This window comes from Stappia stellulata, assembly GCF_020176715.1.
In the GTDB taxonomy this organism is placed as follows: domain Bacteria; phylum Pseudomonadota; class Alphaproteobacteria; order Rhizobiales; family Stappiaceae; genus Stappia.
Map to the genome: position 1 here is coordinate 168,893 of NZ_JAIVMF010000005.1, position 54,710 is coordinate 223,602.

At 66.2% G+C, this 54,710-nt stretch carries 56 protein-coding genes and 1 tRNA gene (1 of these 57 cut by a window edge); 23 read left to right on the forward strand and 34 right to left on the reverse strand.

From position 1 onward, the window contains the following. Positions 1-1,091, reverse strand: partial view of an MFS transporter gene (locus tag LC092_RS08805; protein ID WP_224806145.1) — the 5' portion only. It extends 142 nt beyond the left edge of the window; only the first 1,091 of its 1,233 coding nucleotides appear in the window; its start codon is at positions 1,089-1,091; its stop codon lies off the left edge, out of view. A gap of 161 nt (positions 1,092-1,252) precedes the next feature. On the opposite strand from LC092_RS08805, the gene LC092_RS08810 reads away from it, so the two are divergent. After that, entirely contained in the window at positions 1,253-1,684 is a 432-nt protein-coding gene (locus LC092_RS08810) for a DUF2267 domain-containing protein (protein ID WP_318245912.1), read from the forward strand. Positions 1,685-1,874: 190 nt separating this feature from the next. Here the strand turns inward: LC092_RS08810 and LC092_RS08815 are convergent, their stop codons facing one another. The 4 genes from LC092_RS08815 to LC092_RS08830 all read right to left on the reverse strand — a co-directional run bounded on the left by LC092_RS08815 (position 1,875) and on the right by LC092_RS08830 (position 3,611). After that, positions 1,875-2,294 carry a hypothetical protein gene (locus tag LC092_RS08815; protein ID WP_224806146.1) on the reverse strand — a complete coding sequence of 140 codons (420 nt, stop codon included), beginning with the start codon at positions 2,292-2,294 and terminating at the stop codon, positions 1,875-1,877. Then, positions 2,291-2,629, reverse strand: a complete 339-nt coding sequence (locus LC092_RS08820) for a hypothetical protein (protein ID WP_224806147.1) — start codon at positions 2,627-2,629, stop codon at positions 2,291-2,293. The genes LC092_RS08815 and LC092_RS08820 overlap by 4 nt, the downstream gene beginning before the upstream one ends. A gap of 72 nt (positions 2,630-2,701) precedes the next feature. Further along, positions 2,702-3,124 carry a hypothetical protein gene (locus LC092_RS08825; RefSeq protein WP_224806148.1) on the reverse strand — a complete coding sequence of 141 codons (423 nt, stop codon included), beginning with the start codon at positions 3,122-3,124 and terminating at the stop codon, positions 2,702-2,704. Between the two features lie 52 nt (positions 3,125-3,176). Next, positions 3,177-3,611 carry a hypothetical protein gene (locus LC092_RS08830; RefSeq protein ID WP_224806149.1) on the reverse strand — a complete coding sequence of 145 codons (435 nt, stop codon included), beginning with the start codon at positions 3,609-3,611 and terminating at the stop codon, positions 3,177-3,179. 781 nt (positions 3,612-4,392) lie between these two features. On the opposite strand from LC092_RS08830, the gene LC092_RS08835 reads away from it, so the two are divergent. Next, positions 4,393-6,159 carry a radical SAM protein gene (locus tag LC092_RS08835; RefSeq protein ID WP_318245913.1) on the forward strand — a complete coding sequence of 589 codons (1,767 nt, stop codon included), beginning with the start codon at positions 4,393-4,395 and terminating at the stop codon, positions 6,157-6,159. 121 nt (positions 6,160-6,280) lie between these two features. Here LC092_RS08835 and LC092_RS08840 read toward each other — a convergent pair whose 3' ends face one another. Further along, positions 6,281-6,769, reverse strand: coding sequence for a fasciclin domain-containing protein (locus LC092_RS08840; RefSeq protein WP_224806150.1), 489 nt, complete (start codon positions 6,767-6,769; stop codon positions 6,281-6,283). A 316-nt stretch (positions 6,770-7,085) separates the two neighbouring features. Between LC092_RS08840 and LC092_RS08845 the strand changes: the two genes are divergently transcribed. After that, entirely contained in the window at positions 7,086-7,913 is an 828-nt protein-coding gene (locus LC092_RS08845; RefSeq protein WP_224806151.1) for a universal stress protein, read from the forward strand. Positions 7,914-8,118: 205 nt separating this feature from the next. Then, positions 8,119-10,836 (forward strand): bifunctional acetate--CoA ligase family protein/GNAT family N-acetyltransferase, encoded by a 2,718-nt coding sequence (locus LC092_RS08850; protein ID WP_224806152.1) that lies wholly within the window; start codon positions 8,119-8,121, stop codon positions 10,834-10,836. A gap of 296 nt (positions 10,837-11,132) precedes the next feature. Here the strand turns inward: LC092_RS08850 and LC092_RS08855 are convergent, their stop codons facing one another. Beyond that, positions 11,133-11,612 carry an Lrp/AsnC family transcriptional regulator gene (locus LC092_RS08855; protein WP_224806153.1) on the reverse strand — a complete coding sequence of 160 codons (480 nt, stop codon included), beginning with the start codon at positions 11,610-11,612 and terminating at the stop codon, positions 11,133-11,135. Between the two features lie 157 nt (positions 11,613-11,769). Here LC092_RS08855 and LC092_RS08860 point away from each other — a divergent pair, with 157 nt between their 5' ends. Then, positions 11,770-15,264, forward strand: coding sequence for an indolepyruvate ferredoxin oxidoreductase family protein (locus LC092_RS08860; RefSeq protein ID WP_224806154.1), 3,495 nt, complete (start codon positions 11,770-11,772; stop codon positions 15,262-15,264). A gap of 12 nt (positions 15,265-15,276) precedes the next feature. Here LC092_RS08860 and LC092_RS08865 read toward each other — a convergent pair whose 3' ends face one another. Together LC092_RS08865 and LC092_RS08870 are read right to left on the reverse strand one after the other, a co-directional pair. Continuing rightward, complete coding sequence (locus LC092_RS08865) at positions 15,277-16,278, reverse strand: P1 family peptidase (protein ID WP_224806155.1); 1,002 nt, start codon at positions 16,276-16,278, stop codon at positions 15,277-15,279. A gap of 10 nt (positions 16,279-16,288) precedes the next feature. Next, positions 16,289-16,828 carry a flavin reductase family protein gene (locus LC092_RS08870; RefSeq protein ID WP_224806156.1) on the reverse strand — a complete coding sequence of 180 codons (540 nt, stop codon included), beginning with the start codon at positions 16,826-16,828 and terminating at the stop codon, positions 16,289-16,291. A 218-nt stretch (positions 16,829-17,046) separates the two neighbouring features. Here LC092_RS08870 and LC092_RS08875 point away from each other — a divergent pair, with 218 nt between their 5' ends. The 5 genes from LC092_RS08875 (at position 17,047) to LC092_RS08895 (ending at position 20,075) form a co-directional block, all read left to right on the forward strand. Continuing rightward, the gene (locus tag LC092_RS08875; RefSeq protein ID WP_412103545.1) at positions 17,047-17,565 is read left to right on the forward strand and encodes a L,D-transpeptidase; all 519 of its coding nucleotides are present in this window, start codon (positions 17,047-17,049) and stop codon (positions 17,563-17,565) included. 102 nt (positions 17,566-17,667) lie between these two features. Next, complete coding sequence (locus tag LC092_RS08880) at positions 17,668-18,183, forward strand: YeeE/YedE thiosulfate transporter family protein (RefSeq protein WP_224806157.1); 516 nt, start codon at positions 17,668-17,670, stop codon at positions 18,181-18,183. 11 nt (positions 18,184-18,194) lie between these two features. Further along, complete coding sequence (locus tag LC092_RS08885; RefSeq protein WP_224806158.1) at positions 18,195-18,812, forward strand: YeeE/YedE thiosulfate transporter family protein; 618 nt, start codon at positions 18,195-18,197, stop codon at positions 18,810-18,812. A 163-nt stretch (positions 18,813-18,975) separates the two neighbouring features. Beyond that, a complete protein-coding gene (locus LC092_RS08890; RefSeq protein WP_224806159.1) occupies positions 18,976-19,359 on the forward strand; it encodes a CidA/LrgA family protein in 384 nt (127 codons plus the stop codon). Beyond that, complete coding sequence (locus LC092_RS08895) at positions 19,356-20,075, forward strand: LrgB family protein (protein WP_224806160.1); 720 nt, start codon at positions 19,356-19,358, stop codon at positions 20,073-20,075. The genes LC092_RS08890 and LC092_RS08895 overlap by 4 nt, the downstream gene beginning before the upstream one ends. A 12-nt stretch (positions 20,076-20,087) precedes the next feature. On the opposite strand, the gene LC092_RS08900 is transcribed toward LC092_RS08895, so the two are convergent. From LC092_RS08900 to LC092_RS08915, 4 genes are all read right to left on the reverse strand, one after another. Next, on the reverse strand, positions 20,088-21,344 hold the full coding sequence (locus LC092_RS08900; RefSeq protein WP_224806161.1) for a vWA domain-containing protein: 1,257 nt from the start codon (positions 21,342-21,344) through the stop codon (positions 20,088-20,090). 5 nt (positions 21,345-21,349) lie between these two features. Next, entirely contained in the window at positions 21,350-22,285 is a 936-nt protein-coding gene (locus LC092_RS08905; protein ID WP_224806162.1) for an AAA family ATPase, read from the reverse strand. A 174-nt stretch (positions 22,286-22,459) separates the two neighbouring features. Continuing rightward, the gene (locus LC092_RS08910; RefSeq protein WP_224806163.1) at positions 22,460-23,281 is read right to left on the reverse strand and encodes a tRNA1(Val) (adenine(37)-N6)-methyltransferase; all 822 of its coding nucleotides are present in this window, start codon (positions 23,279-23,281) and stop codon (positions 22,460-22,462) included. Further along, positions 23,281-23,523, reverse strand: a complete 243-nt coding sequence (locus LC092_RS08915; RefSeq protein WP_224806164.1) for a DUF2007 domain-containing protein — start codon at positions 23,521-23,523, stop codon at positions 23,281-23,283. Before LC092_RS08915 ends, LC092_RS08910 begins: the two co-directional genes overlap by 1 nt. 189 nt (positions 23,524-23,712) lie before the next feature. Between LC092_RS08915 and LC092_RS08920 the strand changes: the two genes are divergently transcribed. After that, positions 23,713-24,729 (forward strand): polyprenyl synthetase family protein, encoded by a 1,017-nt coding sequence (locus LC092_RS08920; RefSeq protein WP_412103546.1) that lies wholly within the window; start codon positions 23,713-23,715, stop codon positions 24,727-24,729. Positions 24,730-24,850: 121 nt separating this feature from the next. Here LC092_RS08920 and purU read toward each other — a convergent pair whose 3' ends face one another. From purU to LC092_RS08935, 3 genes are all read right to left on the reverse strand, one after another. Further along, a complete protein-coding gene (gene purU, locus LC092_RS08925) occupies positions 24,851-25,735 on the reverse strand; it encodes a formyltetrahydrofolate deformylase (protein WP_224806165.1) in 885 nt (294 codons plus the stop codon). 135 nt (positions 25,736-25,870) lie between these two features. Then, positions 25,871-26,800 (reverse strand): 4-(cytidine 5'-diphospho)-2-C-methyl-D-erythritol kinase, encoded by a 930-nt coding sequence (locus LC092_RS08930; RefSeq protein WP_224806166.1) that lies wholly within the window; start codon positions 26,798-26,800, stop codon positions 25,871-25,873. Between the two features lie 10 nt (positions 26,801-26,810). Further along, positions 26,811-28,586 (reverse strand): tetratricopeptide repeat protein, encoded by a 1,776-nt coding sequence (locus LC092_RS08935; protein ID WP_224806167.1) that lies wholly within the window; start codon positions 28,584-28,586, stop codon positions 26,811-26,813. A 306-nt stretch (positions 28,587-28,892) separates the two neighbouring features. On the opposite strand from LC092_RS08935, the gene ppdK reads away from it, so the two are divergent. Next, positions 28,893-31,583, forward strand: coding sequence for a pyruvate, phosphate dikinase (gene ppdK, locus LC092_RS08940; RefSeq protein WP_224806168.1), 2,691 nt, complete (start codon positions 28,893-28,895; stop codon positions 31,581-31,583). Continuing rightward, on the forward strand, positions 31,580-32,536 hold the full coding sequence (locus tag LC092_RS08945) for an ArgK/MeaB family GTPase (RefSeq protein WP_224806169.1): 957 nt from the start codon (positions 31,580-31,582) through the stop codon (positions 32,534-32,536). Before ppdK ends, LC092_RS08945 begins: the two co-directional genes overlap by 4 nt. Here LC092_RS08945 and LC092_RS08950 read toward each other — a convergent pair. The 7 genes from LC092_RS08950 to map all read right to left on the reverse strand — a co-directional run bounded on the left by LC092_RS08950 (position 32,520) and on the right by map (position 38,628). Next, positions 32,520-33,302: a glycosyltransferase family 32 protein gene (locus LC092_RS08950; RefSeq protein WP_224806170.1), complete on the reverse strand. Its 783-nt coding sequence runs from the start codon at positions 33,300-33,302 to the stop codon at positions 32,520-32,522. The genes LC092_RS08945 and LC092_RS08950 overlap by 17 nt on opposite strands. Positions 33,303-33,420: 118 nt before the next feature. Beyond that, complete coding sequence (locus LC092_RS08955; RefSeq protein ID WP_224806171.1) at positions 33,421-35,682, reverse strand: EAL domain-containing protein; 2,262 nt, start codon at positions 35,680-35,682, stop codon at positions 33,421-33,423. A 161-nt stretch (positions 35,683-35,843) separates the two neighbouring features. Next, entirely contained in the window at positions 35,844-36,002 is a 159-nt protein-coding gene (locus LC092_RS08960; RefSeq protein WP_224806228.1) for a DUF2256 domain-containing protein, read from the reverse strand. A 2-nt stretch (positions 36,003-36,004) separates the two neighbouring features. Further along, positions 36,005-36,409 carry a thiol-disulfide oxidoreductase DCC family protein gene (locus LC092_RS08965; protein ID WP_224806172.1) on the reverse strand — a complete coding sequence of 135 codons (405 nt, stop codon included), beginning with the start codon at positions 36,407-36,409 and terminating at the stop codon, positions 36,005-36,007. Beyond that, positions 36,406-36,969, reverse strand: a complete 564-nt coding sequence (locus LC092_RS08970; RefSeq protein WP_224806173.1) for a glutathione peroxidase — start codon at positions 36,967-36,969, stop codon at positions 36,406-36,408. Before LC092_RS08970 ends, LC092_RS08965 begins: the two co-directional genes overlap by 4 nt. Positions 36,970-37,059: 90 nt before the next feature. After that, on the reverse strand, positions 37,060-37,773 hold the full coding sequence (gene radC, locus LC092_RS08975; protein ID WP_224806174.1) for a RadC family protein: 714 nt from the start codon (positions 37,771-37,773) through the stop codon (positions 37,060-37,062). Positions 37,774-37,794: 21 nt separating this feature from the next. Further along, positions 37,795-38,628: a type I methionyl aminopeptidase gene (gene map / locus LC092_RS08980; RefSeq protein WP_224806175.1), complete on the reverse strand. Its 834-nt coding sequence runs from the start codon at positions 38,626-38,628 to the stop codon at positions 37,795-37,797. Between the two features lie 263 nt (positions 38,629-38,891). On the opposite strand from map, the gene LC092_RS08985 reads away from it, so the two are divergent. From LC092_RS08985 to sfsA, 3 genes are all read left to right on the forward strand, one after another. Continuing rightward, positions 38,892-38,976: transfer RNA gene (locus LC092_RS08985), tRNA-Leu, on the forward strand. Positions 38,977-39,083: 107 nt separating this feature from the next. Beyond that, the gene (locus LC092_RS08990; RefSeq protein ID WP_224806176.1) at positions 39,084-40,529 is read left to right on the forward strand and encodes a TrkH family potassium uptake protein; all 1,446 of its coding nucleotides are present in this window, start codon (positions 39,084-39,086) and stop codon (positions 40,527-40,529) included. Positions 40,530-40,556: 27 nt separating this feature from the next. Continuing rightward, on the forward strand, positions 40,557-41,261 hold the full coding sequence (gene sfsA / locus LC092_RS08995; RefSeq protein ID WP_224806177.1) for a DNA/RNA nuclease SfsA: 705 nt from the start codon (positions 40,557-40,559) through the stop codon (positions 41,259-41,261). 41 nt (positions 41,262-41,302) lie between these two features. Here the strand turns inward: sfsA and LC092_RS09000 are convergent, their stop codons facing one another. The 6 genes from LC092_RS09000 to LC092_RS09025 form a co-directional block, all read right to left on the reverse strand. Continuing rightward, entirely contained in the window at positions 41,303-42,007 is a 705-nt protein-coding gene (locus LC092_RS09000) for a L,D-transpeptidase (RefSeq protein ID WP_224806178.1), read from the reverse strand. A gap of 85 nt (positions 42,008-42,092) precedes the next feature. Beyond that, positions 42,093-42,467, reverse strand: coding sequence for a hypothetical protein (locus LC092_RS09005; protein WP_224806179.1), 375 nt, complete (start codon positions 42,465-42,467; stop codon positions 42,093-42,095). A 104-nt stretch (positions 42,468-42,571) separates the two neighbouring features. Next, entirely contained in the window at positions 42,572-43,081 is a 510-nt protein-coding gene (gene gpt, locus LC092_RS09010) for a xanthine phosphoribosyltransferase (RefSeq protein WP_224806180.1), read from the reverse strand. 31 nt (positions 43,082-43,112) lie between these two features. Next, positions 43,113-43,859, reverse strand: coding sequence for a competence/damage-inducible protein A (locus LC092_RS09015; RefSeq protein WP_224806181.1), 747 nt, complete (start codon positions 43,857-43,859; stop codon positions 43,113-43,115). A 43-nt stretch (positions 43,860-43,902) separates the two neighbouring features. Continuing rightward, a complete protein-coding gene (locus LC092_RS09020) occupies positions 43,903-45,087 on the reverse strand; it encodes an FAD-dependent monooxygenase (RefSeq protein ID WP_224806182.1) in 1,185 nt (394 codons plus the stop codon). Positions 45,088-45,177: 90 nt separating this feature from the next. Beyond that, complete coding sequence (locus tag LC092_RS09025; RefSeq protein WP_224806183.1) at positions 45,178-45,429, reverse strand: zinc-finger domain-containing protein; 252 nt, start codon at positions 45,427-45,429, stop codon at positions 45,178-45,180. Positions 45,430-45,664: 235 nt separating this feature from the next. On the opposite strand from LC092_RS09025, the gene LC092_RS09030 reads away from it, so the two are divergent. Further along, on the forward strand, positions 45,665-46,432 hold the full coding sequence (locus LC092_RS09030) for an alpha/beta fold hydrolase (protein WP_224806184.1): 768 nt from the start codon (positions 45,665-45,667) through the stop codon (positions 46,430-46,432). Then, the gene (locus LC092_RS09035) at positions 46,429-47,301 is read left to right on the forward strand and encodes an alpha/beta fold hydrolase (protein WP_224806185.1); all 873 of its coding nucleotides are present in this window, start codon (positions 46,429-46,431) and stop codon (positions 47,299-47,301) included. The genes LC092_RS09030 and LC092_RS09035 overlap by 4 nt, the downstream gene beginning before the upstream one ends. Before the next feature lie 431 nt (positions 47,302-47,732). Here LC092_RS09035 and LC092_RS09040 read toward each other — a convergent pair whose 3' ends face one another. Beyond that, a complete protein-coding gene (locus tag LC092_RS09040; RefSeq protein WP_224806186.1) occupies positions 47,733-48,563 on the reverse strand; it encodes an enoyl-CoA hydratase in 831 nt (276 codons plus the stop codon). Positions 48,564-48,794: 231 nt separating this feature from the next. On the opposite strand from LC092_RS09040, the gene cysE reads away from it, so the two are divergent. Together cysE and LC092_RS09050 are read left to right on the forward strand one after the other, a co-directional pair. Next, positions 48,795-49,637 (forward strand): serine O-acetyltransferase, encoded by an 843-nt coding sequence (gene cysE, locus LC092_RS09045; RefSeq protein ID WP_224806187.1) that lies wholly within the window; start codon positions 48,795-48,797, stop codon positions 49,635-49,637. 265 nt (positions 49,638-49,902) lie between these two features. Beyond that, positions 49,903-50,118, forward strand: coding sequence for a DUF3126 family protein (locus LC092_RS09050; RefSeq protein WP_224806188.1), 216 nt, complete (start codon positions 49,903-49,905; stop codon positions 50,116-50,118). 115 nt (positions 50,119-50,233) lie between these two features. Here the strand turns inward: LC092_RS09050 and LC092_RS09055 are convergent, their stop codons facing one another. Then, the gene (locus LC092_RS09055) at positions 50,234-50,941 is read right to left on the reverse strand and encodes a hypothetical protein (RefSeq protein WP_224806189.1); all 708 of its coding nucleotides are present in this window, start codon (positions 50,939-50,941) and stop codon (positions 50,234-50,236) included. Between the two features lie 227 nt (positions 50,942-51,168). On the opposite strand from LC092_RS09055, the gene LC092_RS09060 reads away from it, so the two are divergent. Next, positions 51,169-51,486, forward strand: a complete 318-nt coding sequence (locus LC092_RS09060; protein WP_224806190.1) for a DUF6949 family protein — start codon at positions 51,169-51,171, stop codon at positions 51,484-51,486. Positions 51,487-51,544: 58 nt separating this feature from the next. Further along, on the forward strand, positions 51,545-52,078 hold the full coding sequence (locus LC092_RS09065) for a gamma carbonic anhydrase family protein (protein ID WP_224806191.1): 534 nt from the start codon (positions 51,545-51,547) through the stop codon (positions 52,076-52,078). A gap of 123 nt (positions 52,079-52,201) precedes the next feature. Here the strand turns inward: LC092_RS09065 and LC092_RS09070 are convergent, their stop codons facing one another. Continuing rightward, the gene (locus LC092_RS09070) at positions 52,202-52,723 is read right to left on the reverse strand and encodes a transglutaminase-like cysteine peptidase (RefSeq protein WP_224806192.1); all 522 of its coding nucleotides are present in this window, start codon (positions 52,721-52,723) and stop codon (positions 52,202-52,204) included. A 126-nt stretch (positions 52,724-52,849) separates the two neighbouring features. Here LC092_RS09070 and LC092_RS09075 point away from each other — a divergent pair, with 126 nt between their 5' ends. Then, positions 52,850-53,110 (forward strand): hypothetical protein, encoded by a 261-nt coding sequence (locus LC092_RS09075; protein WP_224806193.1) that lies wholly within the window; start codon positions 52,850-52,852, stop codon positions 53,108-53,110. Between the two features lie 227 nt (positions 53,111-53,337). On the opposite strand, the gene LC092_RS09080 is transcribed toward LC092_RS09075, so the two are convergent. Together LC092_RS09080 and LC092_RS09085 are read right to left on the reverse strand one after the other, a co-directional pair. Next, complete coding sequence (locus LC092_RS09080) at positions 53,338-53,958, reverse strand: PilZ domain-containing protein (RefSeq protein WP_224806194.1); 621 nt, start codon at positions 53,956-53,958, stop codon at positions 53,338-53,340. A gap of 115 nt (positions 53,959-54,073) precedes the next feature. Further along, entirely contained in the window at positions 54,074-54,703 is a 630-nt protein-coding gene (locus LC092_RS09085; protein WP_318245914.1) for a PAS domain-containing protein, read from the reverse strand. Between the last annotated feature and the right edge of the window lie 7 nt (positions 54,704-54,710).

Genomic DNA, 54,710 nt, shown 5'->3' on the forward strand with positions numbered 1-54,710 from the left:
ACCAGCCACACAAGTCCGAAGACGACCGGAATCACCACCGCCGCGATGTGGTTGATGGTGAAGGCGACCCCTGCGGTCGGCGCGATGTCGGCCGGGTCGGCGATCTTCTGGAAATAGGTCTTCATCGCAATCGCGATGGCGAAGAAGGCGTGGTCGATCACATAGAGCGCGCCGGCCAGCGTCGCGTTGGTGACAAAGGCATAGGTCGCGAAGACGCCGATCAGCCCGATATATTCCACCGTCAGCGCCGTCCGCTCGCCGACGCGCCCGATCCAGGAGCCGATCTTCGGTGCCAGGATCATGCTGAACACGCCATTGATCAGGAACAGGCCGGCGACCTCATGCACGTCGTAGCCGAAGCGCTCGACCATCAGGAAGCCCGCGAACACCGTGAAGATCTGGCGCCGCGCGCCGCCCATGAAGGTCAGCGCGTAATAGAGCCAGTAGCGCTTGCGCAGCACCAGCGACTTGCGTTGCGGCACGCCTTCGCGGAACTGCGGGAAGGCAATGATGAGAAAACCGACAACGCAGAGCGTCAGCAGTCCGGCAAACAGAAACACGGTCGAAAAGCTGAGCTCGAACGTCTTCCACGCGACGAAGATGAGGCCATAGGCGACGAGCTGGGCGAAGGCGCCGACGGCGATGATCTTGCCCATGCCGGCCGCGGCCTTTTCCTTCGGCAGCCACTGCAGCGACAGCGACTGGTTCATGGTCTCGTAGTAATGGAAGCCGACCGACATCACCAAGGTTGTCAGATAAAAGCCCCAGGCTGTCGGGAAATAGCCGGTCGCGGCAACGCCGACGCCGAGCAGGGCGAGCGAGACATAGGCCAGCGTCTGTTCGCGCATCACCAGCAGCACATAGATCGCGGTAAAGGCGAGAAAGCCCGGAATCTCGCGGATCGACTGCTGGATGCCGATCTCCCGTCCGGTAAAGGCCAGCTCATGCACCGCGAAATTGTTCATCAGGTTCCACCAGGCAGCAAAGGAAAGCTGCATGGCGGCGGCCATGATCATCAGGAGCATCAAGGGCGAGCGCCAGCCGGTGGCGGCGCGGGGCGGGAGCGGGTCGGTCGACGTCGAGATGGGCATGGGGCGGTCGTGTCTTGTGGAGATGAGTGCCCTCTATAGCGCGTGCAAGCCATGCCGCGTTACCGATAAATTGTGGGATACCACCTTCGCGGCGCCGGCCGGAGTGATCCTGACCCGGAGCAAAGAGGAGCGACCCGCGTGTATCAGACGAAAAGGGCGCGATGACCATGCCCATGCCACGAGACTATCAACTCGCCTGTTCCGAGTTCGAGCGGCTGCTGGCCGTGGCGCAGGATGCAGCCGGCCTGGCCACCCGCAACCAGACCTGGACGATGGTACAGGCGGTGTTTCAGGTGTTTCGCAAACGCCTGTCGCTGGAAGACGCGATCCGGTTCTCGCAAGTGCTGCCGGCGCTTGCGCGTGCCTTGTTCGTGGCGGATTGGGAGCCGGAGGCGGATATTCAGGCCTTCGCCGACCGCGAGACGATGACCCGGGAGGTTCAGGCGCTGCGCCGGCATCACAATTTCGCGCCCGACAGCTGTATCGCGGATGTCGCGGCCGCCGTGCGGGCCTGCGTGGATGTTGCGGCCTTCGAGCGCATGCTTGCGACCCTGCCGGCCGAGGCGGGTGCTTTCTGGGCCGTTTCGGGCTGACGATGGCGAGATCGTAGTCGCTTTTCCCGCCCGTATCGAAACTGGTGCCCGAGCGATAGCTGAAGCCGGTGACGCTGCTGCCGAACACCACCAACCGTGCATTGGAATGGCCGGCCATCTTCAGGCTGTGACAGGCCGCGTCTGTGAATTCCCGGTGGTGCGGCCCGGAGGAAAATCTGAGCGGGCGCGTTTAGTCCAAGTATTCCGAAGGGATCGGCGGATAACCTTCCCAGACTTCCACGCTCTTCCCCTCAATGTCTGTAAATATGGAGACTGTGTCGACCGGTCGGAATATGTCCGGACGAGACAGAAGGAAGCGGAAGACCGGATTGTTGATGTCTTCCACGCCGATAGTTACCAGCACGGTGTCCAACGAATACCCCTTGAACCGCGGCAAATATATATCGCCTTCATCGTGCAGGACATTGTCCACTACTTTCATGTGAATAGAAGGTGTCAGATACCGATGGTAATCCCAATAGTCGCCGTATTCGATGTCGCTGCTGTCCTCCAAATAAATACCTGTCTCGCGTTCGATCAGGTCGACGATTTTCTGCTGGTCCGTGGTGCCGGTTTGATAGATGGCATAAGCTGAATAGCTCTTGGTCATGGCAATATCCTGAAAGGGCCGCGGTTCGGGTGGAAGGTCCAGTCCCGGTAAAGCATGATGGACACCTTTCGACCGCCAATTTTACCTAAAGTCCCGAGTATCGGTTTCAGGCTGAGTGCTTCAGCAATTTCTGAGTCCTGATCAATCGGTTCCGTACGACCTCCCGCTCGCCGCCCCGCGCCTGCCTTCAAAGCAGCGGCGAATAGTATCGGGCTGACGATGGCGAGATCGTAGTTGCTTCTCCCGCCGGTATCGAAGCTGGTCCCCGACCGATAGCTGAAGCCGGTGACGCTGCTGCCGAACATCACCCGCCGTGCATCGGAATGGCCGGCCATCTTCAGGCTGTGGCAGGCCGCGTCGGTAAATTCCCGGTGGTGCGGCCCGGAGGAAAATCTGAGCGGGCGCGTTTAGTCCAAGTATTCCGGCGGGATCGGCGGATAACCTTCCCAGATGGTCAAGGGTTCGCCCTCAATATCGGTCATGATCGCGATCGGTTTGACTGGTTTGAACTGGTCCCGGCGGGACAGAAGAAAGCGGAAAACGGGATGATTGATGTCTTCAACCCCGAGATCGACCAAGACCGTGTCCATGGAAAGGTCCGGGTAACGCGCTGAATAGCTGTCGTTGTCGTCGTCGTAGAGCACGTTGTCGACGACATCGACGCGAATGCCGTAACGGCTCGGCGGGTGATGCCGCCAGAAGTCCCCATACTCGATGTCGCCTCTGTCCTCGAATGAGATGCCGGTTTCGCGCTCGATCAGCTCGACGATCTCTTCCTGATCCGTGGTGCCGGTCTGATAGGTGGCGTAGGCTCGGAAAGGTCTGTTCATGGCAAAATCCTGTAGGGGCCGCGCGTGGTTAGGAAGGTCCAGTCCCGGTAAATCATGATGGAGACCTCGCGTCCGCTGAGGTTTTTTGGGTTTTGAGTATTTCTTTCAGTTTTAGACTGTCGGCAACATCCGACCCGGGTTCGATCGGTTCCGTACGGTCGCCCGCTCGCCGCTGCGCGCCGGCCTTCAAAGCCGCGGCGAACAGTTTCGGGCTGACGATGGCGAGATCGTAGTCGCTTTTCCCGCCGGTATCGAAGCTGGTCCCCGAACGATAGCTGAAGCCGGTCACGCTGCTGCCGAACATCACCAGCCGTGCATCGGAATGGCCGGCCATCTTCAGGCTGTGATAGGCCGCGTCGGTGAATTCCCGGTAGTGCAGCTCCGAGCCAAATCCCAATGGCCGTGCCGGATGCGAGCGATAGTAATAGGCACCCGGCGGTGGGGCCAGTGTGATGGGGCCATAGCGGGTCGATATGGTGCCCGTCAAAGGAGGGCGTGCCGGCTAAGGCAAGCCCGGTCCGCGACCGCCGGGCGGGTTGTTGTGGCCCCGTCCGGGCGTTCCGGCCCCAAGCGCGCGGATCCTGGCGAGTTCCTGGAGTCTTGCCTGGGCGGCGTTCCGGATCGCTGAATAGTGCGACATCAGTCCGTCGTAGGAATTCGGAACGGTTGCCGATTGCGGCAGTTTCCAGTTGGGGTCCTGCCTGCGAAGGGTTCTGACGATTCCTTCTGTTCGATCTCTTGCTGTTTGAAGCCGAAGCGATTGATTTGGTGTGTACGCCGTCCGGCCGCCGCGCCTTCGCCCCCCTCTCCCGCCGGCCAGAATGACCTTCGCGGGTCCGCCTGTCGGGCCGCTTCCGTCGGTCCATCGTCCGCCGAAGCGGTGACCGGCGGGAATGCGCGGTTGGGCGGGGTTGAAGTTCGCCTTGGCGGCGCGGTCGAAGGCCTGCATGAAGCGTATCCACGCCACATGCGAGCGCAGCTCAAGAATACCTCGTCGTATCTCTCGAAGTGATTGGTGATAGGTCATCATTCCGCCCGGATTTCACGTAGTAAAACTGTAAGCTGGCGTTTCCGGTCGGGGATTTGTTTTCTAAGAACATGGATTTTACTTTGTTTTTTCGGTCTTCGTCGCGGATAATCCGCTGGATCTCTGCGTCATGGGGCGTTTGAACGGGGTCTTTCAACGCCCGCCCCTTCTACCGGTTTGCTAATCTCCGGCGGGCGTGCGACCTTCGTGAAAATCCTCAAGGGTATCCAAGGGGGGCGCCGTGTCGTCCGAGATCTTCCACGTCATCATGATCAAGCCGTCGCATTACGACGCCGACGGCTATCCCATCCAATGGCTTCGCTCGATGATGCCGTCCAATACGCTTGCGACGATCAATGGCCTGTTGATCGATTGCGCGGCGCGGCACGTGTTGGGTCCAGGTGTGGAGATCCGCGCGCAAACGATGGATGAGACCAACACGCGGATTCGGCCCGACAAGATCATCCGCCGCATCCGCCGCGACGGCGGGCGCGCGCTCATCATGATGGTGGGCGTCCAGACCAACCAGTTTCCCCGCGCCGTCGATCTCTCGCAGAAATTCCTGGAAGCAGGCATCCCGGTTGCGATCGGCGGGTTCCACGTCTCCGGCTGCAAGTCGATGCTCAAGGAGCAACCGCCGGAAATCGTCGCCGCGCGCGACATGGGCATCTCGCTGTTCGCCGGCGAACTGGAGGAACAGCGTCTCGATGTCGTGCTGCGGGACGCTTATGACGGCGCGTTGAAGCCGGAATACGACTACCTCAATCAACTGCCGTCGCTTGAGGCGCAGCCGATTCCCTTTCTCGACCGTGCCACTGTCGGTCGAACCGGCGCCAATTACACGAGCTTCGATCTCGGGCGCGGATGTCCCTATCAATGCTCGTTTTGCACGATCATCAACGTCCAGGGGCGCAAGAGCCGGTTTCGCACGCCGGACGATCTCGAGGCGATCATCCGCGCCAATCTGGCGCAGGGCATCTACAAATTCTTCGTCACCGACGACGATCTCGCGCGCAACCGCAACTGGGAAGCCCTGTTCGATCGGCTGATCCACCTGCGCGATGTCGAGGGCCTGCATTTCCGGCTGACCATTCAGGTCGACATGCTGTGCCACAAGGTCGAGGGGTTCATCGACAAGGCCTGCCGCGCCGGCGTCGAGCGGGTGTTCATGGGGCTGGAAAACATCAACCCGGACAACCTGCTGGAAGCAAACAAGCGGCAGAACAAGATCACCGAATATCGCGCCATGATCCAGAAATGGCGCGAGTACGGCGCGACGATCATCGCCGGCTACATTCTCGGATTCGGCGCGGATACGCGCGAGAGCATCTTGCGGGACATCAGGATCGTTCAGGAAGAGCTGCCGATCGATCTGCTCGAGTTCTTCGTGCTCACGCCCTTGCCGGGCTCGGCCGACCACAAGCGGATGGCGGAGGCCGGCGTCTGGATGGACCCGGACCCGAACAAATATGACGCCTGTCAGCGGGTGACCCATCACGAGACAATGTCGGATGCCGAATGGGACGGGATCTATCGCGATGCCTGGCACGCCTATTACACGCCGGAGCATATCGAACGCATCGGCCGACGGTCCGCGGCGCAGAAGAACAAGGGCATCAATCTCAACGAGGTGACCGAGTTCTATCTCGCCTACAAGCTTGAGGGCGTGCACCCGCTTGAAGGCGGGTTGCTGCGTCGGCGCTACCGCCGCGACCGGCGTCCGGGCCTGCCGCTGGAGCCGGCGCTTGTGTTCTATCCGCGGCATTGGGCGCGGTCGTTCGGCAATCTTGCGCGTCTCGCCTGGGGCGTTTGGCGGGTGAACCGCTTGCAGAAGCGGATTTTCTCCGATCCCGAGCGTTTCGCCTACGCGGATCTGGCGACCACACCGGCCGAGGACGGCGACCACGAGACGCTTGCACTCTACCGGGAAACCACCGGCGGCCGGGGGGCGGTCGCGCGCGGACAAAGGATCTCCGAGGCACGCACGGCGGTGGCTGCCCGCTCCTGAGGCCGGACGCGCGCTGAACGTCGGAGGTCCGCGTCCGTCGGCCGGCATGAAAAAGGGGCCGGAACGATCCGACCCCTCTTCTCGTCGCGCCTGACACGGAAGCGCGGCGACGTCAGTCACGTCAGTTCGACGGCAGGATGACCTTGTCGATCACATGGATCACGCCGTTGTCCGCCTCGATGTCGGCGGTCACGACCGTGGCGCCGTCGACCGTCACGCCGGTGGAGGACTTCACGACGGTGATGGTCTTGTCATCGCCGGAGCTCAGCGTCTCGACCTCGGTGGTCGCATCCGGGATATCGCCCGACATGATCTTCTGACCGACGACGTGGTAGGTCAGGATCGCGGCAAGCTGGTCCTTGTTTTCCGGCTTCAGCAGGTTCTCGACGGTGCCCTCGGGAAGGGCGGCGAATGCGTCATCCGTCGGGGCGAAGACCGTCAGCGGGCCGGGCGCGCTCAGCGCCTCGACGAGGCCCGCTGCCTCCGCCGCCGCGAGCAGCGTGTTGAACGATCCGGCGCTCTTGGCCGTTTCCACGATATTCGCGGCATTTGCCACGCTGCCAAGTGCAAAGAACGTCGCTGCTGCAATTCCGATTGCCGTTTTACGCATACTTGCCTCCAATTGTATTTAGATGTCCAGCGATCTAGACTTTCATGTCGCTTTCGAACCTGTTTACGTCCGCTGTGGCTCGTGGATTTTCATGAATCGAATAAAATGATCGAAGATTTACACTTGATCCGCGAGGCAGGCGATTGCGTAACGCGCGCTCCCGCGGTGTGGATAAAGTCGTTGGAAATTCATTCGGAAATCATCTGCAATTGATCCCGGTCAAGGAGGAAAGGATCGCGCCGGCTTAGGCTCTGTTGCGAAAAGGCCGGGCACTCGCTAACGTGCTTTCCTGCCCACGGAACGGAGGGAATTCCACATGGCAATCAAGGACATCACCACGCTTGTCGATCTCAATGGCAAGCAGAAGACCGCACAGGTCGCACTGGATCTCGCCGCGCGCACGGGGGCGCATGTGACGGGACTGACGGTTGCCTTCGAGCCGGTCGTGCCGGGCTTCATTGCCGCGCCGATGCCGCCCGACTATGTGGAAATCGCCCGCAATCAGGCGCTGAAGGCGGCAAAGGAAGCCGGCGACACCTTCAACGAACTGGCCCGCAAGGCCGGCGTCACCGCCGAGATCCGCACCGCGGAAATCATCACCGGCGGATCGACGGAGACGCTTCTGGCGCATTGCCGGCTGACCGATCTCGTCATGATCGGCCAGGAAAATCCGGACGATCCGGAGCCCATGCGCGAGATGCTGATTGAATCCGTCCTGTTCGAGGCCGGCGTTCCGGTGCTGGTGGTGCCCTATATCGGCAGCACGTTGCCGCTGAAGAATGTCATGGTCGCCTGGGACGGCAGCCCGACCGCGTCGCGCGCGGTGCATGCCGCCCTGCCGCTGCTGCAGATGGCGGAAAAGGTCACCGTGATGATCGTGGAGACCGGGCGTCGCACCTCCGGGGAGCCGGGTGCCGACATCGCCACCTATCTGGCCCGCCACGGTCTCAACGTCACGATCGACGTGGTGCCGCGGCCGACCTCCGGTGTGGCGGATGCGATCCTGAACTATGTGTCGGACAACAACATCGACATGGTCGCGATGGGCGGCTACGGCCACTCGCGCATGCGCGAGTTCCTGTTCGGCGGCGCGACGCGCGACATTCTTGCGTCGATGACCGTGCCGGTGATGATGGCGCATTGAGCGCGACCCGCAGACCGGGCCTGTAGCGGGGGGAGCCTTTGCAGGCCTGCATGGCACCGCCGCCGCGACTGCGCGACGCGGCGGTGCCATGGACCTTTTGTGTTTTTGAACCACGTATCCAACGGGAGGCGTTGCCGGGGAACCGGCGACAGATCGTCGGCGCAACGTCACTGCATCGCGCATTGACGGGTGAAGGATCGTTCCCGTGACCATTCGCAATCTCGAAGGCCTGTTTCGCCCCGCGTCGCTGGCGGTCGTCGGACCCAACCGGTTTGGCGACGAGGCGCTCGACCTTCTGCTCAACCGTCTGGCCGACAGCGGCTTCAAGGGGCCGATGACGCTTGTCGGATGCGGCAAGGAGGCGCCGGCGGCCTTTCGCACCAAACGGCGCATCGAGGATCTCGACCGCGCGCCCGACCTTCTGCTCTACGTCGGCCAGGCCAGTGATGCGGCCGCGATCATCCGCACGGCCGGTTCTGCTGGAACGCGCGCCGCGGTCGCGCTTGCCGGCGGCTACGACCGCTGGAGCGACGAGGACGTGCGCGCGGCGCTCGCCGCCGCCCGTCCCAACACGCTGCGCCTGCTCGGCCCCGGAAGTCTCGGCATTGCCGCGCCCGGCGCGAATGTGGCCGCGCATCTGGGCGCCACCGATGCGCAGGGCGGCGACCTTGCCTTCATCGCCCGCTCCGGCACGATCGTGAATGCCACGCTGTCCTGGGCGGCCTCCAACCGGATCGGTTTTTCCGGCGCCGTGTCGCTTGGCCAGCGCACCGATATCGACGTGTCCGACCTGCTCGACTGGTTTGCCCTCGACTACAAGACGCGCGCGATCCTGGTGCATCTGGAGACCATCGCCAATCCGCGCAAGTTCCTCTCCGCCGCCCGCGCCGCGGCCCGCTCCAAGCCAGTGATCGTGCTGCGCTCCGGGGCAAGTCGCGAGGTCCGGGGCGAGGGAAGGACCCATGCCGGTCGCATCGCCGCGCCCGACGCCGTGTTCGATGCGGCGCTTGCGCGCGCGGGCGTTCTGCGGATCGACGACATCGACGAAATGTTCGAGGCGGCCGAGACCGTGACCCGGGTCAAGCCGGTGAACGGCCGGCGCCTCGCCATCGTCGCCACCGGGGGGAGCCTGTCGATGATCGCCGCCGATCAGTTGCAACGCCAGGGCGGCACGCTGGCGCGGCCCGGTCCCGACACCCAGGCGGCGCTGGAGGGCCTGCAACGGCCCGGCGTGAGCCACGTCAACCCGCTGACCCTGCATGAGACGGCGCCGGCGGAGGCCTATGCGCGGGCGGTTTCGACCCTGCTCGACGACAAGGCCGCCGACGCGGTGCTCGCGGTTGTCGCGCCGTCGGCCTTCTCGCCGGTCGCCGTCATCGCCGAGGCGCTTGCGCATGCCCATGGCGCGCGCGGTCACGCCCATGGCTACGGCAGCAAGAAGCCGTTGCTGGTCGCCCTTGCCGCCGGTGCGCCGCTTCCCCGCCAGGCGCTGGATGCCGCCCGCGTTCCCACCCATGCCAGCGCCTTCGATGCGGTGCGCGCCTTCATGCATCTGGTGCGCTACGCGGAAGGTCGCGAGATGCTGATGGCGGCCCCGCCCAGCCTGCCTGCGGATTTCTCGCCCGATGTCGACACCGCCCGCGCCGTGGTGCGCGCCGCGCTCGACCAGTCCCGGAGCTGGCTCACGCCGGAAGAGATTTCTATCGTGCTCGATGCCTATGGCATCCGGCAGGTGCCGACGCGGCTGGCTGCCGACCCGCAGGAGGCCGGACGGATCGCCGACGCGATCCTGGGCGAGGGCACGCGGGTGGCGCTCAAACTGGTGTCGCCCGACCTGCCGTTCAAGTCGGATTTCGGCGGCGTGCTTCTTGATCTCGCCACCCGCGAGGCGGTGGAAGACGCGGCCCGCGCGCTCGGCGAGCGGGTGCGGCGCGACCATCCCCATGCTCAGATTTCCGGCTTCGCGCTGCAGCCGATGCTGACGCGGGCGCAGGGGCAGGAGCTCTTCGCCGGGCTCGCCGACGATCCGACCTTCGGCTCCGTGCTTGTTTTCGGACATGGCGGCACGGGGGTGGAGATCATCGGCGACGTGGCGCTGGCGCTGCCGCCGCTCGATCTCAATCTCGCCCAGGCGCTGATCCGCCAGACGCGGGTGAGCCGGCTGCTTTCCGGATTCCGCAATCTTCCGGCCGCCGATATGGACGCCATCGCGCTGACGCTGGTAAAACTCGCGCAGATCGCCGTCGACCTGCCGGAAATCCTCGAGCTCGACATCAACCCGCTGGTGGCGGACCGCTTCGGGGTCTGCGCCCTCGATGCCCGCATCGCGGTGGCCGAACCGGCGACCCATGCGGGCCGGCGAGGCACGTCGCGGCTCGCCATCGCGCCCTATCCCAAGGAGTGGGAGCGCACGCTGGAGCTGAAGGACGGGTCCACGGTGCGGGTTGCGCCGGTGCGCCCGGAGGACGAGGACCGCTACCGCGCGTTTTTCGAGACCGTGTCGCCGGAAGACCTGCGTTTGCGCTTCTTTGCGCCGGTCAAGGAGTTCAATCACGCCTTCATGGCGCGTCTCGTCCAGCTCGATTATTCGCGCGCCATGGCCTTCGCCGCGACCGATCCCGAGACCGGGAAGATCCTCGGCGTGGTGCGGCTGCATGCGGATCCCGACCACCGCAGCGGCGAATACGCCATCCTGGTGCAGTCGCGCCTCAAGGGGATCGGGCTCGGCTGGGCCTTGATGCAGTTGATCATCGACTATGCGGCGGCCGACGGCATCGAGACCATCAAGGGCGAGGTGCTGAAGGAGAACACGACGATGCTGGCCATGTGTCAGGCGCTCGGCTTCTCCGTGCGCTCCGCGCCCGACGACGACGCCATCGCCGAGGTCACCTTGCCGGTGACGGCCGCGCCGGCGACGCCGTAGCCGGCGGCGGAATGAACCGCTCCCGACATGACGGTGAAACGGGCGGCTGGAATCGATGCAATGCGTCAGGCCGTGCCGAACGGTGAGCGCAGAAAGCAGTGCGTGCGGGCCGAGCCAAGCGTCATGCGCGAAGACATGGCGCGTCAGCCTCGCGAAAGCGAGCCGGAAGACTGGGCCGTCCGACTTGTCGCTGCGCGCCGCGCGGATCGGTGCCGGCGCGGCTCAGTCCCCGCTTGCGTCAGGCGTCAGCCGCCCGCAGATGCACCGTCGGGTCGGGATCCGCCCGGCGCCCGGCGTCAGGTCTCGCGAATCGGCAGGGCGACCGTGTGTTTGACGGTATGCACCACGATGCGGGATTGCACGTCGGAGACCAGCGTGTTGTCGAGGAGCTTCAGCCGCAGAAAGTCGTCATAGGCCTTGATGTCGGTCGCGACCACCTTGATCAGATAGTCGACCGCGCCGGTGATTCTCTCGCAGATCACGACTTCCGGCCAGCGGTCGACCAGCTTGTCGAAGGTCTCCATGTTGTCGCGGCTCGGCACGCCCAGCTTGACGAAGGCATAGGCGACGAAGCCCAGGCCCACCGCCTCGCGGTCGACCACCGCCACCACCTGGCGGATGATGCCGTTTTCCTTCAGCTTCTTGATGCGCCGCCAGCAGGGCGTCTGGCTCATGCCGGCTTCGCGCGCGATTTCGGCGATCGACAGCGACGCGTCGCGCTGGAGAATTTGCAGGACCCGGATATCCGACGGATCGAGAAGACTTTTTTCGCTCATATCACCCTTTGGGGAACAATATTGCCATTATTGCGGAAGTTTCCGGCAGGTTAGCACAGAATTGGACTGCCAAAAGGACGATATTGGACGGCATGTGAACACCGGGGCGCGTGCGGCCGACATCCGGCCCGCGCCCGACGGATGAGGAGGCCGTCCCATGAACGTTATCGCCAGAACCGTTTCCCTCGATGACAAATATGTCTCCACGCGCGGCCAGGTGTATCTGACCGGCATCCAGGCGCTGGTGCGGCTGCCGCTCGATCAGGCCCGCCTCGACGCGGAGGCCGGGCTGAAGACGGGAGGCTTCATTTCCGGCTATCGCGGATCGCCGCTCGCCGGCTACGACACCGAACTGATGCGCGCCCGGCGGCATACGCAGGCGTCGAACATCGTCTTCAAGCCGGGCGTGAACGAGGAGCTCGGCGCCACCGCGGTCTGGGGCACGCAGAAGGTCGGCCAGCACGGCAAGGGCAGCGATTACGACGGTGTCTTCGGCATCTGGTACGGCAAGGCGCCCGGCGTCGACCGCGCCGGCGACGTCCTGCGGCAGGCCAACGCCAGCGGCACGGCCGTGCATGGCGGCGTTCTGGCGCTTGCCGGCGACGATCATCTCGCCAAGTCCTCGATCCTGCCGGCGCAGTCGGAGTTCTTCTTCGAACACGTCGAAATGCCGGTGCTCAACCCGTCCGACATTCAGGAAGTGCTGGACTTCGGCTTGCACGGCATCGCCATGTCGCGGTTTTCCGGGCTGTGGAGCGCGATGATCTGTCTGGCCGACACGATGGACGCCTCGGCGACGATTTCCGTCGACCCGCGCCGGCTTTCCTTCGCCCGGCCGCCGGAGCGCGATCCGCGCGCCGATGACGAATTGAACCGCGTGCTGCTGCTCGGCAACCGGCTGGAGACCGAACGGCTGCTGCGCGACATCCGCGTTCCCGCCGCCCAGGCCTATGTGCGGGCGAACGGACTGGACCGGGTGGCCTTCGGCGCCAACAAGCCGCGCATCGGTATCGTTGCCACCGGCAAGGCCTATCGCGACCTGCGCCAGGCCTTCGACATGATCGGCATCGACGAGGCCCGGGCCCGCGACATCGGTCTTGCGATCTACAAGGTGGCGATGCCCTGGCCGCTGGAGCCGCAGGGGATCGCCGATTTCGCGCGGGGGCTGGAGCGGCTTCTGGTGGTGGAGCACAAGCGCGCCTTCCTGGAACCGCAGATCAAGGAAATCGCCTACGGCTGGCCGGAGCGGATGCGTCCGCAGATCTGGGGCAAGCGCACGCCCGACGGTGCGCCGCTTCTCTCCGACGTGCTGGAACTGGCGGTTGCCGAAATCATTCCCGCGCTGCTCAGTTATCTGCCCTCAGACCTCGTCAACGAGGAGATGCGCGCTGTTGCCGACCGGATGAACCGGCAGGTGATGTGGTCGCAGGGCCATGCGGAACGCGCCGCGCGGGTGCCGTATTTCTGCTCCGGCTGTCCGCATTCCACCTCCACCGTCGTGCCAGAAGGCGCCAGGGCATTGCCGGGCATCGGCTGCCACGCCATGACGGAGGTCGCTGGCCGGACCACCGACGGCCAGATCGCCATGGGCGGCGAGGGCGTGCTCTGGGTCGGGCAATCGCCGTTTGCCAAGGACACCCATGTCTTCGCCAATGTCGGCGATGGCACTTACTTTCACTCCGCGATCCTGGCGATCCGCCAGGCCGTCGCCTCGAAGGTGTCGATCACCTACAAGATCCTGTTCAATGATGCGGTCGCCATGACCGGCGGTCAGCCGCATGACGGCACGCTCACCGTTCCGCAGATCACCCGCCAGCTTGAGGCGGAGGGCGTCGAACGGGTCGTGGTCGTCAGCGAGGAGCCGGACGCCTATCTGGGGCGGTCCGATCTCGCGCCGGGAACCGACGCGCGCCATCGCGACGACCTGATGGAGGTCCAGACCGAGCTTCAGGCGATTTCGGGCGTGACCGCGCTGATCTTCGACCAGACCTGTGCCGCGGAAAAGCGCCGGCGGCGCAAGCGCGGGTCCTTCCCCGATCCGGACCGGCGTCTTTTCATCAACGACCGCGTCTGCGAGGGCTGCGGCGATTGTTCGGTGCAGTCCAACTGCCTGTCGGTGGAACCGCTTTCCACCTCCTTCGGCGAAAAGCGGCGCATCAACCAGTCGTCCTGCAACAAGGACTTCTCCTGCGTGAAAGGCTTCTGCCCCTCCTTCGTCTTCGTGGAAGGCGCGGAGCTGCGCAAGGCGGACGGGCAGGGCATCGATATCGACGCGCTGGTTGCCGGGCTGGCGCCCGCACCGGTCGCGGGTCTTGAGACGACGCTCAATGTGCTGATCGGCGGGATCGGCGGCGCGGGCGTGACGACCACCGCCGCCGTGCTTGCCATGGCCGCCCATGTGGACGGCAAGCAGGCCTCGACCCTCGACATGACCGGTCTTGCGCAAAAGGGCGGACCGGTGACCTCGCACATCCGCTTCGCGCGAGCCGACAGCACCATCGAGGGCCCGCGTATCCCGACCGCCAGCCTCGACGTGCTGATCGCCTCCGACATGGTGGTTGCGACCAACGCCGAGCAGCTTGCCCTGATCGATCGCCAGAAGACCGCCGGCTTCGCCAACTCGCGGGTCGCGCCGACGGCCGAATTCGTCATGAAGCAGACGCTCTCCTTCGACGAGGCGCGCATGCGCAAGACGCTGGAGGAGGCCTGCCCGCTGTTTCATGCGCATGACGTCGCCGGCGTGGCCGAGGCGGTCCTTGGGGATGCGATCTTCGCCAATATGATGCTGGTCGGCATGGCGCATCAGGCCGGCCGCCTGCCGCTCGCCACCGACGCGCTGGAAGCCGCGATCCGGCTGAACGGCGCGGCGGTCGACAAGAACCTTGCAGCCTTCCGCGCCGGGCGCGTTTTGGCCGAAACGCCGGAGGCGCTGCTGGCCGCGCTGCCGTCGCCGGATGCGGACGCCAGGGCCGAGGATATGGATCTCGGCGACCGGATCGCCTTTCTCGCACGCGAATTGACCGCCTATCAGGACGAGGCCTATGCGCGGACCTTCCTCGCCGCCATCGACACGGTGCGCGCGGCGGACGAGGCGAGGGGTTCCGGCACCATGCGCCTGACCCGCACGGCTGCCGACATGCTCTACAAGGTCATGGCCTACAAGGACGAATACGAGGTGGCGCGGCTTTATTCCGATCCGGCGTTCAAGGCAAAGCTCGAGACGCAATTCGCCGATCCGCGCAAGCTGAAGGTCATGCTGGCGCCGCCGCTGATCTCCCGCGAGGCCGACCCCAAGACCGGACGGCCGAAGAAGATCGCCTTCGGGCCGTGGATCTTCACGGCCTTCGGCTTGCTTTCCCGGCTGAAGCGCCTGCGCGGCGGGGTGTTCGACATCTTCGGACGGACGGCGGAACGCAAGGCCGAGCGGGCGCTCGTCGCAAGCTACCTGGCGGATCTCGAGCGGATCGCGGCAACGGTCGGGGAGGCCGACTACGGTCTTTTGGTCGAGATCGCGCGGGTGCCGGATCTTGTGCGCGGTTTCGGACCGGTCAAGGAGGCGAACCTGCGCAAGGCGGCAGCGAAGCGCGAGCAGCTGCTGGCCCGGCTCGGGGCGAACAGGCCGGAAGGCCCCGCGATGGAAGCAGCGGAATAGGCGCTGTCGGGTTCAGCCGAAGCGTGAACCCCAGGTCGGGAGCCTGTCTCCCGGCGCGGGGGAGGCGGCATGAACGCCGCGCGCAATCGCCCGGCTCATGACGGAGGCCGCCGCCGCACCGGCGGCGATGCCGTCCGCGAGCGGGTCGCTTTGCGGGATGCGGGCGGTGGAAAGCGCGAAGACCAGATCGCCGTCAAGCGCCGTATGCGCCGGCCAGAGCGCGCGGGCGAAGCCGTCATGCGCCATCACCGCGAGGCGTTGCAGCTCCGCCTTGGTCATCGCCAGGTCGGTCGCGACGATCGCGATTGTGGTGTTGGCGCCCTCTTTGAGGCCGTCGAGCTTGGTGCGCGGTACGTCGAAGCGTCCGCTTGCGGAGGACGGCAGGCCGAGGCCGCCGAATTCCGCGTCCCGCTCGAAGGGGGCCGCCCAGAAATGGGCCGTGTCGCCCATGGTCGCCGAGCCGAGCGCGTTGACCGCGACGAGGGCTGCGACGGTCGCGCCGTTTTCAAGCCGCAGGGAGGCGGAGCCGAGCCCGCCCTTGAGGGTCGCCGTCGTCGCGCCCGTGCCGGCGCCCACCGATCCCAGGTCGAAATCGCGGGCGGCCGCGCGCACCGCCTGGCGCCCGAGCGCGCCATAGGGGTTGTCGTCGCCCCAAACCTTGTCGCCGCCGTTTGCCAGATCGAAGAGGATCGCGCTCGGCACGATGGGCACGCGCACGTCGCCCACCGCAAAGCCCCGGCCCATCTTCGCCAGTTCCATCTGCACGCCCGAGCCCGCGTCGAGGCCGAAGGCCGAGCCGCCGGACAGCACCAGCGCGTCGACTTTTTCCACCGTGAAGCGCGGGTCGAGCAGGGCGGCCTCGCGCGTGCCCGGCGCGCCGCCGTGGATCGCGATGGAGGCGGTCGCCGGCTCGTCCGGCAGGCAGACGGTAACGCCCGATTTCAGCCGCGCGTCCTGCGCATTGCCGACCCTGAGGCCCGGCACGTCTGTGAGAAGATTGAGGAGATTGGGCATCGGCAAGCGGTCAGATGCGGTGGTAGGCGCGGTCGAGATAGATCAGCGCCGGGCCGCGTTCACCGAGCGACAGGGCGACGATCTCGCCGAAGATGACGGAATGGGTCCCGACCTCGGAGATCTCCGTCACCCGGCAGTCGAGCGCGACGCGGGCGGTGGAGAGAACCGGCGCGCCGGTTGCCAGCGTTTGCCATTCGGCAAGCGAGAAGCGGTCCTCGGTCGGAAGGTCGCCCTTGCCGGCGAAGGCATTGGACAGATCCTCCGCATGGGCGGGCAGGGTGTTGATCGCGAAGACGCCGTTCGTCTTGATCGAGGCGTTGATGCGGGCCTGACGGTTGACGCAGACCAGCACCGTCGGCGGGGCGTCGGAGACCGAGGTCACCGCCGAGACGGTCGTTCCGAAGCGTCCGCCGCTTCCCGCGGTCGTTGCGATATGGACGGCGGACCCGAGCCGGCTCATGGCCTCGCGGAAGGCGCGGGCGTCGACCGGTGGGCCGTGTGGCGGCGTCGCCGGTTGTCCGTTGCTGCCGCTCGCGGGGCTCATAGTCATGTGGTCCTTTCCGCTGCTTCACCGCCTCATGCCGGCGAGGGGTACCCTATCGCGATCCTCTTTCAAATACGTTTCCCAGCCCCGGCGGTTCATATCGGGCCGCAAATCACGCCGGCCCGGCCCCGCTAACCATAGAATCACTTCGCCTGCCTGGGGCCATTCATTCGCTGTCTGCGGTCGCGTAAACTCTTTGGTAACGATTGGGGGGAGCGTCTGGCATGCGCAAGATGATTTGGGTTCTGGTGGCCATCTATGCGGCGATCGGGCTGGTGCTGTGGTCGGCGCCGTCCTTCGCCGCGCCCGAGGTCGTCGCCTTTTCCGATGCCCGCTTCGCGCCCGGCACCATCGTCGTGAAAAACCGCGAGCGCCGGCTCTATCTCGTGCAGCGCGGCGGGGTGGCGCTGCGCTATCCGGTGGCCGTCGGCAAGCGCGGTAAGGTCTGGGTCGGCCGCACCTATATCAACGGCATGCACGTCAAACCGGCCTGGTCGCCGCCGGCGGAGGTGAAACGCGATCTGCCGCATCTGCCGGCCGTGATCGCCGGCGGGGCGCCGAACAATCCGATGGGCGTCGCGGCAATGACGCTCGCCGGTGGCGAATACGCGATCCATGGCACCAATCGTCCGGGCTCCATCGGACGTGCCGTCTCCTATGGCTGCATCCGCATGCAGAACCGCGACATCGCCGATCTCTTCGCCCGCGTGCGCGTGCGCACACCCGTCATCGCGATCAACTGAGAGCGGCGCGAAAGGGCCCCCGCCCGTCTAAGCGATCCTGCGTATTCAAATATTCGTACATTAGAATATTATTGACGAACCAAATCCGCTAGGGAGTTCGTCATGTTGTCACTCACCGACAGAAACTGGTCGCCCTACGCCGCCGGCGTGGTGATCGGCCTTCTTCAGATCCCGGCCTTCCTGCTGGTCGATACCGCGCTCGGCGCGTCCTCGTCCTTCGTGACCGCCGGCGGCTTCGTCGCGAGCCTCGTTGATCCGGCCGCGGCGCAGATCGACTATTTCGCCAAATACATGAGCAGCGGCAAATATTTCTGGCAGTCGGCGCTGGTCATCGGCATCGCGCTCGGCGCGTTCCTGTCGGCCACTATGTCCGGCTCGCGCCGCGCCAGCTTCTCGCCGGCCTGGACCCGCATGACGGGCGTCTCCAGCCTGTGGGGCCGGATGGCGATGGGCTTTGCCGGCGGCTTCGTGCTGCTGCTCGGCGCGCGCATTGCCGGCGGCTGCACCTCGGGCCACGGCATTTCCGGCATGGCGCAGCTCGCCGTCGGATCCACGGTCGCGGTGGTCGCCATGTTCGCCGGCGGCATTCTCACCGCCGCCATGTTCAAGAAAGTCTAGGAGGTCTGGTCATGTCTTTGTTCTGGCTCATCGTTCTCGGACTGGCCATGGGCCTGGTCTTTGGTGCCGCGCTGGAGAAAAGCCGCGTCATGGAGCCCGGCGTTCTCGTCGGCCAGTTCCAGTTCCGCAACTTCACCATGCTGAAGATGTTCCTCGCCGCCACCATCACCGGCCTGGTCGCGCTGGCGGTGCTGAACGGTCTCTTCGGCGTCGCGCTGCACCCCAAGGCCTTCGCCGTCGGCCCGGTCCTGATCGGCGGGCTGATCCTCGGGGTCGGCATCGCGCTTGCCGGCGCTTGCCCGGGAACCGCGCTCGCCCAGGCGGGCGCCGGCTACCGGGATGCCTGGGCGATCATTGCCGGCGGGGTCGCGGGCGCGATCTTCTACGGCTATGCCAAGGCGCCGATCGATGCGGCCCTTGGCTGGGGCGACTTCGGCAAGATCACTTTCGCCGACCTGCTGCCGCTGCCGTTCTGGGCGCTGGCGCTGATCTTCGCCGCGCTGCTTGCCGCCTTCCTCTTTGTGCTGGAGCGGCTCGCTCCCTGGCAGGAAGATCTCGCGCAGGCGGAAACCATGCTTGGCGATCCGGCCTGTTCCGATGGCGGTGCGCGCCCCGCGCCGGCGGAATAGGACGGTCCAGGCCTGATCCGCCTGGAAAGCGAAGCCCCCGGGAAAGCCCCTCCCGGGGGCTTTTGCGGTGTGGGGGACAATCCGCGCAACGCCCGGCTTGCCGCCGGTCGCGGCAGGGGGCACTGTCGGATCGCAGATATCCGAACGAGATCCCGGGGGCCCCATGCTTGGCGCATTGACCATCATCCTGTGCTGTCAACTGGCGGGGGAGGCGATCGTGGTCGCCACCGGATTGCCGGTGCCGGGCCCCGTGCTCGGCATGGTGTTCCTGTTCACCGGCCTCGTTGTTCGCGGCGGCCCCTCGGTCGAGCTGTCGCAAACGGGCGATGCGCTCCTGCGCAATCTGGCTCTGCTCTTCGTTCCGGCCGGCGTCGGCGTCGTGCTGCATCTGGGGCTTCTGGGGCGCGAGGGCGTCGCGATCTCTGTCTCGCTTGTCGTCTCCACGCTTTTGACCATCGCCGTCACCGCGCTTGTCATGCGCTGGACGCTGAAAGGGCGGGACGGTGATGCGGATGCAACGCCCGGACGCGGGGGAGACGGCGCATGAACGCTCCGCTCACCGAGGTCTGGGTCTATCTTTCCGCAAGCCCGCTCGCCGCGCTCACGCTGACGCTCGTCGCCTATCAGGCCGGCTTCTGGCTCTATCGCAAGGCCGGCTTTCATCCGCTGGTCAATCCGGTGCTGATCGCCGTGGCGCTGATCGCCGGGCTGCTGCTTGTGAGCGGCACCTCCTACCGGACCTATTTCGACGGCGCGCAATTCGTCCACTTCCTGCTCGGCCCCGCGACGGTCGCGCTTGCCCTGCCGCTTTATCGTCAGCTTGAGAAGGTGCGCCGCTCGGCGCTTGCGATCCTCGCCAGCCTGCTTGCCGGTTCGCTCACGGCGGCCGTGTCGGCGGTGGGCGTTGCCATGGCGCTCGATGCCTCGCGTGAAACGCTGGCCTCGCTGGCGCCCAAGTCCGTGACCGCGCCTGTCGCCATGGGCATTTCCGAGGCGCTGGGCGGGCTGCCCTCGCTCACCGCCGTTCTGGTCATCCTGACCGGCATTCTGGGCGCGGCCTTCGGGCCGCTGGTGCTTGACCTCATGCGCATCCGGGACTGGCGCGCCCGCGGCTTCGCCATCGGCGTTGCCTCGCACGGCATCGGTACGTCGCGCGCGCTTCAGGTCAACGAGACGGCGGGCGCTTTTTCCGGCCTTGCCATGGGCCTGAATGCGGTCGCGACCGCCGTGCTGCTGCCGCTGGTGTGGAAGCTTTTCTTCTAAGCTGACGCCGGATCAGCTTGCCTGGCGCGCCGTTGCCGCGCGCAGCCAGCGGCGCGGGTCGACCTCCCGGGTGAAGCCGCGCGCGCCGGAGAGCGCCCGGCACAGGTCCGCCACGGCGTCGAGCGAATGCACCGCGCGGAACTCGTCCACATGCGGCAGCATGGCCCGCACCCCCTTGGCGCGCGCCTCGAAGCCTTCGAAGCGCAGCAGCGGGTTGAGCCAGATCAGCCGGCGGCAGGAGCGGTGCAGCCGGTCGATCTCGCGTTCCAGATCCTCGTCCGTATCGCGCTCCAGCCCGTCGGTCACCAGCAGCACGACCGGTCCGCCCGAGAGCACGCGGCGCGACCAGTGCTTGTTGAAATCGGCCAGTGCCGTTGCGATCCGCGTGCCGCCGGACCAGTCCTCGACCCCTTCGGTGCAGGCGATCAGCGCCTCGTCCGGGTCCTTCATCCTGAGCTGCCGGGTGACGTTGGTCAGCCGCGTGCCGAACAGGAACGTATGGACGTTGCGTCGTTCCTCCGTCAGCGCATGCAGGAAATGCAAAAGGAGGCGGGTGTATTGGCTCATCGAGCCGGAGATGTCGCAAAGCGCGACGACGGGCGGGCGCTTGAGGTCCGGCTTGCGGTGGCGCAGGTCGATCATGTCGCCGCCGGTCCTGAGCGAGGACCGCAGCGTTCGCCTGGGGTCGATCCGGCCCCGGGTGGCGGCGACGAGCCGCCGGCGCCGGACCTTTTCCATCGGCAGCACCATGCGGCGGAGCGCATCCTTGGCGGCGCGCAGTTCCTCCGCGTTCATCTGGGCGAAGTCCTTGCGCTGCAGCACCTCGCGCCCCGACACGGTGAAGCTTGCATCGATCTCAAGCTCCTCGCGTTCTTGCTGCTCGCGCTCGCGGGTCGCCTGAAATGCCTGGGCGACACGGGTCTGCGCGGCCTTCGGCTTGTCGGGCTCGCTGCGCGCCGGGGCGACGGGCGAGAGGATCGACAGCAGTTTTTCCACCAGCCCGCGCGAGCGCCAGTAGATCCGGAAGGCCTCGTCGAAGACCGCCCGCTGCTCGCGCTTGTGCACGAAGACGGAGTGGAGCGTCCAGTAGAGGTCCTCGCGGTTGCGGATGCCGGCCACCTCCACCGCCTGCACCGCATCGACCACGCTCGCCGGACCCACCGGCATGCCGGCGCGGCGCAGGGTGCGCGCGAAATGCACGATGTTGTCGGCAATGCGCCCGGCGGATGCCGCCGTGTTCCGCGCGTCTCCGGTGCCCGTGTCGGTCATGGCCGTCAAACCGCCTTCGCGGCTTCGCGGTCGAGCTCCTGGCGGATCTGATCGACAATCTGGCGGGCGCGCGACCCGCGCACCCGGTCGATGTCGTCCTGATATTTCAGCAGGACGCCGAGCGTGTCGGAGACCATGTCCGGGTCGAGCGCAATTTCGTTGAGTTCCGTCAGGGCGGTCGCCCAGTCGAGCGTTTCGGCGACGCCCGGCTGCTTGAACAGATCCTCGTCCGCCCGCAGTGTCTGGACGAAGGCGACGACCTCCTTTGCCAGGCGGGCGTCGGCGCCCGGCACCTTGCGGCGGATGATTTCCAGTTCGCGCTCGGCGGTCGGATAGTCGACCCAATGGTAGAGGCAGCGGCGTTTCAGCGCGTCGTGGATCTCCCGGGTGCGGTTGGTGGTGATGATCACGATCGGCGGCTCCTCGGCCTTGATTGTGCCGAGTTCCGGGATGGTCACCTGATTGTCGGCGAGCACCTCCAGCAGGAAGGCCTCGAAGGCCTCGTCGGCGCGGTCGAGTTCGTCGATCAGGAACACCGGAGGGCCGTTCAGCGACGGCTGCAGCGCCTGCAGCACCGGGCGCTTGATCAGGAACTGTTCGCTGAAGACGCTTTTCGACAGGTCGTCGTGGCTGGCGTCGCCGGCGGCCTCCGAGACCCGGATCTCCACCATTTGCGCCGCATAGTTCCATTCGTAGACGGCGGTCGAGACGTCGAGGCCCTCATAGCACTGTAGGCGGATCAGGTCGCGGCCGAGCACCTGGGAGAGGACCTTGGCGATCTCCGTCTTGCCGACGCCGGCCTCGCCTTCCAGGAAGAGCGGACGTTTCATCCGCAGGGCCAGATGCAGAACGGTGGCAAGGGCGCGGTCGCCGACATAGCCTCCCTGTTCCAGAAGGGCCAATGTGTCGTCGATGGTGTCTGGCAGCGCCTGCGAGGTCATCGGGTCTCCCTGCGTGTTGTCTTGCCGTGCCCGTCGGGATTGCATCGTATGGCGGTTTCGAACCCCGGGCTTTGCACGATCATAATCAGCTTGGCCGTCGATTGTCAGGTGGCGCGCGCGGTGTCTTTCGACAAGGTTGCCGGGCCTGCCGGCGCGCAACCGCCGAAAGCGGCCTTACCGTCTCGGCAGCACAAGCCCCGCGCCGTCGCGCATCACCGCGCGGGCGTGCCCGGTGAAATCCGACCCGATGCCGTCATGCAGCACGAACCCCGGAAGCAGGCGCAAGGGCGCCCGGCTGGCGCGCAGCGCCCGCACCAGCACGCGGGTGGCGGGCGCGCCGGCGCGCGGGTAGAGCGGGATCACGTCGATCGCGCCGAAGCGCCCGCGCAAGGCGGTGAGGATCTGGTCGAGGCCGTCGGCCCGGAAGACAAGCGTCAGCGAGCCGCCGTCGCGCAGGATGTCGGTCGCCGTGCGGGCCCAGGGCTCCAGACCGCGCTCGTCCAGCACATGCGCGCCGGCCCGCGCGAGCGCCGGCGACATGCGCACGTGTCCGTCGAGATAATAGGGCGGGTTCATGATGACATGGTCGGCGAGCGCCGGGACGAGGCCGGCCGCATGGCGCTCCTTGCCCCTGGCCGTGACATCGGCCTCCAGCACCGCGATCCGTTCGGCAAAGGCCCGGTTTTCGGCAAGGTCCAGCGCGTCGCGGGCGAGCGTGAGCGCCGTCCGGTCGCGGTCGACCAGGGTCACCCGGACCTGGGGCAGACGCGCGGCAAGGCAGAAGCCGGCCGCCCCCGCGCCGGAGCCGAGATCGACGACATGGCCCTTGACGTCCTCCGGGACGGCGGCCGCCAGATAGACCGCATCGAGGCCGGAGCGGTGCCCGCCGCCGCGCGCCGGCTGCAGCACAAGCACCCGCCCGCCCAGAAAGGCGTCGCGGGTCGGTGCGTGTGGCGGTGTCGCGGCTTTGTCCCGTGTCTCGGGCAGGTCGCCCATCACGATTGCTTTCGGCTCTTGTCGGGGGCCAGTTCGTGTTCCAGCCCGGCGTCGATCATCAGTCTGACCGCGCCCGGACGGTCGTCCTCGTCGACCATCACGCGGCGCGCGATGATCCCGAGCGACCCTTCCACCACGCTCATGTTGCCGTCCAGCACGATATGCGGGATCCCGGCATCCTTGAGCAGGGCCTCGACAAAGGAAATGAGCACAACGTCGTTGGTGCGAAGCAGGGGAACCATGGCGGGCCTTTCGGTCGTTCACTCCTGGACGGGGACCTTAGCGGAAATGAACCGGGGCCGCGACGGCCAAGCGGCCGGTCGTGGTTCAGGCGAAGGATCTTTCAACACAGTGTTGCCGGAAAGATGGCTTGCCGGATGCCGGGGGCAGACCTATTGTCCCGGCAACGCGAAACAAGAAAGGTTTTCACCGTGGGCGCCGTCGTTCCCTTGCGCGAGAGCCGGTCGGAACCGGCAAGCATCCAGAACCTGGTCGACTTGACCGGCAGCGGCATGGAGGCTGTCAATCAGCTGATCCTGTCCAAGGCCGGGTCGAATGTCGACCTCATCCCGGAAATCGCGCGTCATCTCATATCCTCCGGCGGCAAGCGGTTGCGCCCGATGCTGACGCTGGCGATGGCCGATCTCTTCGGCTACGCGGGCGACGGTCACGTCGGTCTCGCCGCCAGCGTCGAGTTCATGCACACGGCGACGCTGCTGCACGACGATGTCGTCGACGAAAGCGACATGCGGCGCGGCAAGCTTGCGGCGCGCAAGCTCTGGGGCAATCAGGCCAGCGTTCTGGTCGGCGACTATCTGCTCGGGCAGGCCTTCAAGATGATGGTCGATGTCGGTTCGCTCGAAGCCTTGCGGATCCTGGCGAGCGCCTCCGCCGTCATCGCCGAGGGCGAGGTGATGCAGCTCGGTGCGGCCCAGGACATCGAGACCACCGAAGAGCGCTACATGCAGGTGATCGAGGCAAAGACGGCAGCACTCTTTGCCGCTGCCGCCGAGGTCGGCCCCGTGCTGGCCGACGCGGGTGACGAGGCCCGTTCGGCGGCGCGCGACTACGGCATGGCGCTCGGCCTTGCGTTCCAGCTCGTCGACGACGCGCTCGACTATGGCGGCTCCGCCAGCGACCTTGGAAAGGACATCGGCGACGACCTGCGCGAAGGCAAGATCACGCTTCCGGTGATCCTGGCGATCCGCCGGGGCGAGGCCTCCGACCGCGCGTTCTGGACGCGCTGCCTTGAGGATCGCGACGTGCGCGAGGGGGATCTCGCCCACGCCATTTCGATCATGACGGCGACCGGGGCGCTGGCCGACACGGTGGCGCGTGCCCGCGCCTTCGGCGACGAGGCCCGTGCCGCGCTCGAGCGCCTGCCCGCCGGTCCGCATCGCGAGGCGCTGGGCGAGGCCGTCGATTTCTGCATCGCACGGCTCAGTTGAGCGACAATCTCGGCAAATCTTGATGCTGAAATTGCGAAATTTGCGCGAAACTTGATCGAACTTGCACAAAAACGCCGCCCGGTCGGGGCGGCGTTTTTCGTAGCGGCGGCGGGGATTTCTCTCAGCCCATGCGCTCGGAGGCGTAGCTGCCCGGGCTTGCCGGGAAGACCACCGTCTTGTTGCCGTTCAGGAACACCCGGCGGTGGATATGCGCGTGGATGGCGCGGGCCAGCACCTGGCTTTCCACGTCGCGGCCGAGCGACACGTAATCCTCGGGCGACTGGGCGTGGGTGACGCGCACCGTGTCCTGCTCGATGATCGGCCCCTCGTCGAGATCGCTGGTGACGTAATGCGACGTCGCGCCGATCAGCTTCACGCCGCGGGCGAAGGCCTGCTTGTAGGGGTTGGCGCCCTTGAAGCTCGGCAGGAACGAATGGTGGATGTTGATCACCCGTCCGGCCATCTCCTCGCACATGCGCGTCGACAGCACCTGCATGTAGCGGGCCAGCACGACGAGCTCAGCGCCGGTCTCCTCGACGATGGCCATCTGCCGCGCCTCGGCTTCCGCCTTGTTGGCCTTGGTGACCTTGATGTAGTGGAACGGAATGTCGTGGTTGACCACCAGCTTCTGGTAGTCGAGGTGGTTGGAGATCACGCCGACGATGTCGATCGGCAGGGCGCCGATGCGCCAGCGATAGAGCAGGTCGTTCAGGCAATGGCCGAAGCGCGACACCATGATCAGCACCTTCATCCGCGCCGTCTCGTCATGGAACGCATAGTCCATGCCAAGCGGCCTGGCGCGGTCGGCAAAGCCTTCCGACAATTGGTCCAGCGTCGTTCCGGTCTCGCTGTTGAAGCTGATCCGCATGAAGAAATTTCCGGTCTCGCGGTCATCGAACTGGGCGCTGTCGGTGATGTTGCAGCCGCTCTCGGCCAGATAGGTCGAGATGGTTGCGACGATGCCGCGGGTCGAACGGCATGTGACGGTCAGGGCGAATGCGCTCATCGGGATGTCCTGCTGGATGGAAATTCGGGGCAGTGGCGGGTCACATGAAATCAATAGCCGGTGAAGCACAGTCTTGTCAGCATCCCATTGTCGTGCATTGCAAAAAGCGGCGCGCGACGGTGGAATTGCGACGGGTCAGCCGGCGAAGGCGCCGATCCGCTCGACCGGTGCGGCGGCCACCCACCAGCCGGGGTGGGCCGCATGCAGCGCCTGTTCCGCCGCCTGCGCTTCGGTCAGGGTCGCGAAGATGGCGAAACAGGTGGCGCCGGACCCGGACATGCGCGCAAGCATCGCGCCGGCGCAGCCGCCAAGCGCCGCGAGCATCCCGTCGACCTCCGGCGCGATCCCGCGCGCAGGACGCTCAAGATCGTTGCGGGTGGCTTTCAGCCAGGCGCAGAGCGCGTCGAGATCGCCGAACCCGTCTTCGGGAAGCGCGGGGAGGGGCGGATTGTCTTTTGTCGTCAAGCCTTTGAAGACATCCGGTGTCGAAACGGCGATGCCGGGGTTGGCCATGACGACCGCATGGGCGGGAAACCGCTCCAGCGGGGTCAGGATCTCGCCGATCCCTTCGACCCGGACCGGTTTCGACAGGAGGCACATGGGAACATCGGCGCCGAGATCGGCCGCCAGACCGGCCAGCGTCTCGTCGTCGAGATCGGGCCCCCAGAGGTCGCGCAGCAGGCGAAGCGTCGCGGCCGCGTCGGCGGAGCCGCCGCCAATGCCCGAGGCAACCGGCAGGGTCTTCTTCAGCTCCAGCGCGACATCGGCGTCCCGGTCGAGATGGGAGGCCAGACGGCGGGCGGCTGCGGTGACCAGATTGTCGGCGGACGCATCGCCAGATGGGTCGCCGGAGGGCACGAGATCGGCCGCGAATCGGCCCGAGAGCGTCAGGCCGGGCGCGGATCCGCGCGGACCCAGGCCGACCCGGTCGCCGATCGCGGGAAAGACCGCAAGGCTGTCGATCAGATGGTAGCCATCGGCGCGTTGACCGGTCACATGCAGCGCGTAGTTGAGTTTCGCCCGCGCCAGGCGCGCGTGAGCGGTCGGTCTCGCGGTCTCGGTCATGCGTCCAGCGTCAGCCGCCGTTGTCTTTCAGGTCCTGTCCAACGGTTGCGGCGGGAATCGCGCCGTCCTCGCGCAGGCCGTTCTCGATCTTGTCGAGGATCTTCGGTAGTTCGTCGGGCTCGGGATCGAGGTCGCGGGCGTGGTTCCACTGGAAGCGGGCTTCCAGCCGGCGGTCGACCTTCCAGTAGGCGTCGCCGAGGTGATCGTTGATGATCGGATCTTCCGGGCGCAGCGCCACGGCCTTTTCCAGTTCGACGACGGCTTCCTCGTAGCGGCCGAGCTTGTAATAGGCCCAGCCGAGACTGTCGACGATGTAGCCGTCGCGCGGGCGCAACTCCACCGCCTTGCGGATCATGTCGAGCGCTTCCGACAGTTTCAGGCCGCGGTCGACGAGGGAGTAGCCGAGATAGTTCAGCACCAGCGGCTGATCCGGCGAAAGTGCCAGCGACTGGCGGAAATCGGCCTCTGCCGGTCCCCAGTCCTTCAGCCGTTCGCGGCAGATGCCGCGGTAGTAGAACAGCGCCCAGTGCTTGGGTTCCGGCTCGGGGATCGTGTCGATGCCGCGGGAATAGATCGCGTCGGCCTCGGCGAACATCTTGTGCGAGCGCAGCACGTTGCCGAGCGCGGTGACGGCGTCGAGATCGCTCGGATCCTCGTCGACGAGGGCCAAAAGGTGGGCGCGCGATTCGTCCAGTTTCTCGAGCGCATTGTAGTTCAGCCCGATCTGGATCTCGGCGTCGCGCTTCAGCGGCGAGGAGGCCTCGACACCGTTGAGGATCGTGATCGAGCGTTCGTATTTCTGCTGCCGGTCGAAGAGACCGGCAAGGGCGATGGCGGCAACATCCGCGTCGTTGTCGAGATGAAGCGAGAGCTGCAGGAAGACGGCCGCAAGTTCCTCGCCGCCGTCGCGGCCAAGCGCCGCACCGAGGCCATAGAGCACTTCCGCCGCGCCGGTGCGCGCGTTTTCCGCGATCCGGCCGATGTCCTCACCGCTTTCGATCAGCTTGCGGGTCTGAACGAGCACCGGATGGTCCGGCAGGATCATGTCGTATTGGTCGAGAACCTCGTAGGCCTTTTCCGTATTGCCGCTCTTGGCGAGCGCGCGCGCATAGGCGTCGATCACCCTGAGCGCGCCACGGTCGGCCTCATAGGCGGCCTTGAGGTTTTCAAGCGCGTCCTCGTTGCGGCCCGCGTGATCCTGAATGAGGGCGGAATGATAGGCGACGAAAACCGTGTACCAGTCCGGGCCTTCCAGGGCCGCGATGCGGGCAAGTGCTGCATCGGTCTCGCCGCGTTCCTCAAGCGCCCATGCGGCGACCAGGCCGGAGGTGAGGACCGCGAGCGGCCCGCGACCGCCATCTGCGAGCAGGGTTTCGCTCAGGTCCGGCTTTCCCGCCCGCAGCGCTTCCACGGCCAGCATCAGTTGCGCCATGAAATGGTCGGGCTGCTCGCTCGACAGCCGTTCGGCCAGCACCAGCGCCTCGTCGAGATTGCCGTTGGCCAGTTTCAGCACGAAGGTGCGATCGAGAAGAAAGGGGTTGCCCGGATCCTGCTCCAGCGCTTCTCCGAAGAAGGCGGCCGCATTTTCCAGGTCGTTGTTCTGTCCGGCGAGGCGTCCCGACAGATAGCTGCCGCTGAGCGTTATCGGCAGACCGAATTCCGTGCCGCTTTGGGAAGATTCGGCCTTCGCAGCGACAGGCTGCGCTGCCACCACGGCAACGGCGACGCTCAGTCCGGCGGCGAAAAACAGACGTCGGGCGGACGAAATCGGAGGGTAACGCTTCATGGTGTGAGACTTGCTTCCCCTGCTTGCGCACGCTTCGAGACGAGTCATGCGTCCAGTAACCTAACCGAGGATGGCTTTATTGTGTCCATGCCGCAAGCGGTACCCGCAGCACGGCCGCCGCGGCGTCGGACCACTGCGAGATATGGTGCGCCGACCCGGACCGGCAACGAGATGGCGCCCGCCTGCGTGTCAAAAAACCTTTGTTTCGTGCACTGCATCATTTAAGTGGGGAGCGTCCGGTAGGGACGGGCGCCGCGTCCGACTGACGGTTCGCGGGCGTGCCGGCAACAGAGGGAACTGCGCGCGATGACGACCAAATGGGTCTATGGTTTCGGCGACGGCAAGGCCGAAGGGGCCGCCGGAATGAAGAACCTTTTGGGGGGCAAGGGGGCGAATCTCGCGGAGATGAGCAATCTCGGCCTGCCGGTTCCTCCCGGTTTTACGATCACCACCGAGGTCTGTACCCATTTCGAGGCCCATGGCCACAGCTATCCCGACGGCGCGCGCGACCAGGTCGACGCGGCGCTGGGGGAGATCGGGCGGATCACCGGCAAGCGCTTCGGCGACAGCCGCAACCCGCTGCTGGTCTCGGTGCGCTCCGGCGCCAGGGTCTCCATGCCGGGCATGATGGACACGGTGCTCAATCTCGGGCTGAACGATGCGACCGTTCCAGCCCTGGCCGAGGCGTCCGGCGACCCACGGTTCGCCTATGACAGCTACCGCCGCTTCATCCAGATGTATTCCGACGTGGTGATGGGGCTGGACCATCACGCCTTCGAGGAGATCCTCGAGGAGTTCAAGACCGCCAAGGCCTATGATCTCGACACGGACCTGACCGCCGACGACTGGCAGGTCGTCATCGCAAGCTTCAAGAAGCTGGTCGAGGACGAGCTGGAAAAGCCCTTCCCCCAGGATCCGCACGAGCAGCTCTGGGGCGCGATCAGCGCCGTGTTCCGCTCCTGGGAGAGCGCGCGGGCGATCACCTACCGGCGTCTGCACGACATCCCCAACACCTGGGGCACGGCGGTCAACGTCCAGGCGATGGTCTTCGGCAACATGGGCACGACGTCGGCGACGGGCGTGGCCTTTACCCGCAATCCCTCGACCGGCGAGAAGGCGCTTTACGGCGAGTTCCTGATCAACGCCCAAGGCGAGGACGTGGTGGCGGGCATTCGCACGCCGCAGGATCTCACCGAGGCCGCGCGCATCGCAGCGGCGTCCGAATCGATGTCGCTGGAACGCGCCATGCCGGAGGCCTTCGCGCAGTTCACCGAGATCTGCGACCGGCTCGAGGCCCATTATCGCGACATGCAGGACCTGGAGTTCACCATCGAGCGCGGCCGGCTGTGGATGCTGCAGACCCGCTCGGGCAAGCGCACGGCGAAGGCCGCGCTGAAGATCGCCGTCGACATGGCGGATGAGGGCCTGATCACCACGGAAGAGGCGGTGATGCGCGTCGATCCGGCGGCGCTCGACCAGCTTCTGCATCCGATGATCGACCCTTCGGCCGAGCGCGACATCGTCGCGACCGGACTTCCCGCCTCTCCGGGCGCGGCCTCCGGCGACATCGTGTTTTCCTCCGACGAGGCGGAAGAGGCCAAGGGCGCCGGGCGCTCCGTCATCCTGGTGCGGGTGGAAACCAGCCCGGAAGACATCCACGGCATGCATGCGGCCGAAGGCATCCTGACCACGCGCGGTGGCATGACCAGCCACGCGGCGGTGGTTGCGCGCGGCATGGGCAAGCCTTGCGTCTCGGGCGCCGGCTCGCTCAGGATCGACTATCGCTCCGGCACGCTCACCGTTGCCGGCCGCAAGCTCTCCAAGGGCGACCGCATCACCATCGACGGCACCAGCGGCCAGGTTCTGGTGGGCGAGGTCGCGATGCTCCAGCCGGAAATGTCGGGCGAGTTCGCCCGGCTGATGGAATGGGCGGATGCGCACCGGCGCATGGAGGTGCGCACCAACGCGGAGACGCCTGCGGATGCGCGCGCCGCGCGCGGCTTCGGCGCGCAGGGCATCGGCCTGTGCCGCACCGAGCACATGTTCTTTGAAGGAGAGCGCATTCTCGCTGTGCGCGAGATGATCCTGGCGGAGACGGAAGCCGGACGGCGCAAGGCGCTCGACAAGCTGCTGCCGATGCAGCGCGGCGACTTCACTGAGCTGTTCGAGATCATGCAGGGGCTTCCGGTCACCATCCGCCTGCTCGATCCGCCGCTGCACGAGTTCCTGCCCCACAGCGATGAAGAGATCGCCGAAGTGGCCGAGGTGATGGGCGTCTCCGTCGAGCGGCTGCGCGAGCGGGCGCTGGATCTCGACGAGTTCAACCCGATGCTCGGGCATCGCGGCTGCCGGCTGCTGGTGACCTACCCGGAAATCGCCGAAATGCAGGCGCGGGCCATCTTCGAGGGCGCGGTTGCCGCCGGCGGGAAGACCGGATCGCCGGTGACGCCGGAAATCATGGTGCCCCTCGTCGGCATGCGCGCGGAGCTCGATCTGGTGCGGGCGCGCATCGATGCCATGGCCGAGGCGGTCGCGAGCGAAACGGGCGTCAGGATCGAGTATCAGGTCGGCACGATGATCGAACTGCCGCGCGCCGCGCTCCGGGCCGGCGAGATCGCGGAATCGGCGGAGTTCTTCTCCTTCGGCACCAACGATCTGACGCAGACGACCTTCGGCATCTCCCGCGACGACGCGGCCTCCTTCCTCGGCGACTACCAGCGGCTCGGGCTGATCGAACGCGATCCCTTCGTCACGCTCGATCAGGACGGCGTCGGCGAACTGGTCCGCATCGGGGCGGAGCGCGGGCGCGCGGTGCGCCCGGGCCTCAAGCTCGGCATCTGCGGCGAACACGGCGGCGATCCCGCCTCGATCGCCTTTTGCGAGCAACTCGGCCTCGATTACGTCTCCTGTTCGCCGTTCCGTGTGCCCATCGCCCGGCTTGCCGCCGCCCAGGCGGCGCTGAAAGCCTCGCGGAGGGAGGACGGCCCGGCCGAATGACCCGTGTGCCGGCAAGCCTGTCGCAGTTGCGCGGGGGCGGCAAGGCCGCCCTCGCGCGGGCGATCTCGGCGGTCGAGACGCAGGCCGACAGCGCCGAACTGACCCGCTTCCTCGACGAAGCCACCCGCAACGGGCGGGCGCAGGTGCTTGGCCTGACCGGTCCGCCCGGCGTCGGCAAGTCGACGCTGACCAACGCGCTGATCCGCGCCTATCGGGGGCGGGGCGAGAGCGTCGGCGTCATCGCGGTCGATCCGTCCTCCCAGGTGACCGGCGGCGCGCTTCTGGGCGACCGCACGCGGCTCAGCACCGATCCCGCGGATGCCGGCATTTTCGTGCGCTCCATGGCCGCGCGGGACCGGCTCGGCGGCTTGTCCGATCACGCGATTGCCGCCGTCGTGCTGATGCGCGCGGTGATGGACCGTGTGATCGTGGAATCGGTCGGCATCGGCCAGTCGGAATCCGACGTCGCCCATGCGGTCGACACGCTGGTGCTGTGCATCCAGCCCGGCTCCGGCGACAGCCTGCAGTTCATGAAGGCGGGGGTGATGGAACTGCCCGACCTCGTCGCCGTGACCAAGGCCGACATGGGCGCGCTGGCGCGGCGTGCGCAGGCCGATGTCGCCGGTGCGCTGTCCCTGGCGCGTCCGGTCGACAGCGACCGGCTTCCCGACGTCCTGACGGTGTCTGCGACCAGGGGCGAGGGGCTCGACGGCCTGGTCGCCGCCTGCGATGCCTTCGGCTTGCAGGCGGAGCGCAGCGGTCGGATGGCTGCCCGCCGGGCGGTGCAGGAGCGCCATTGGGTCGACGATGCCGTCCGCCGCCGGTTCGGGTCCGTCGGCCATGGCGCCTGCGATGTCGGGGCCGCGCTGGCTGAGGCCGGCGGCCCGTTTTCCGCGATTGCTTCGCTCGACCGGTCGATGCGCCAAAGGCTCGGACTTACCGAAACCCGCTGAACGTTTGCGAAAGCGCCGTGCGCAGCCATATGCCCGCCGGCGAACCCAGTCCGCGCAGCAGGGACTGCCGGCTGTCCCTGTAGCCGCTGCTGCCGGGAACGTCACGTCCGGGCTCGTCTTCCTCGAAGATCGAATAGACCAGCCCGAGTGCTGCGGCATTGACCACCCGGTGCGGATGACGGCTCCGGATTTCCTCGATGGCGCGCGTATAGGCGACCGGGCCGGTGGCGACGATGGTGGGGGTGAAGCCGACCCCGCAGCGCACCGGGTGATAGGTCTCCAGATTGTGCCAGACGCGCTCGATCACGGCCTTGAGAAAGGGGTGACGCGGCGCGCAGACGATATGCCACTGCTGGAATTCCCGCTCAATGCCGTGGTCGGGCCAGTGTCCCCAGCCGCGATAGCGCGAGCCGGGCGCATCATCCCATGTCGACAGCAGGAAGGCGTCGTCGTCCCTGATGATCTCCCGCAAGGGACGGCGGACGGTCGACTTGATATCGAGATAGACGCCGCCGGATTCGTAAAGCCGCACATAGCGAAAGATGTCCGCCCTCGCCGCGCCGTAGTCGTCGTGGATGCGGTCGAACAGCGCGAGGCGCTCCCGGCCGCAGGCTCTCAGGATGCAGTCCCGCACGTCGCCGTCGTCGTAGAGACGGTGCTCCCAGTCGGGATTGAGCGCCTTCAGCGTCGCGATGTTGCGGTGAAGGGCCGGGGTGAGGGCGGAGCGGCAACGGATCGTCTGGTGAAGGACGTTTGGAACGAGCACTGAGCGTAATCCGAGAATGGAAATCCTGCGCTGGACGATAGGGAATGCCCGGATCGGTCGCAACCGCCTTGCCCGGCTCCGGCCGGCGAACGGTGCACCGCGACAAGCGACCCGTGATCTAGGCGGACAGGGAGATCGCGTTGGCCGGTTCCCGGTCGGCGGCCAGGCGCGCTTCGGTCGCGGGAACAGTGTCCGGCGGGACCGGACGGGACAGGTAGAAGCCCTGCAGACGGTCGCAATTGGTCCGCTGCAGGATCGCGGCCTGCTGACGTGTCTCGATGCCTTCCGCGACCACCTTCATGCCGAGCGCCTCTCCCAGATCGATGATCGTCGACAGGATCGCATGCGCATGCGGCGCGATCTCGAGATCGGCGATGAAGCTGCGGTCGATCTTCAGCGTGTCGAAGGGGAAGCGGCGCAGATAACTCAGGCTCGAATAGCCGACGCCGAAATCGTCCAGGGCAACGCGGATGCCCATCTCCTGCACCTGCTTGAGGGTGGACAGGATGTTGCTGTCGTTGTCGGCAAAGACCGTTTCGGTGACCTCAATTTCCAGTCGCGTCGGCTCGAACTCGCAGGCCTTTAGCGTCTCGCGCAGGTCGTCGATGAACCGCGGGTGGCGAAACTGGCTCGGGGAGACGTTGACGGCGAGCCCCAGATGCGGCCAGGCGGCGGCATCCTGGCAGGCCTTGCGCAGGACATAGAGGCCGAGCTCGTTGATCAGCCCGATCTCCTCTGCGATCGGCACGAAGACGCTGGGGCTGACCGGTCCCATCTTCGGATCGGTCCAGCGCAAAAGCGCCTCGACCGACAGCACGGTCGCGCCGTCGATGGTGGTCTGCGGCTGATAGACGACCGTCAGCCGGTCCTGTCCGATCGCCTCGCGCAGCGCATGGGCGAGATTTTCGCGCGTGCGGACATGTTCTTCCATGCTGATGTCGAAGAAGGCCCAGCGGCCGCGGCCCGCGCCCTTGGCCGAATAGAGCGCGATGTCCGCCTTTCGCAGCAACTCGCCCATCGACAGGCTGTCTTCCGGGGCGATCGCCGCGCCGACGCTGAGGCTGACGTGCAGGTGGGTCCCGCTGATGTACATGGGGATCGCGAAACGGTCCTGGATGCGGCGCAGCACATGCTCGATCGCGGTGCGCGACGCATAGCCTGGCAGAAGGAGCGCGAATTCATCGCCGCTGATGCGGGCAAGGGTCGCCTCGTCGGGCACCAGCACGCGCAGGCGGCGGGCGGCCTCGCGGATGACTTCGTCGCCGGCCGCATGGCCAAGCGTGTCGTTGATGTCCTTGAAGTGGTCGAGGTCGATGTAGATGACCCCGATGAGGCCCTTGTCGGCATCCCAACGGGTGAGCTCGTCGTGGAACCGGTCGGCGAAGAAGTCCCTGTTCGCGAGCCCGGTCAGGCTGTCGTGCAGGGCGGCGTGCTGGGCGCGGGCCTCGCTCTCGGCGAGGCGACGGGTGTTCTGGCGGGTGTAGAACAGAACGACGCTGGTCAGGCCCGCGATCGTTGCGGCAAGAAAGAACAGCATCGGGCCAACGCCCGACAGGATTTTGGTCCCCGGCTTGTTCGCCGTCCAGGTCAGATAGCCGATTGGCATTCCGAGCGGCGAGCGCAGATCGAAGGTCGCCGTCGCCCCGGGCCGGTCGGCGCCCGGGCTCGCACTCAGGCCATCGACACCGGACCGGGTCTCCAGGGCCGAGAGCCGGGAGCCTTCAAGCTTCTTGACGCTGACCAGAACCGCCGGCGGACGCCGGTTTGCGACGAACTGCTTGAGCTCGGGGGAAATGGCGGTGACGGACACAAAGGCGAGTTCGCCCTCGTGGAGGGCGAAACCGGTTTCGTGGATGGAGCGGGTGAAGCCGTTGAGCGGGCGCTCGATCACGAAGAGGCCGGAGGGCAGGGGCCTGAAGCGGGTGATGAACTTCGCCCGGGTGCGGGCGATCAGCGGCCAGATGCTCGAGATCAGCTCGCGGCTGGCATCGGGAGAAAGCTGCTGGCCGCGCAGCGCATTGTAGATCGGCTCACCGGTCTCGCCGACGACAACGGTCTGGTCATGGCCGTGGTTGGTGTAGAGCCACCGCCCGAGATTGGCGTCGAGCCACTGGGTGCTGGCACTCAGCGGGCGCGTGTAGTAGTCGGCGAGATCCCAGACCGCCGCCCCCTCCTGTTCCTTTGCCAGGATTTCAAGCTGGAGTTGCGTGCTGCCGCGCAGGAGCTGGCGCTCGCTTTCCATCGCGGCGTGATCGGCGGAGCGGGAGGTATAAGCAATCAGCGCAACGGAAAAGGCGATCGCAAGCAGCACCAGTCCCACAACCGGGAACAGGATCGTGTTTGCAAGTCTCGCGCCGTTGTCTGTCTTGTTGATCGTCATCCACGCCTCTTTGAGCACGGACAATGGTTGCATGGTCCGTTTAATAAATAGCATCGAAGCGTGGTTAACGCGGCTTAATCATTGTGTCGCTTGCCGCGTGATTCGCAAGCGATTGTGAGCTCGGCGGTCCCTCGGAGCCAATGCGCCAGCGTGTCCGGTGATCAGCCCGCCTTGCAACCGACGGGCGGTGTTCGCGCGGCGCGGCACCGGCGGGAGCAGAATTTCACCTCGTCCCAGACTGCTTCCCATTTGCGCCGCCAGGTGAAGGGTCGGCCGCAGGCCGCGCAGGCCTTTTGGGGAAGGCCGCGTTTCTTGCGCATTTTCATGTGGGTGCGGATCGGTTTTCCGTTTTCGACTGTGCGGCCGCGCGGAGCCGACGGTTGCGCTGCTGCCAGGCGAGGAAGCCGCGATAGCCGAGCTCGGCGAGCTGCCGGATGCCGGGAACCGAAAACACCCAGGCCACATGCCGGAAGCCGGGCAGGGCGCGCCAGATCCGGGCGAAGGCGCCGACGCCGATGTGCCAGGTCCCGTCCCGGTCCCGGACGTGGAAGCGTCCGAGCAACTCCCCCCGGCTCTTGCCGTCGGGAAGGGCGTCATCGCTCAGGCGGGTGATGTCGCGCCAGTCGATGGCCTGTGCCGTGTCGATGCGGGAATAGAAGCGGATCTCGGCACGACAGACCGGACAGTCGCCATCGTGAAAGACGGTGATCGCAGGGGCGTTGGTCACGACGCCCCGCTTCCAGCCAGGCTGCGCAGGATGGCGTCGCGCAGCTTCGGCGAATCGGGCGCGGTCATCGGCGTGTACCAGTCGATCAGACGGCCGTCGGGGCCGATCAGGTACTTGTGGAAGTTCCAGCGCGGCTTGCCGAGCGGGCCGGCCTGCGCGCTCGCCCATTTGTAGAAGGGCGTCGCATTGTCGCCAACGACGGTGGTCTTGTTGGTCAGGGGAAAATCGACCCGGTAGGCCGATTGGGTGAAGTCCTCGATGTCGGCTTCCGTTCCCGGTTCCTGGCCGCCGAAGTCGTTGGACGGCACGCCGATCACCACGAGACCCTTGTCGCGGTGCTCCGCGTAAAGCGCCTGAAGCGGGGCATATTGCTGGGTGAAGCTGCAGCGCGAGGCCGTGTTGACCACCAGCACCGTCTTGCCCTTGTAGGCCGACAGCGGCAGGGGCGTGCCGTCGATTGCGGTGAGGGAAAACTCGTGGGCGGTGCGCGCGTCCTGCGCGGCCGCGGCCGGTGCGAGTGCTGCGGTCAGCACCATCGCCAGTCCAATGCGTGACAGCATGACGGTCTCCTTGATCGGTTCAGAGAGATTACGCAGCACGGTCACCGGCGGATCGACCGCCGTCCCGGACGAAATGCCGCAGCCGGTCCGTCAGGTGATCAGTTGCAGGCCGCGGAAGCTGACGTGGCCGTCGCGCCCGACGATGATGTGATCGTGCAGCGCGATGCCGAGCGGCTTGGCGATCTCGGCGATCTGGTTGGTCATCTGGATGTCCGCGCGCGAGGGCGTCGGATCGCCGGAGGGGTGGTTGTGCACCAGAACGATGGCGCTGGCGGAGAGTTCCAGCGCCCGTTTCATCACCTCGCGGGGATAGACCGGCGTGTGGTCGATGGTGCCGCGCTGCTGCACCTCGTCGGCGATCAGCGCGTTCTTCTTGTCCAGGAAGAGGATGCGGAACTCTTCCCGGTCCGAATAGGCCATGGCGGTGCGCACATAGTCGAGCACCGCCGACCAGGAGGACAGGATCTGCTTGCCCTGCACCTGGCCGCGCAGGAAGCGTTGCGCAACCGCATGGGCAAGCTTCAGCTCCACCACCACCCGGTCGCCGACGCCGCGCACCTCCTTGAGCCGGGCGGGCGGGGCGGCGAGCACCTCCGCGAAGGACCCGAAGCGCGCGATCAGCGCCTTGGCGATGGGCTTGGTGTCGGCCCGCTTGATCGGCGAAAACAGCAGGAGCTCCAGAAGCTCGTAGTCCTGGAGCGCCTCGTGTCCGCCGTCGCGGAAGCGCTGGCGCAGCCGGTCGCGATGCCCGTGGAAATGCGGTGTGGAGCCGGCGTCGGAAAATCCGTTGCTGTCCTGGCTCATCTACACGGGGCCTCCGCGCTGTCAGGAGGGGGTGTGCGCGGCGGGATTGTCGAGCCCGGCTGGCGACAGCGTGAAGATCTCGCAGCCGTCCTCGGTGATGCCGACCGAATGTTCGAACTGCGCCGACAGCGAGCGGTCGCGGGTCACGGCCGTCCAGCCGTCCGACAGCACCTTCACATGCGGGCGGCCCAGATTGACCATCGGCTCGATGGTGAAGATCATTCCCGGCTTCAGCTCGATGCCTTCGCCCGGACGGCCGTAATGCAGGATGTTGGGCATGTCGTGAAACAGGCGCCCGACGCCATGGCCGCAGAAGTCGCGCACGACCGAACAGCGCTCGGCCTCGACATAGGACTGGATCGCCGCGCCGATGTCGCCGGTGGTGTTGCCGGGGCGGGCGGCCTCGATGCCGCGCAAAAGCGACTGGTAGGTCACCTCGATCAGCCGTTCGGCGGCGCGCTTGGGACGGCCGACCGTGTACATGCGGCTGGAATCGCCGTGCCAGCCGTCGAGAATGAAGGTGACGTCGATGTTGACGATGTCGCCGTCCTTCAGCGGCTTTTCGTTGGGAATGCCGTGGCACACCACGTGATTGATCGAGGTGCAGCTCGATTTCGTGTAGCCGCGATAGTTCAGCGTTGCCGGGACCGCATTGTGCTCCTCGCCGAAGGCGAAGACGAAATCGTCGATTTCCTGCGTCGTCGTGCCCGGCCTGACCCGCTCGACCAGCGCGTCGAGACAGCGGGCCGTCAGTTGCCCGGCGCGATGCATCGCCTCGAAGTCCTTCGGACCGTAGAGACGGATCTGGCCGGTGTTCTTGAGTGGAGCCGTGTCGGCGTCGATGTATGTGACCATCGGATTTCCGTATGCATGAGGCAACGCCCGGCGCGCCATGGATCGGGACCGACGCGACGATGGCGGCAGTCCGGCGGGCCGCACAGGCATTCGCGCGTGTCCTTGACCTGACCTATAGCCATAAAACGCAGAGACCACCGGTGCAATGCGCTTTCCGCGGCGCTTGGGGGATTCTCGCACCCGCGCGGGGCGCCTGCGGGCAACTCCGAACCCCGGTTGTTGCCTCTTGCGCGCCCGCGCGCGGACGGGTACCCAGAACGTGCGCGGACGTGGTGGAACTGGTAGACACAAGGGACTTAAAATCCCTCGGCCCCGGCCATGCGGGTTCGAGTCCCGCCGTCCGCACCAGTTGCAAGGTCCGTCAAAGCCGGCCAAGAGGGTGCATGGCAATGGCGGCGCGACAGTTTCGGCGAGACGCGCCAGATGGATCGTAGACGACGAAAGACGCCCGACACGTGATCTCGCTTCGCCCCGTTCTCAATGTTCTCGGCTTCCTCTATGTGGGCCTTGCCACCGCCATGCTGATCCCGGCCATGGTGGATGTGGCCGCGCGCAATGCCGACTGGCAGGCCTTCGTCATGTCGGCGCTGGTCACCGGGCTGATCGGGCTGTTGCTCTCCGTCGCCGTCGGCGGGTCGCTGAGCGAGGGGCTGAACATGCGCCAGACCTTCGTGCTCACCACGCTTTCCTGGATGACGCTGCCGGCCTTCGGGGCGCTTCCGTTCCTGTGGCTCGGCATCGGCTATGCCGACGCGGTGTTCGAGGCCGTCTCCGGCTTCACCACCACCGGCTCGACCGTGCTGTCGGGTCTCGATGGCCTGCCGCCGGGACTGCTTGTCTGGCGCTCGCTGATGCAGTGGATGGGCGGTGTCGGCATCATCGTCATGGCCATCGTGCTTTTGCCGTTCCTCAAGATCGGCGGCATGCAGCTTTTTCAGACGGAAAGCTCCGACCGCAGCGAGAAGATCGTGGCGCGCTCGATCGAGCTGGTGCGGCTGATCGGCGTCTCCTACCTGTTCCTGACGCTTCTGTGCGCGCTGGCCTATTGGGTCACCGGCATGAGCGTGTTCGATGCGGTCAACCACGCCTTCACCACCATCGCCACCGGCGGCTATTCCACCCACGACGTGTCCTTCAGCTATTTCACCAATCCGGCGACCGCCTGGGTCGCCATCGTGTTCATGCTGATCGGATCGCTGCCCTTCGTGCTGTTGATCCAGGCGCTGCGCGGCGAGCCGCTCGCCCTTTGGCGCGACCCGCAGGTGCGCGCCTTCTTCGGCTTCGTGGTGCTGGTGTCGCTGGCGGTCACGGTCTATCTCGGCCTGCAGCACCGGGTGCCCTTTGACGATGCGCTGCGCATGTCGGCCTTCAACATGATCTCCGTGGTGACCGGAACCGGCTATGCCTTCGGCGATTACACCACCTGGGGCGCGCCGGTCATCGTGCTGGTGCTTCTGCTGAAATTCGTCGGCGGCTGCACGGGATCGACCACCGGCGGCATCAAGATCTTCCGTTTTCTGGTGTTCTTCGGCACCGTGCGCGCGCATCTGCGCCGGATGGTCAGGCCCAACCGGGTGCTGCCGGAATCCTACGGCAAGGCGCGGCTGACCAACGAGCTCTCCTTCTCGGTCCTGGCGTTCCTGGTGGTCTATATGGGCACGGTCGGCGTGCTGACGCTGGTGCTCGCCGGTTTCGATCTCGATCTCGTCACGGCGCTCTCGGCGGCGGCGACCGCGGTCGGCAACGTCGGGCCGGGGCTTGGCCCGATCATCGGGCCGAGCGGCAACTTCGCGCCGCTACCGGATGGCGCCAAGTGGATCCTGTCCTTCGCCATGCTGATGGGGCGCCTCGAACTCTTCACCGTTCTCGTGCTGCTCGACCCGGATTTCTGGTCGCGCTGAGCCCCTCTTCCGTCAGGAGGCCCTGCCTTGCAGTTTCCCGAAGCACTGGTGAGCGGGCGGCTCACGCGTCGCTACAAGCGGTTTCTTGCCGATGTCGTGCTCGACGACACGGGCGAGGAGATCACCGCCCATTGCGCCAATCCGGGCGCGATGCTGGGGCTGACGGCACCGGGATCGCGCGTCTATCTCTCGCGCTCCGACAATCCGAAACGCAAGCTGAAGTACTCCTGGGAGCTGATCGAGGCCGACGGGGCGCTGGTGGGGATCAACACCGCCCATCCCAATGCGCTGGTCGAGGAAGCGCTGCAGGCCGGGCTGGTCCCGGAGCTTTCAGGCTTCGCCAGTCTGCGCCGCGAGGTCAAATACGGCCGCAACTCGCGCATCGACATCCTGCTGGAGGCGGAGAGCGCGCCGCCGGTCTATGTCGAGGTGAAGAACGTGCATCTGATGCGCGCCGCCGGGCTTGCGGAATTTCCCGATTCGGTGACCGCGCGGGGGGCGAAACATCTCGTCGAGATGTCGGACATGGTGGCCGCCGGCGCGCGCGCCGCGATGGTCTATCTGGTGCAGCGGGGCGATTGCGAAACGTTGTCGCTCGCCCGCGACATCGACCCGGCCTATGCGGCGGCCTTCGACGCGGCGCGGGCGGCCGGCGTCGAGGCCTATGCGCTCGGCTGCAGCGTCAGCCCGAGCGAGATCGTCGCCGACCGGACTGTCGCGCTCAACCCGTGACGGGCGCGCGTGCACGCGCCACGGGTCAGTGCCGTGACGACTTAAGCGACGCCGCCGGGACCCTGCTTCACAACGATGGGGGCGTTGTTCGGCACCCGGGCCGCCAGGTCGATGATGTCCTGGTTGAGCAGGCGCACGCAGCCCGACGAGACCGCCTTGCCGATGGACCAGACCTCCATCGTGCCGTGCACCCGGTAGATCGTGTCGCGTCCACCCTCGAAGATGTAGAGCGCCCGGGCGCCGAGCGGATTCTGCAGGCCCGGCTCCATGCCGTTGCGGTATTTCTCCAGCTCCGGCTCGCGCTCGATCATCTCCGCCGGCGGCGTCCAGCGCGGCCACGCCCGCTTGTAGGCAATCCGCGCGCGTCCGCTCCAGGAGAAGCCGGCCCGGCCGATGCCGACGCCGTAGCGCAGCGCCTGGCCGTTCTCCATCACCAGGTAGAGAAAGCGGTTCGGGGTGTCGACGACCAGCGTCCCGGCGCGCTCCTGCGTCGGGTAATCCACCACCTGGCGGAAGTAGACCGGATCGAGCTTGCGCAGGTCGACGGCGGGGATCGGGAATTTCTCCTGCGGCATCGCCGCATACATCGCCAGGTAATAGGGATCGATCGCGGAGGGGCCGGCGACAACGGGGCCCGGACGCCGTGCCGTTCCGGTGGTGCAGCCGGCAAGAGCGAGCCCGGCCGCCCCGGTGATCAGGGCGCGGCGTGTCAGGAGGCTTGAAGAAGGAGCAGCGGTATGTGTCATCGTGTGTCGCATGTCATGAGAAAAGCAAGGCAGCCGGCGGTTTGCGCGGCGGCGGAACGGTCTGCGTGGCCGGTGTCGGTCGCGCTCAGCGCGGAGGCGGCGTCAGCCGACCCATCGCGACCGGCGCGGGTTCCTGCCAGACGACCTGCAGGTGCCGGCCCCTGACGGGCGCCGGCACGGCGAGGGGCGGTGCAAACGGAAGGATGTAGCCGACACAGGCGCCCGCGCGCGGGCAGGTTTTCGATGTGAAGGCACCGCTTCGCTCATCGGCCGCGTCGAGCTGTGCGACGCTTGAGGTCGCGCCCGCCCCGGCGGGCAGGGCCGCGGCTGCGGGGTCGAGCGAGACCGGGTGCGACGCCAGGCTCAATGCACGCGCCGCCGATGCGTCGATGTGCACCGACGCCAGCAGCAGAAGGGCAAAGATGACCGCGCGCCGGGCGCTGAGGCGAAAAATATCCATAGGCTGTTATAGCCTTCGAAAATGCGCCGAAATATGGGCATTTTCTCACTTTTTTGCGAGTGGGCAGCTGCCTTGCGCGTCCTGCAGGGCAGCTGCGCCTGCGCTCAGCCTTGGGTGCTCTTGGCGATCGGCGGCTGAAACTGCCAGCCCATGTCCCAGGGAAAATAGATCCAGGTGTCCTGCGAGACCTCGGTGACGAAAGTGTCGACCAGCGGCCGGCCCATCGGCTTGGCGTAGACGGTGGCGAAATGCGCATCCGGCAGCATGTCGCGCACGACGCGGGCCGTCTTGCCGGTGTCGACGAGATCGTCGATCACGAGCACGCTTGCGCCCTTGCCGCCCTTCAGGTTGATGACGTCGTGGTCGACGGGCTTGATGACCTGCAAGGCACCCTGTTCCTCGTAGTCGTGGTAGGAGGCGATGCAGACCGTCTCGATCATGCGGATGCCGAGCTCCCGGGCAACGATGGCCGCCGGTACGAGGCCGCCTCGGGTGATGCAGACAATCGCTTCCCACGTTCCCTGACCCGACAGGCGCCACGCAAGGGCGCGGCTGTCGCGGTGGAACTGGTCCCAGGAAACGGGAAAGGCTTTCGGCTGTTGCGGGTCTTCCATCGGGGTCGTGTCCTGTTCGAAAGGCGAGAGTTCAGGTGGAAATCTGGTCGGCGACGGCAGTCCGGATCGCGTCGGCGGCCGCGTTCAAGGCGGCGATATCGCGCGAGCGCACGACGATCTGGGTGGAGAAACGCCCGTCGTTGGAGCGCGGGTAGGAACCGATCATCACGCCGGGGTGGGCGTCCTGGATCGCGCCGAGCGCGGCCGCGATCCGGCTTTCCGGCACATCCGCGTCGATGGCGGTGGAATGCATCTTCAGGCCCGTCTTCAGCGTCGGGCCGATGGCGTCCAGCATGGCCTGCATGACCGCCGGCACGCCGGCCATGACATGTACGTTGCCGATGCGAAAGCCGGGAGCCCTGGAGACGGAATTCTCGATCAGGTCGGCGCCTTGCGGGATCCGCGCCATGCGCAGCCGCGCGTCGGTCAACTGACCCTTCGGATAGAAGGCGGTTAGGATTTCCACGGCGCGCGGGTCGTGGTCGACGGGAACGCCGAAGGCCTTGCCGATGGCATCGGCAGTAATGTCGTCATGGGTCGGGCCGATGCCGCCGGAGGTGAAGACGTAGGTATAGCGCGCGCGCAGCGCGTTGACCGCCTCGACGATCCGCTCTTCCACGTCGGGCACGATGCGGACCTCCGACAGGTCGACGCCGATGGCGGTCAGGAACTCGGCCAGATAGCCGATGTTCTTGTCCTTGGTCCGGCCGGAGAGGATCTCGTCGCCGATAACCACGAAGCCGGCCGTCACGATGTCGCCGGTCGCTTGCGTTGTCATTCCGTCGTCTCTCCGGTTGCGCGCTGGATCGCCTTGCCCGGCCTCACCGGGCTTCGGGCGGGCGCCATCCATACAGCCAATCGAGGCGCGCGAGAAGCCGTTCCCCGCCAAGCCCCTTCATGACGGTGTCGCGTGCGAGCGCCATCGGGCCGGACATGTGATAGACCCGGTCATTGGCTCTCGCCAGACGCAACACGCTCTCGGCCCGGTCCTGCCGTTCGGCCTGATAGCGGGCAAGCGCATCGGGAAGATGGTCGGTGGTGTCGATGGCGCGGGCGAGCGCGTCGGCATCCTCGATCGACATGCCGGCCCCTTGCGCGGCGAAGGGCAGCATGGCGTGAGCAGCGTCGCCCAGAAGCGCGAAGCGGCCGTTGACCCAGCTGGTGCCCGGATCCATCCCGCACAGCGCCCACTTGAGATAGCCGTCGGGCAGGGAGAGCAGGTCCCGGCATTCGCTCGGCCAGGAGCCGAAGCGGGCGAGCAGGGCGCTCGTGTCGGCCGGCGTGGACCAGCTTTCCTCCTGCCAGTCCTCGGCAACGAGCGCGACGATGTTGAACTGATTTCCCCCGGACACCGGATAATGCACGACATGGGCGCGGCGGCCGAGCCACAGGCCGCTGGTCTCGCGCCATCGTGCCGGCACCCGGTCGACGGGCACTACGGCGCGGTAGGCCGTGCGGCCGCTGAAGACGGCCTGGCGCAGGTCCATGACGCGGCGGCGGACGTTCGACCACACGCCGTCGGCGCCGACGAGCGCCCCGCCGCTCAGGTGGTCGTTGCCCTTTTCGGTCTCGATCTCGACCTGCACCGCATCGGCGTTCTGGCGGGCATGGCGCACGCGGGTGCCGAGCCGCAGATCGATCCCGGCGGAGGCTTTCGCCGCGTTCAAGAGGACTTGCTGAAGGTCGCCGCGATGAATGACGAGATAGGGCGCGCCGTAGCGGGCTTCGGCGGTCTGTCCGAGGGGGATTTCGGCAATCGGCCTGCCGGTGCGCGCCGACATCACTCGGATCGCCTCGGGCGCGACCGCGTGCCGGCGCACCGCCTCTTCCAGTCCGAGACCGCGCAGCACGTGGAGGGCGTTCGGCGACAGTTGCAGGCCCGAGCCGATCGGGTCCAGCGCGGGCGCGGCCTCCAGAACGGTGACCGGGCGGGCGCGGCGCGACAGGGCAATCGCCGCCGTCAGTCCGCCGATCCCTGCGCCGGCGATGAAAAGGGTGTCCTGCATGGAGGAGGCCATATGCGCCTTGTCGTCAAAGCCGTTCGCGTGTCGCTCCGCCGGGATGCGGCAAAGGGGCGCCCCGCGACAGGCGCCGGGTCAGGCCGATGCGGCGGCGGGGGTCCAGACGCAGTCGGCAGGGTCGGCCTCGGAGGGGCCAAGCGCCGGGTTGTGGACATAGAGCGTCGAGCAATAGGGACACACGATCTCGCTGTCGCTGCCCATGTCCAGATAGACATGCGGGTGATCGAAAGGCGGCTTGGCGCCAATGCACTGAAATTCCTTCGCGCCGATCTCTATGCGTTCGAGACCGGTGTCGTTTTGAAAGTGGGGGACGACACCATCCGCCATCGTGACCATCCGTCGTTTGTCGTGGTTGCCAGGTGCGCGGACCATACGCAGGAAGAGGGCGCTTGAACAGGGGGCGCGGGCCGGAAATGCACCCGCCGCACAGCCCGGAGCCAGCACCCGGCGGCCGGACGCCTCCACCCGCCGGCGGTGCCCGCATCGGCGGGGTTTTCATCCCCATCCGCTGGCACTATCTTAGCGGCTCCTGTTTTTACGTTTACGTTAAGGTCAAACCATCATGCCGCATTTCGAGTCCGCCGGTCTTCGGCTCGCCTATCTGGACGAGGGCCGCGGAGAGCCCATCCTGCTGATCCACGGCTTTGCCTCGAACAAACAGGTGAACTGGGTCTATCCCGGCTGGGTCGAGATGCTGGTCAAGGCCGGACGCCGGGTGATCGCCATCGACAACCGCGGCCATGGCGAAAGCCAGGGAAGCCACAATCCGGATGATTATGGCGCGCCGACGATGGCGGAGGACGCAAGGCGGCTTCTCGATCACCTCGACCTGCCCCGGGTGGACGTCATGGGCTACTCCATGGGTGCGCGCATCTCGGCCTTCCTGACGCTCAATCATCCCGAACGGGTGCGCAGCGCCATTTTCGGCGGGCTCGGCTCCGGCATGATCACCGGGGTCGGCAACCCCGAGCCGATCGCCGCAGCACTTGAGGCGGAGAAGCTCTCCGACGTCACGGATCGCACGGGCCGTGCGTTCCGGGCGTTTGCCGACCAGACCAAGTCCGACCGCCTGGCGCTGGCCGCCTGCATGCGCTCCTCGCGCCAGAAGATCTCGAAGGAAGAAGTCGCCCGGATCACCCAGCCGGTGCTCGTCGCCGTCGGGACCCGTGACGAGATCGCCGGCTCGGCGTCGGAGCTTGCCGCGCTGATGCCGCGCGCCGAGGTGCTCGACATCCCGAACCGCGATCACATGGTCGCGGTCGGCGACAAGGTCTACAAGGCCGGCGCTCTCGCCTTCCTGGAATCGGTTGCGCGCGAGGGCCGGTCATGAGCGACACGCAGATCGACTTGCAAGGCGCGGACGGCAACCGGCTCATCGCCGATGTGTTTGGGAAGACCGGCCGGCCGGCGCTTCTGTTTCACGGCGGAGGGCAGACCCGTCACGCCTGGGACGCGACCGGGGCCCGGCTCGCCAAGGTCGGCCTGCAGGCCTGGAGCGTGGACCAGCGCGGCCATGGCGACAGCGACTGGGTGAAGGGCGGGTCCTACCGCTTCGAGGACTTCGGACGCGACGTGGTTGCGGTGGCCGACCGGTTCGCCGAAGAGGCCGGCCGCCGTCCGATCGCCATCGGCGCCTCGCTTGGCGGGATTGCCTCCCTGCTGGCGGAGGGTGCTTTGAAGCCCGGCACCTTGTCGGCGCTGGTGCTTGTCGACATCACGCCGCGGATGGACCCGTCCGGCGTCAACAAGATCATCTCCTTCATGTCGGAACGCATGCACGACGGCTTCGGCTCCGTCGAGGAGGCCGCCGATGCCATCGCCAGCTACCTGCCGCATCGCTCCCGGCCGAAGTCGCTCGACGGGCTGTCCAAGAACCTGCGCCGGCATTCCGACGGACGCTACCGCTGGCACTGGGATCCGCGTTTCATCGAGCAGAGGCACGATGGCGACGCGGACGAGCCGCAGCACATCGAGGCGGACCTGATGGCGGCGGCACGCGCACTCACCATCCCGGTGTTGCTGGTGCGCGGCGCGCGGTCGGAGCTCGTCACCGACGCGCATGTCGAGGAGTTCATGACGCTGGTGCCGCATGCGCAATATGCCGACGTCAAGGGGGCCGGCCATATGGTCGCCGGCGACCGCAACGACGCTTTCGCCGGCGCAGTGGTGTCCTTTCTGGACCGCCTGAAGGCTGCCTGACACGCCGGTGTTTCGCGGCGCTTTTCCCCGCAATCCCCCGCGGCTTCGGGCTGTGGACAAGTCCTGGCGGCGCGGTTCGCCGTCGTGGGGTGAGTTCTGCCTGGTCGGTAATTTGTTGCGGGAAATCAGCGATTTACATGGTTAACCGAGTGTTAAGTCGCAGCTTTAACAGCATGACTCACCGCTTCAGGAAGATGCTGGATCTTCTTGTTTTTGCACAGCAAGTCGCGTCAACTTAATGTGTGTCGGGAGGGGTAGCTTCATCCAGTGCATGAAGTGTCTCAAAGACAGAATCAATCCCGATCAGGCCGGCAGGGAATCAGTCCTGCGCGGCCGCGTCAAGGCGGGTCTCCCGGATCCGGCCTGTCCGGCCTCGGCTCGATCCTGAGGCTGCGCGGAATCGGTTAACAAAGTGACTCCGCGCCGCGCGTTCATCGCCCGGTGAAGCGGGGCGTTCTCTTTTCCAGGAAGGCGCTGCGGCCCTCGGCAAAGTCGGCGCTGTCGAAACAGGCATCGGCAAGCCGCTCGCAGGCCTCGCGGTCCTCCGGGGACATCGCACCTGCCACGGCGTCGATCCCGGCCTTTGCGGCGGCGAGTGTGAGCGGGGCGCCGAGGGCGATCGTCGCGGCGAGGTCGCGCGTTGCCGCCTCGAGGTCGCCGGGCGCAACGAGCGTGTCCACCAGGCAGGCGTCGCGGGCCTCTGCGGCGTCGAGCCGCTGGGCTGTGAAGAACATCAGCTTGGCGCGGGAGGGCCCGACGAGGCGGACGATGTCGGCGATGGCCGACGGCGGATAGGCAATGCCGAGGCGGGCGGCGGGGATGCCGAAGTGCGCCGTCTCGTCGGCGATGCGCAGGTCGCAGGCAGCAGCCAGGCCCAGCCCGCCGCCAAGGCAGAAGCCGCGCACCATCGCGACCGTCGGCAAGGGGCACTCGCGCAAGGCGTCGAAGGCGGCGACGTTGGTCGCCTCATAGGCCTGCGCCGAGCGGGCGTCCTTGCGAAGGGTGGCGAACTCGGAAATATCCGCCCCGGCGACGAAGGTCGCATCCCCGGCGCCGCGCAGGATCACGCAGCGCAGTCCCGGCGTCGCGGCAAGGGCGGCAAGCGCGCCGGGAAGGGCGCGCCACATCTCCAGCGTGACGGCGTTGCGCCGGGCGGGATTGTGCACGATGAGCCAGCCGGTGGCTCCCTCGACACGGGTCTCGATGCGGGGGCTGTCGGGCGTGTCGTGGTCGCTCCCCCGCGTCGTGCTGTCATCTGTCATGCCGGTCCCCATCTCCCGCTGTGGTCGCCCGGTTTTGGCAGGGCCCTGACGGATTGTCCAATGGCGCGTGCACGACACGGGGCGAAACGCCTGCGGGAAATCCCGAGGCGATTGCTTGGCTATGGTCATTCTGCGGTCAATGGCTATATGATTTCTGCAACTGAAGACTGCTTGGGTGCGCGCTCGCCGGCCGGAACCGGAGGCGAAGCCGCGACAGTACAGGAGGCAGAGATGCCGCAATCCCAGCAAATTTCCGAAGCGGCGGGCCTGCCGCGTCACGATCCCGTGTGGGAGAGGTTGCGCGAGGAGGCTGAGGCGATGGTGCGCTGCGAGCCGGCGCTCGCCTCCTTCGCCTATGAGACGGTGCTCAACCACGATCGTCTCGAGGAGGCCGTGGTGCACCGACTGGCCGACCGGCTCGGCCATGTCGTCGTGTCACCGTCGCTGATCCGCCAGACCTATCTGGAGGCGCTTGCCGACAGCCCCGCGCTTGGCGATACGTTCCGCGTCGATCTCGTTGCGGTCTACGACCGCGACCCGGCCTGCACCCGGTTCCTGGAGCCGCTGCTCTACTTCAAGGGCTTTCACGCGCTGCAGACGCACCGGCTGGCGAACTGGCTGTGGCGGCGCGGGCGCAAGGATTTCGCGCTCTATCTGCAAAGCCGCAATTCCGAGATCTTCCAGGTCGACATCCACCCGGCCGTGCCGGTCGGCAATGGCGTGTTTATGGACCATGCCACCGGCATCGTCATCGGGGCGACGGCACAAATCGAGGACAATGTCTCGATCCTGCAAAACGTCACGCTCGGCGGTACCGGCAAGGAGGAGGGCGACCGCCATCCCAAGATCCGTCACGGCGTCCTGATCGGCGCCGGCGCCAAGGTGCTCGGCAACATCGAGATCGGCCATTGCTCGAAGGTGGCGTCCGGCTCCGTCGTTCTTACCGACGTGCCGGCCAACTCGACGGTCGCCGGCGTTCCGGCGCGCGTCGTCGGCAAGGCCGGCTGCAGCGAGCCGTCGCGCACGATGGACCAGCTTATCGTGCCCGAGGCGGGCGGGACCTCCGACGGCTGAACGCATTGCGCCCGCGCGCAGACCCTGTGTGGAGACCCCTGCGCACCGTTTTCGCTCGCCGAATTCGGGGAGCGTTTGGGGAAAGGCCGGGTTAGCTCTTGGTTCGCGGCCGCGAATGTGTAGGCTTGCGCGCTTCGAAACGGGTCGAACTGCGTGATGTGCCGGCGTGTCAGGTCTTGACGATTGCCGGCGCAGGGTGCATCGCGACCCGATGACACATCCCGGACCGCCGCGTGACGCGGCGGTCAGTCCAAAGGAGCTCTCCGTGAAGCCTGACGAAATCCGCAAGCTCGAGGCCTACCTGAAGAAGAAATTCGAACTTCCGAAGCTTGCCGTCCGGGCGCGGCCCAACAAGGACGATTCCGCGGAAGTCTATATCGGCGACGAATTCATCGGCGTTCTCTACCGCGACGATGACGACGACGATCTGAGCTGGAGCTTCCAGATGTCCATCCTCGAGTTCGATATCGAGGAAAGCTGACGCGTCTGCCGACGGAGCGCCGGAGCGGGTGAGGCGTCGATGACGCCGACGCCCCGCATCCGGCGTCCGTCCGGCATCGTCGTCTCTCAGGCTGCTCCCAGGGTGCCGGATCCGGCTAGGGGGCGAAGGAGGCGACCAGCGTCGCGATTGCGCCGTCCATGGCGCGCCAGTCCGCGAGATGCACCTGGCGAAAGCGATAGGTCGCCATCAGACCGGTTGCGGTCCGGACCGTGCGTTCGCAGTTTGCCGCCAGCGCCTGGTCGCGCGGCGTGAAGCAGCGCGCGGCGAACAATTTTCCGCCATCGCGTGCGTGGGCCACGAAATCCGTGCCCGCCAGCCCGTCGCCGGCAAGCGGCAACAGGGCCAGTCCCGCCGGCCCCGGAAAAGCCTCCCCGGCGGAGAGGGACATCCACACCCGTTCAAAGCGCTCGTTGGTATCCAGCCCGCCCGCATCGGCGCGCAGCGCCAGCGACACCACGGGCGAGCGGTCGCCGGGATCGGCGAAGGACCGCGCATTTGCTTGCGTATATCCCTCAAGCGACGGCCACAGCACCGCCAGATGCAGCGTTTCAACGTCGCTGTCGCCGGCGCGCTCGTCGGAGTGCCGCATCATGTTGGCAGGAATGCTCTGGGCGACGGTGCCGACCCTGACCGGCACGCGCTCCGGGCTCTGCGTCCAGCTGCTCGGCTGGTTCGTATAGGTCATCCACTTTCCGACCGTATGCGCGACCAGCGCCGTGCCGACGAGGGCAAGCGCCACCACCATCGGCGTGAAATGCCGCGCCCGCATCCCCGTTCCGTTCGGCAAGGTCATCGGCATCATGCGCGAACTCCGGCGGCCGGTGTCGTCCCGGCCGCGATCGGGGCCGCAGTGTCCCGTCGGGGGACGTGTGTCCCGTCCTGACGCGGATCATGGGGCCAAGGGTTCGCCATTTTATGGTTACCGGTGTGTTAATGCGTCAATCGAAACGGCACGCGAATTGCTGGAAGGAGAGCAGAGTTTCTGATTAAGGTTCGGTGAGATTTGGTTAACGGGAGGTTAACAGGCGAATGACTGACTTGGCGCTGGCGGCATACATCGGAAGTGCCGGTTTCGTGGTGGCCGGGATTCTCGGCAGTTTCTATCAGCTTTTGACCGGTGAGCCGTTGAAGTTCGCGATTTCGGTGGAGACCTGGCTGAAGGGCGTGTTCTCCTGCCTTTTGTGCGTTTTCGCGGGCCCGTTCATCATCATGCGCAATGCGATTCGCGGTCGGAAGATCGAGCAGCGCCCGATCGGCTGGCTCGTGGCCTCCTCCACCATCGCCGGCATGTGGTCGATCTGCTCGGGCGTTTTCGTGCTGCAGATCGCGTTTATGATCTTGCTCTAGTTGCGCTGGCCGGCGCGGGCCGGCCCGCAAGGTCCCGTTTCCCGATCAGGAGATTGCGATGGCCATTTATCGGCTTGACGACCGGACGCCGGAATTGCCGGATGCCGGCGACTTCTGGATTGCCCCCGACGCGTCCGTAATCGGCGCCGTGGTGCTGAAGCGCCATGCCAGCGTCTGGTTCGGCGCGGTCCTGCGCGGCGACAACGAGACGATCACGCTTGGCGAGCGCACCAATGTGCAGGACGGATGCGTGTTGCACACCGACATGGGCTTTCCGCTGGAGATCGGCCGAGATTGCACCATCGGCCACAAGGCCATTCTCCATGGCTGCACGATCGGGGACAACAGTCTCGTCGGCATGGGCGCGACCGTCTTGAACGGCGCGCGCGTCGGGCGCAATTGCATTATCGGCGCCAATGCGCTGATCGCGGAAGGCAAGGAAATCCCAGACAATTCGCTGGTGGTCGGCATGCCCGGACGGGTGGTGCGCGACCTGGACGCGGCGGCGGCGCAAGGCATCACGGCGTCGGCGCAAGGTTACGTGCGCAACTGGCAGAGGTTTCTCGCCGGCCTGACCCGGCTTCCCGACTGAAGGCCGGCCGACTGAAGACCGGACGAAAAAAATGGGCCGGTCCCGAAGGACCGGCCCGACAACCCGACCTGGGTGTGGGGAGGGGGGATTAGCCGGATTGCCAAAAGGTGGGCGTCTGGTGCGTCAGTTGGAGAGGCTGGCAACCGTGCTGACCCGATGGTCGCTGATTGCCGCCCATTTCGCCGGATTGCGAGCGGATTGCCGCTTCACGAACCGGTAGGGCGTCGAGTACCAGGGCAGCACCGCCTCGATCTGGTTGTCGAGAATGATGTCGCCTTGATCGGTGCGCACGGTCAGGACGGCGTGACCGGAATTGTTGGTGTCCTTGACGACCGTGATGAGCAGGGCGCTCTTCGGCCATCCGCGCTTTTGCAGCACGCGCTGCTTTTCAAGCACGTATTCCTCGCAGTCGCCGGCCCCGGAGCTTGGAAATGTCCAGTATTCCTCGACGCCAAAAAGTTCGACATCCGTGACGGGGCGGATCTGGCGGTTCACCTCCGCGTTGACCGCGAGCAGCTCGTTCCACCGCTCCCGGTCGAGTTTCACCACCACGGCATTCCGGTTCTGCGACCGGCATTCGGACGGATTTTCGCTGCAGAACCCGACATGGCCGGCGGGAGCGCGGGTGGCGCCTCCAACTTCCATGAAGCGTCCGGTGGGTGTGTCCGCTTGTGCCGTTGTGGCGGTGGCGGCGACGATGCATGCGAAGGTTACTGCGATTGCTTTGCTTGCGATTTTCATGTCTATCCCTTCCCCAAGGTTGGATAGATCATGCGGATCGCGCTTTTATTTCAAAATAAAAAGCAAAGTTACATTAAAATCAAAGTCTATTTGAATTCTAGGATAATAATAATCGAATTGAATTCTATTTTGATTCAAATTTTAGCGGTTTCCTTGCCCGACGCGCGCAAGGGCGCCGGCGCGGCAGCCGGCCCTGATCTGGGTTCCGGTGCAGAGCGCGCCGGGCGCATGCCGTCCAGCGCGCTGCCGATGCAAGATCAACCTGTTGATTTAAAGAGAGTTTTATCCTGAGCGGTCGTCGTCCTGCGGCCTGGCGTGGTGCCGGCAGACGCGCACGACGGCAGGGTTTCTACGACCGGCGGCCGTCTCCGGCCGGGCCTGGCGCTATCCGCGCGAGACCGGGCGATCCGGGGCGCGACAGGGGCTGTCACCCGCAGTTGCGGCCCGTGCCGGACATGCGTCTGGGTCGAGATTTTTTTGAAAAAAAAGCGAGAGCGTCGGTGCGATCCGGCTGGCGGTCAGGAAATATGCCGCTCGAGGAGATCGCGGTTCTGGATGTTTGCGAATTCGACCGCAATGCCGTCCTCGGTGTGGCGCACGATCCGCGCCCGCATCTTGCCGATGTCGATGGCGATCCCGAGTTCGGGGCGCACATCGGTCTTCAGGGATGCGCCGGACAGCGACACGTCGACGATGCGGCACTTGTAGGAACGCCCGTCCGGCAGAACGATCTTGGTGACAGGGTTCTTCGGGGTGAAGCGCTCGTGTCTGCGGTCTTCCGGCAGGTTGAGGATGTCGCGGTTCGCCAGCCAGGTGAGGACATTCGCCAGCTTGTCGCGCTTGCGGGCCGTGGCATTGAGGCGGATGGCAAAGCCGCCCTCGATCTCGCGCACGACTTCGCCCTCGATGCGTCCGATGTGATCGAGATAGGCGACGACGCGTTCGCCGACGCGGGCGCTGACAGGGGCGACCAATGCGGCGCCACCGGGCGACATGTCGACGACCTGGCAGGGATACTCGCGCCGGTCCTCAAGCATGAAGCGCCCGAGGATGTTGACGGGAACACGGCTATGCCGGCGCCGGTCGAGCCGCTTCGCGGCTTCCGACGTCTGATATGTAAGTGCCGTGGCGTGCGCCATCCGTCATCGACCTTCCCTGAAGCGCAACGGCAGGACGTGCCGAACTTGCGCTGCATCCTGAAAATAGGCAAGGACGGTTAATAGACGGTAATTGCCGGCGGCGAAGACCCGAGCCTCAGGACTTGCCGCCGTCGATGACCATCAGATGCTGGACCTGGCGGCCGTTGCCGGCGATGGGTGCCGGAACGAATCCCGCCTCATGCCGGATGTTTGGCACGGTGCTCGTGCGGCGGACCATGCTGGAGGACAGGAAGGCCGGACGCTCGTCGGGCCAGATCAGCCGGACGCTCTTGACGGTCTGCGACAGGATCGGGTGCATGCCGGCCCAATATGGCTGTTCCAAAGCGACACAGGCGCCAAGCACGCGGTTGCATCCCTCGCCGGGAATATGCAGCGGCAGCAGGATCATTTCCATGTCGACGCTCTGGCCGCGCTCGGTGAAGCCGCTCAGGCCGACCACGGCCGCGGCCGCATCCTCGGTGACGGCTGCGAGCAGGGTCGCCAGCGCCTCATGGTCTTCCTCCGACCAGCCGCGCAGGATATTGCGGTTCTTCAGCTCCCGGCAGTGCAGGGAGCACAGGCGCGTGCCCGCGAGCCGGTAGCGGTAGGTCTGGGCGTCGATCAGCTCGAGAATGAAGGTGTCGCCGAGGATGCTGCGGATGCTTCCCGGTTCGATCTCGCTGCGGTCGGGGGCCGGGCGGCCGTCGCGCAGGGCATCCCAATATTCGTACAGGCGCTGTGTCACCGGGTGT

Excerpts from the sequence above, each read along its gene's own strand:
- LC092_RS08810 (WP_318245912.1), top strand. The coding sequence starts at position 1,253 with ATGACCATGCCCATGCCACGAGACTATCAACTCGCCTGTTCCGAGTTC.
- LC092_RS08815 (WP_224806146.1), bottom strand. The coding sequence starts at position 2,294 with ATGACCAAGAGCTATTCAGCTTATGCCATCTATCAAACCGGCACCACG.
- LC092_RS08820 (WP_224806147.1), bottom strand. The coding sequence starts at position 2,629 with ATGGCCGGCCATTCCGATGCACGGCGGGTGATGTTCGGCAGCAGCGTC.
- LC092_RS08825 (WP_224806148.1), bottom strand. The coding sequence starts at position 3,124 with ATGAACAGACCTTTCCGAGCCTACGCCACCTATCAGACCGGCACCACG.
- LC092_RS08840 (WP_224806150.1), bottom strand. The coding sequence starts at position 6,769 with ATGCGTAAAACGGCAATCGGAATTGCAGCAGCGACGTTCTTTGCACTT.
- LC092_RS08845 (WP_224806151.1), top strand. The coding sequence starts at position 7,086 with ATGGCAATCAAGGACATCACCACGCTTGTCGATCTCAATGGCAAGCAG.
- LC092_RS08855 (WP_224806153.1), bottom strand. The coding sequence starts at position 11,612 with ATGAGCGAAAAAAGTCTTCTCGATCCGTCGGATATCCGGGTCCTGCAA.
- LC092_RS08860 (WP_224806154.1), top strand. The coding sequence starts at position 11,770 with ATGAACGTTATCGCCAGAACCGTTTCCCTCGATGACAAATATGTCTCC.
- LC092_RS08865 (WP_224806155.1), bottom strand. The coding sequence starts at position 16,278 with ATGCCCAATCTCCTCAATCTTCTCACAGACGTGCCGGGCCTCAGGGTC.
- LC092_RS08870 (WP_224806156.1), bottom strand. The coding sequence starts at position 16,828 with ATGACTATGAGCCCCGCGAGCGGCAGCAACGGACAACCGGCGACGCCG.
- LC092_RS08875 (WP_412103545.1), top strand. The coding sequence starts at position 17,047 with ATGCGCAAGATGATTTGGGTTCTGGTGGCCATCTATGCGGCGATCGGG.
- LC092_RS08880 (WP_224806157.1), top strand. The coding sequence starts at position 17,668 with ATGTTGTCACTCACCGACAGAAACTGGTCGCCCTACGCCGCCGGCGTG.
- LC092_RS08885 (WP_224806158.1), top strand. The coding sequence starts at position 18,195 with ATGTCTTTGTTCTGGCTCATCGTTCTCGGACTGGCCATGGGCCTGGTC.
- LC092_RS08890 (WP_224806159.1), top strand. The coding sequence starts at position 18,976 with ATGCTTGGCGCATTGACCATCATCCTGTGCTGTCAACTGGCGGGGGAG.
- LC092_RS08895 (WP_224806160.1), top strand. The coding sequence starts at position 19,356 with ATGAACGCTCCGCTCACCGAGGTCTGGGTCTATCTTTCCGCAAGCCCG.
- LC092_RS08900 (WP_224806161.1), bottom strand. The coding sequence starts at position 21,344 with ATGACCGACACGGGCACCGGAGACGCGCGGAACACGGCGGCATCCGCC.
- LC092_RS08905 (WP_224806162.1), bottom strand. The coding sequence starts at position 22,285 with ATGACCTCGCAGGCGCTGCCAGACACCATCGACGACACATTGGCCCTT.
- LC092_RS08910 (WP_224806163.1), bottom strand. The coding sequence starts at position 23,281 with ATGGGCGACCTGCCCGAGACACGGGACAAAGCCGCGACACCGCCACAC.
- LC092_RS08915 (WP_224806164.1), bottom strand. The coding sequence starts at position 23,523 with ATGGTTCCCCTGCTTCGCACCAACGACGTTGTGCTCATTTCCTTTGTC.
- purU (WP_224806165.1), bottom strand. The coding sequence starts at position 25,735 with ATGAGCGCATTCGCCCTGACCGTCACATGCCGTTCGACCCGCGGCATC.
- LC092_RS08930 (WP_224806166.1), bottom strand. The coding sequence starts at position 26,800 with ATGACCGAGACCGCGAGACCGACCGCTCACGCGCGCCTGGCGCGGGCG.
- LC092_RS08935 (WP_224806167.1), bottom strand. The coding sequence starts at position 28,586 with ATGAAGCGTTACCCTCCGATTTCGTCCGCCCGACGTCTGTTTTTCGCC.
- ppdK (WP_224806168.1), top strand. The coding sequence starts at position 28,893 with ATGACGACCAAATGGGTCTATGGTTTCGGCGACGGCAAGGCCGAAGGG.
- LC092_RS08945 (WP_224806169.1), top strand. The coding sequence starts at position 31,580 with ATGACCCGTGTGCCGGCAAGCCTGTCGCAGTTGCGCGGGGGCGGCAAG.
- LC092_RS08955 (WP_224806171.1), bottom strand. The coding sequence starts at position 35,682 with ATGACGATCAACAAGACAGACAACGGCGCGAGACTTGCAAACACGATC.
- LC092_RS08960 (WP_224806228.1), bottom strand. The coding sequence starts at position 36,002 with ATGCGCAAGAAACGCGGCCTTCCCCAAAAGGCCTGCGCGGCCTGCGGC.
- LC092_RS08970 (WP_224806173.1), bottom strand. The coding sequence starts at position 36,969 with ATGCTGTCACGCATTGGACTGGCGATGGTGCTGACCGCAGCACTCGCA.
- radC (WP_224806174.1), bottom strand. The coding sequence starts at position 37,773 with ATGAGCCAGGACAGCAACGGATTTTCCGACGCCGGCTCCACACCGCAT.
- map (WP_224806175.1), bottom strand. The coding sequence starts at position 38,628 with ATGGTCACATACATCGACGCCGACACGGCTCCACTCAAGAACACCGGC.
- LC092_RS09000 (WP_224806178.1), bottom strand. The coding sequence starts at position 42,007 with ATGACACATACCGCTGCTCCTTCTTCAAGCCTCCTGACACGCCGCGCC.
- LC092_RS09005 (WP_224806179.1), bottom strand. The coding sequence starts at position 42,467 with ATGGATATTTTTCGCCTCAGCGCCCGGCGCGCGGTCATCTTTGCCCTT.
- gpt (WP_224806180.1), bottom strand. The coding sequence starts at position 43,081 with ATGGAAGACCCGCAACAGCCGAAAGCCTTTCCCGTTTCCTGGGACCAG.
- LC092_RS09015 (WP_224806181.1), bottom strand. The coding sequence starts at position 43,859 with ATGACAACGCAAGCGACCGGCGACATCGTGACGGCCGGCTTCGTGGTT.
- LC092_RS09020 (WP_224806182.1), bottom strand. The coding sequence starts at position 45,087 with ATGCAGGACACCCTTTTCATCGCCGGCGCAGGGATCGGCGGACTGACG.
- LC092_RS09025 (WP_224806183.1), bottom strand. The coding sequence starts at position 45,429 with ATGGCGGATGGTGTCGTCCCCCACTTTCAAAACGACACCGGTCTCGAA.
- LC092_RS09030 (WP_224806184.1), top strand. The coding sequence starts at position 45,665 with ATGCCGCATTTCGAGTCCGCCGGTCTTCGGCTCGCCTATCTGGACGAG.
- LC092_RS09035 (WP_224806185.1), top strand. The coding sequence starts at position 46,429 with ATGAGCGACACGCAGATCGACTTGCAAGGCGCGGACGGCAACCGGCTC.
- LC092_RS09040 (WP_224806186.1), bottom strand. The coding sequence starts at position 48,563 with ATGACAGATGACAGCACGACGCGGGGGAGCGACCACGACACGCCCGAC.
- cysE (WP_224806187.1), top strand. The coding sequence starts at position 48,795 with ATGCCGCAATCCCAGCAAATTTCCGAAGCGGCGGGCCTGCCGCGTCAC.
- LC092_RS09055 (WP_224806189.1), bottom strand. The coding sequence starts at position 50,941 with ATGATGCCGATGACCTTGCCGAACGGAACGGGGATGCGGGCGCGGCAT.
- LC092_RS09060 (WP_224806190.1), top strand. The coding sequence starts at position 51,169 with ATGACTGACTTGGCGCTGGCGGCATACATCGGAAGTGCCGGTTTCGTG.
- LC092_RS09065 (WP_224806191.1), top strand. The coding sequence starts at position 51,545 with ATGGCCATTTATCGGCTTGACGACCGGACGCCGGAATTGCCGGATGCC.
- LC092_RS09070 (WP_224806192.1), bottom strand. The coding sequence starts at position 52,723 with ATGGAAGTTGGAGGCGCCACCCGCGCTCCCGCCGGCCATGTCGGGTTC.
- LC092_RS09075 (WP_224806193.1), top strand. The coding sequence starts at position 52,850 with ATGCGGATCGCGCTTTTATTTCAAAATAAAAAGCAAAGTTACATTAAA.
- LC092_RS09080 (WP_224806194.1), bottom strand. The coding sequence starts at position 53,958 with ATGGCGCACGCCACGGCACTTACATATCAGACGTCGGAAGCCGCGAAG.